At 36.7% G+C, this 57,671-nt stretch carries 50 protein-coding genes and 1 pseudogene; 19 read left to right on the forward strand and 32 right to left on the reverse strand.

Going from position 1 to position 57,671, the window contains the following annotated elements:
• Positions 1-225 precede the first annotated feature (225 nt).
• The 7 genes from ACWA1F_RS04785 to ACWA1F_RS04815 all read left to right on the forward strand — a co-directional run bounded on the left by ACWA1F_RS04785 (position 226) and on the right by ACWA1F_RS04815 (position 6,636).
• Positions 226-2,226 (forward strand): alkyl/aryl-sulfatase, encoded by a 2,001-nt coding sequence (locus ACWA1F_RS04785; RefSeq protein WP_456892002.1) that lies wholly within the window; start codon positions 226-228, stop codon positions 2,224-2,226.
• Positions 2,227-2,658: 432 nt separating this feature from the next.
• The gene (locus ACWA1F_RS04790) at positions 2,659-3,459 is read left to right on the forward strand and encodes a hypothetical protein (protein WP_456892004.1); all 801 of its coding nucleotides are present in this window, start codon (positions 2,659-2,661) and stop codon (positions 3,457-3,459) included.
• Between the two features lie 199 nt (positions 3,460-3,658).
• Positions 3,659-4,444, forward strand: coding sequence for a DUF2490 domain-containing protein (locus tag ACWA1F_RS04795; protein WP_456892006.1), 786 nt, complete (start codon positions 3,659-3,661; stop codon positions 4,442-4,444).
• 103 nt (positions 4,445-4,547) lie between these two features.
• Entirely contained in the window at positions 4,548-4,937 is a 390-nt protein-coding gene (locus ACWA1F_RS04800; protein WP_456892008.1) for a helix-turn-helix domain-containing protein, read from the forward strand.
• A gap of 60 nt (positions 4,938-4,997) precedes the next feature.
• Positions 4,998-5,558, forward strand: a complete 561-nt coding sequence (locus tag ACWA1F_RS04805) for a hypothetical protein (RefSeq protein WP_456892010.1) — start codon at positions 4,998-5,000, stop codon at positions 5,556-5,558.
• A 289-nt stretch (positions 5,559-5,847) separates the two neighbouring features.
• The gene (locus ACWA1F_RS04810; RefSeq protein ID WP_456892012.1) at positions 5,848-6,252 is read left to right on the forward strand and encodes a hypothetical protein; all 405 of its coding nucleotides are present in this window, start codon (positions 5,848-5,850) and stop codon (positions 6,250-6,252) included.
• A gap of 192 nt (positions 6,253-6,444) precedes the next feature.
• On the forward strand, positions 6,445-6,636 hold the full coding sequence (locus ACWA1F_RS04815) for a hypothetical protein (protein ID WP_091490842.1): 192 nt from the start codon (positions 6,445-6,447) through the stop codon (positions 6,634-6,636).
• Between the two features lie 156 nt (positions 6,637-6,792).
• Here ACWA1F_RS04815 and ACWA1F_RS04820 read toward each other — a convergent pair whose 3' ends face one another.
• Positions 6,793-7,350: a Rossmann-fold NAD(P)-binding domain-containing protein gene (locus tag ACWA1F_RS04820; protein ID WP_456892014.1), complete on the reverse strand. Its 558-nt coding sequence runs from the start codon at positions 7,348-7,350 to the stop codon at positions 6,793-6,795.
• A gap of 497 nt (positions 7,351-7,847) precedes the next feature.
• On the opposite strand from ACWA1F_RS04820, the gene ACWA1F_RS04825 reads away from it, so the two are divergent.
• From ACWA1F_RS04825 to ACWA1F_RS04850, 6 genes and pseudogenes are all read left to right on the forward strand, one after another.
• Complete coding sequence (locus tag ACWA1F_RS04825; RefSeq protein WP_456892016.1) at positions 7,848-8,309, forward strand: hypothetical protein; 462 nt, start codon at positions 7,848-7,850, stop codon at positions 8,307-8,309.
• Between the two features lie 751 nt (positions 8,310-9,060).
• The gene (locus ACWA1F_RS04830; protein ID WP_320492508.1) at positions 9,061-9,228 is read left to right on the forward strand and encodes a TIGR04149 family rSAM-modified RiPP; all 168 of its coding nucleotides are present in this window, start codon (positions 9,061-9,063) and stop codon (positions 9,226-9,228) included.
• 130 nt (positions 9,229-9,358) lie between these two features.
• A complete protein-coding gene (locus ACWA1F_RS04835) occupies positions 9,359-10,528 on the forward strand; it encodes a lanthionine synthetase LanC family protein (RefSeq protein WP_456892018.1) in 1,170 nt (389 codons plus the stop codon).
• A gap of 46 nt (positions 10,529-10,574) precedes the next feature.
• Positions 10,575-13,433: a lantibiotic dehydratase gene (locus ACWA1F_RS04840; RefSeq protein ID WP_456892020.1), complete on the forward strand. Its 2,859-nt coding sequence runs from the start codon at positions 10,575-10,577 to the stop codon at positions 13,431-13,433.
• Positions 13,430-15,085, forward strand: a complete 1,656-nt coding sequence (locus ACWA1F_RS04845; protein ID WP_456892022.1) for a S41 family peptidase — start codon at positions 13,430-13,432, stop codon at positions 15,083-15,085. The genes ACWA1F_RS04840 and ACWA1F_RS04845 overlap by 4 nt, the downstream gene beginning before the upstream one ends.
• Before the next feature lie 387 nt (positions 15,086-15,472).
• Positions 15,473-15,556: pseudogene (locus ACWA1F_RS04850) on the forward strand (IS1 family transposase); the annotation flags it as partial.
• Positions 15,557-16,335: 779 nt separating this feature from the next.
• Here ACWA1F_RS04850 and ACWA1F_RS04855 read toward each other — a convergent pair.
• From ACWA1F_RS04855 to ACWA1F_RS04865, 3 genes are all read right to left on the reverse strand, one after another.
• Positions 16,336-17,547: a Shedu immune nuclease family protein gene (locus tag ACWA1F_RS04855; RefSeq protein ID WP_456892024.1), complete on the reverse strand. Its 1,212-nt coding sequence runs from the start codon at positions 17,545-17,547 to the stop codon at positions 16,336-16,338.
• Positions 17,548-17,716: 169 nt separating this feature from the next.
• Complete coding sequence (locus tag ACWA1F_RS04860; protein WP_456892026.1) at positions 17,717-18,925, reverse strand: hypothetical protein; 1,209 nt, start codon at positions 18,923-18,925, stop codon at positions 17,717-17,719.
• Positions 18,926-18,977: 52 nt separating this feature from the next.
• Positions 18,978-20,123, reverse strand: coding sequence for a hypothetical protein (locus tag ACWA1F_RS04865; protein WP_456892028.1), 1,146 nt, complete (start codon positions 20,121-20,123; stop codon positions 18,978-18,980).
• Between the two features lie 1,074 nt (positions 20,124-21,197).
• Here ACWA1F_RS04865 and ACWA1F_RS04870 point away from each other — a divergent pair.
• On the forward strand, positions 21,198-21,515 hold the full coding sequence (locus ACWA1F_RS04870; RefSeq protein WP_456892030.1) for a DUF3892 domain-containing protein: 318 nt from the start codon (positions 21,198-21,200) through the stop codon (positions 21,513-21,515).
• A gap of 259 nt (positions 21,516-21,774) precedes the next feature.
• Here the strand turns inward: ACWA1F_RS04870 and ACWA1F_RS04875 are convergent, their stop codons facing one another.
• The 20 genes from ACWA1F_RS04875 to ACWA1F_RS04970 form a co-directional block, all read right to left on the reverse strand.
• On the reverse strand, positions 21,775-22,395 hold the full coding sequence (locus ACWA1F_RS04875) for a hypothetical protein (protein WP_456892032.1): 621 nt from the start codon (positions 22,393-22,395) through the stop codon (positions 21,775-21,777).
• A 156-nt stretch (positions 22,396-22,551) separates the two neighbouring features.
• On the reverse strand, positions 22,552-24,102 hold the full coding sequence (locus ACWA1F_RS04880) for a hypothetical protein (RefSeq protein ID WP_456892034.1): 1,551 nt from the start codon (positions 24,100-24,102) through the stop codon (positions 22,552-22,554).
• A 4-nt stretch (positions 24,103-24,106) separates the two neighbouring features.
• Positions 24,107-24,568 carry a hypothetical protein gene (locus ACWA1F_RS04885; protein ID WP_456892036.1) on the reverse strand — a complete coding sequence of 154 codons (462 nt, stop codon included), beginning with the start codon at positions 24,566-24,568 and terminating at the stop codon, positions 24,107-24,109.
• A gap of 839 nt (positions 24,569-25,407) precedes the next feature.
• A complete protein-coding gene (locus tag ACWA1F_RS04890; RefSeq protein WP_456892037.1) occupies positions 25,408-25,692 on the reverse strand; it encodes a hypothetical protein in 285 nt (94 codons plus the stop codon).
• Positions 25,692-26,681: a hypothetical protein gene (locus ACWA1F_RS04895; RefSeq protein WP_456892039.1), complete on the reverse strand. Its 990-nt coding sequence runs from the start codon at positions 26,679-26,681 to the stop codon at positions 25,692-25,694. Before ACWA1F_RS04895 ends, ACWA1F_RS04890 begins: the two co-directional genes overlap by 1 nt.
• Before the next feature lie 61 nt (positions 26,682-26,742).
• Positions 26,743-27,906, reverse strand: coding sequence for a hypothetical protein (locus ACWA1F_RS04900; protein WP_456892041.1), 1,164 nt, complete (start codon positions 27,904-27,906; stop codon positions 26,743-26,745).
• Between the two features lie 36 nt (positions 27,907-27,942).
• Positions 27,943-28,785: a conjugative transposon protein TraN gene (gene traN / locus ACWA1F_RS04905; protein WP_456892043.1), complete on the reverse strand. Its 843-nt coding sequence runs from the start codon at positions 28,783-28,785 to the stop codon at positions 27,943-27,945.
• A gap of 11 nt (positions 28,786-28,796) precedes the next feature.
• Complete coding sequence (gene traM / locus ACWA1F_RS04910; protein ID WP_456892045.1) at positions 28,797-30,086, reverse strand: conjugative transposon protein TraM; 1,290 nt, start codon at positions 30,084-30,086, stop codon at positions 28,797-28,799.
• Between the two features lie 273 nt (positions 30,087-30,359).
• Positions 30,360-30,980 (reverse strand): conjugative transposon protein TraK, encoded by a 621-nt coding sequence (gene traK, locus ACWA1F_RS04915; RefSeq protein WP_456892047.1) that lies wholly within the window; start codon positions 30,978-30,980, stop codon positions 30,360-30,362.
• A gap of 11 nt (positions 30,981-30,991) precedes the next feature.
• Positions 30,992-32,203: a conjugative transposon protein TraJ gene (gene traJ, locus ACWA1F_RS04920; protein ID WP_456892049.1), complete on the reverse strand. Its 1,212-nt coding sequence runs from the start codon at positions 32,201-32,203 to the stop codon at positions 30,992-30,994.
• A 4-nt stretch (positions 32,204-32,207) separates the two neighbouring features.
• Entirely contained in the window at positions 32,208-32,843 is a 636-nt protein-coding gene (locus tag ACWA1F_RS04925; RefSeq protein WP_456892051.1) for a TerB family tellurite resistance protein, read from the reverse strand.
• Between the two features lie 10 nt (positions 32,844-32,853).
• Positions 32,854-33,468, reverse strand: a complete 615-nt coding sequence (locus tag ACWA1F_RS04930) for a hypothetical protein (protein WP_456892053.1) — start codon at positions 33,466-33,468, stop codon at positions 32,854-32,856.
• A 16-nt stretch (positions 33,469-33,484) separates the two neighbouring features.
• Positions 33,485-34,168 carry a conjugal transfer protein TraI gene (locus ACWA1F_RS04935; RefSeq protein WP_456892055.1) on the reverse strand — a complete coding sequence of 228 codons (684 nt, stop codon included), beginning with the start codon at positions 34,166-34,168 and terminating at the stop codon, positions 33,485-33,487.
• A 12-nt stretch (positions 34,169-34,180) separates the two neighbouring features.
• Positions 34,181-36,649 (reverse strand): TraG family conjugative transposon ATPase, encoded by a 2,469-nt coding sequence (locus tag ACWA1F_RS04940; RefSeq protein WP_456892057.1) that lies wholly within the window; start codon positions 36,647-36,649, stop codon positions 34,181-34,183.
• Between the two features lie 7 nt (positions 36,650-36,656).
• Positions 36,657-36,998: a DUF4133 domain-containing protein gene (locus ACWA1F_RS04945; protein ID WP_456892059.1), complete on the reverse strand. Its 342-nt coding sequence runs from the start codon at positions 36,996-36,998 to the stop codon at positions 36,657-36,659.
• A 10-nt stretch (positions 36,999-37,008) separates the two neighbouring features.
• Complete coding sequence (locus ACWA1F_RS04950; RefSeq protein WP_456892601.1) at positions 37,009-37,347, reverse strand: DUF4134 domain-containing protein; 339 nt, start codon at positions 37,345-37,347, stop codon at positions 37,009-37,011.
• A 126-nt stretch (positions 37,348-37,473) separates the two neighbouring features.
• A complete protein-coding gene (locus ACWA1F_RS04955; RefSeq protein ID WP_456892061.1) occupies positions 37,474-37,935 on the reverse strand; it encodes a hypothetical protein in 462 nt (153 codons plus the stop codon).
• Between the two features lie 328 nt (positions 37,936-38,263).
• Positions 38,264-39,511: a hypothetical protein gene (locus ACWA1F_RS04960; RefSeq protein ID WP_456892063.1), complete on the reverse strand. Its 1,248-nt coding sequence runs from the start codon at positions 39,509-39,511 to the stop codon at positions 38,264-38,266.
• A 55-nt stretch (positions 39,512-39,566) separates the two neighbouring features.
• Positions 39,567-40,430 carry a helix-turn-helix domain-containing protein gene (locus tag ACWA1F_RS04965; RefSeq protein ID WP_456892065.1) on the reverse strand — a complete coding sequence of 288 codons (864 nt, stop codon included), beginning with the start codon at positions 40,428-40,430 and terminating at the stop codon, positions 39,567-39,569.
• A gap of 290 nt (positions 40,431-40,720) precedes the next feature.
• Positions 40,721-41,428, reverse strand: coding sequence for a hypothetical protein (locus ACWA1F_RS04970; protein WP_456892067.1), 708 nt, complete (start codon positions 41,426-41,428; stop codon positions 40,721-40,723).
• 345 nt (positions 41,429-41,773) lie between these two features.
• On the opposite strand from ACWA1F_RS04970, the gene ACWA1F_RS04975 reads away from it, so the two are divergent.
• Positions 41,774-43,444: a tetratricopeptide repeat protein gene (locus ACWA1F_RS04975; RefSeq protein ID WP_456892069.1), complete on the forward strand. Its 1,671-nt coding sequence runs from the start codon at positions 41,774-41,776 to the stop codon at positions 43,442-43,444.
• A 111-nt stretch (positions 43,445-43,555) separates the two neighbouring features.
• Positions 43,556-43,732 (forward strand): histone H1, encoded by a 177-nt coding sequence (locus tag ACWA1F_RS04980; protein WP_456892071.1) that lies wholly within the window; start codon positions 43,556-43,558, stop codon positions 43,730-43,732.
• A gap of 341 nt (positions 43,733-44,073) precedes the next feature.
• Here ACWA1F_RS04980 and ACWA1F_RS04985 read toward each other — a convergent pair whose 3' ends face one another.
• The 5 genes from ACWA1F_RS04985 to ACWA1F_RS05005 form a co-directional block, all read right to left on the reverse strand.
• On the reverse strand, positions 44,074-44,871 hold the full coding sequence (locus ACWA1F_RS04985) for a hypothetical protein (RefSeq protein ID WP_456892073.1): 798 nt from the start codon (positions 44,869-44,871) through the stop codon (positions 44,074-44,076).
• A 191-nt stretch (positions 44,872-45,062) separates the two neighbouring features.
• Positions 45,063-45,866 (reverse strand): hypothetical protein, encoded by an 804-nt coding sequence (locus ACWA1F_RS04990; protein WP_456892075.1) that lies wholly within the window; start codon positions 45,864-45,866, stop codon positions 45,063-45,065.
• Between the two features lie 184 nt (positions 45,867-46,050).
• Positions 46,051-46,359, reverse strand: coding sequence for a hypothetical protein (locus ACWA1F_RS04995; RefSeq protein ID WP_456892077.1), 309 nt, complete (start codon positions 46,357-46,359; stop codon positions 46,051-46,053).
• A 9-nt stretch (positions 46,360-46,368) separates the two neighbouring features.
• On the reverse strand, positions 46,369-46,719 hold the full coding sequence (locus ACWA1F_RS05000; protein ID WP_456892079.1) for a hypothetical protein: 351 nt from the start codon (positions 46,717-46,719) through the stop codon (positions 46,369-46,371).
• A gap of 263 nt (positions 46,720-46,982) precedes the next feature.
• Positions 46,983-47,225 (reverse strand): helix-turn-helix domain-containing protein, encoded by a 243-nt coding sequence (locus ACWA1F_RS05005; RefSeq protein ID WP_456892081.1) that lies wholly within the window; start codon positions 47,223-47,225, stop codon positions 46,983-46,985.
• Between the two features lie 524 nt (positions 47,226-47,749).
• On the opposite strand from ACWA1F_RS05005, the gene ACWA1F_RS05010 reads away from it, so the two are divergent.
• From ACWA1F_RS05010 to ACWA1F_RS05020, 3 genes are read left to right on the forward strand one after another with little or no spacing between them, the layout of a single operon-like run.
• Positions 47,750-50,782, forward strand: a complete 3,033-nt coding sequence (locus ACWA1F_RS05010) for a SusC/RagA family TonB-linked outer membrane protein (protein WP_456892083.1) — start codon at positions 47,750-47,752, stop codon at positions 50,780-50,782.
• Between the two features lie 17 nt (positions 50,783-50,799).
• Positions 50,800-52,191 carry a RagB/SusD family nutrient uptake outer membrane protein gene (locus tag ACWA1F_RS05015; RefSeq protein ID WP_456892085.1) on the forward strand — a complete coding sequence of 464 codons (1,392 nt, stop codon included), beginning with the start codon at positions 50,800-50,802 and terminating at the stop codon, positions 52,189-52,191.
• The gene (locus tag ACWA1F_RS05020; RefSeq protein ID WP_456892087.1) at positions 52,178-54,799 is read left to right on the forward strand and encodes a S9 family peptidase; all 2,622 of its coding nucleotides are present in this window, start codon (positions 52,178-52,180) and stop codon (positions 54,797-54,799) included. Before ACWA1F_RS05015 ends, ACWA1F_RS05020 begins: the two co-directional genes overlap by 14 nt.
• A gap of 62 nt (positions 54,800-54,861) precedes the next feature.
• Here the strand turns inward: ACWA1F_RS05020 and ACWA1F_RS05025 are convergent, their stop codons facing one another.
• The 3 genes from ACWA1F_RS05025 to ACWA1F_RS05035 all read right to left on the reverse strand — a co-directional run bounded on the left by ACWA1F_RS05025 (position 54,862) and on the right by ACWA1F_RS05035 (position 57,313).
• The gene (locus ACWA1F_RS05025) at positions 54,862-55,131 is read right to left on the reverse strand and encodes a DUF6520 family protein (protein ID WP_456892089.1); all 270 of its coding nucleotides are present in this window, start codon (positions 55,129-55,131) and stop codon (positions 54,862-54,864) included.
• Positions 55,132-55,191: 60 nt separating this feature from the next.
• Entirely contained in the window at positions 55,192-56,733 is a 1,542-nt protein-coding gene (locus ACWA1F_RS05030) for a MauE/DoxX family redox-associated membrane protein (RefSeq protein WP_456892091.1), read from the reverse strand.
• Positions 56,734-57,019: 286 nt separating this feature from the next.
• On the reverse strand, positions 57,020-57,313 hold the full coding sequence (locus ACWA1F_RS05035; protein WP_456892093.1) for a hypothetical protein: 294 nt from the start codon (positions 57,311-57,313) through the stop codon (positions 57,020-57,022).
• Positions 57,314-57,671: the final 358 nt, after the last annotated feature.

Raw genomic sequence — 57,671 nt, forward strand, 5'->3', positions numbered from 1 at the left:
GCGTGTGTCTAATTCCAGTGAAAAAAGATTGACAGCTGTTTTTGACTGTCCATATCCCTGTAAATGGTTTTCAAGCCAGAGATGTTGCATATTCTGTTTTTTGGTTTCAAATTATAATTTGAAACAACCTTTTTTCTATAAGAGAATTCTCTTTTAATATTTTGGAATTAATTTTAGATTCCGCTATTTCAACTTAGTATAATCATTTAACTTAAATCTACAGATATGAAAAGAGTACCAAAAACAACAGTCAGGTTTTTATCATTAATAAGTTTATTTGTTATGATGAAGACATATTCCCAAAAGATACAAACAGATAAAAATCAAAAGGAAGCAACTAATTTTACTCAGAAAGCTAATAATGATTTGTTATCCTACTTGCCATTTGCAGACAAAACTGATTATGAGAATGCAAAAAGAGGTCTGATCGCTACAATTCCGGGAGGAAATATAAAAGACGCGAAAGGAAATGTGGTCTACGATATGAAGCAGTATGATTTTATAAAAGGTACTGCGCCTGCAACCACAAACCCAAGTTTATGGCGACAAAGTGAGCTGAACAGTATAAATGGTCTATTTGAAGTAAAAAAAGGTTCGATTTATCAAATCAGAGGATTTGATTTGGCCAATATGACGTTAATCGCAGGTAAAACAGGATGGATTATAATCGATCCTCTTTTGTCTCCGGAAACCTCGAAAGCCGGATTAGCATTAGCCAATGAAAAGGTAGGAAAGAGACCGGTTGCGGCAGTTATCATTACACACAGCCATATTGATCACTTTGGAGGAATAAGAGGTGTTGTTGACGAAAAAGATGTGAAAAGCGGTAAAATTCCAATTTATGTTCCGGAAGGTTTTTTTGATCATTCTATCAGTGAGAATGTGATGGGAGGAAATACAATGGGAAGAAGAGCCTCTTATATGTACGGAAATTTACTTCCAAAAGATGCAAAAGGGACATTAGGAACAGGTTTAGGGCAAACCACTTCTACCGGATTGGCCGGGATTTTGGATGGTACGGTTAAAATCAGTAAACTCTCCGGTGAGCAAAAAACGGTTGATGGTTTAAAAGTAGAATTTATTTATACTCCTGAATCTGAGGCGCCTGCTGAAATGATGTTTTATTTTCCTGAACTAAAAGCATTCTGCCAGTCAGAAGATTTGACACATACGCTTCATAACCTATATACCTTAAGAGGGGCACAAGTACGTAACGGCCAGAAGTGGAGTGCTTATATTGATTTGGCACTTGCCAAATGGGGCGATGATGTAGAATTCTCTTTTGCTTCTCACCACTGGCCAACATGGGAGAATAAAAATATAAAACCATACTGGGAGAAACAACGTGATTTATATCGTTTTATTCATGACCAGACCTTAAGGCTGGCCAATGAAGGTTATACCCCAATTGAGATTGCCGAGATGCTGAAACTTCCTGAATCGTTAGATAAAGAATTTTACAGCCGAGGCTATTATGGAACTTTAAGCCATGATGTGCGCGCGCAGTATCAATTGTATTTTGGATGGTTTGATGGGAATCCTTCCAATTTAAATAAACTAACTCCTGTAGATGCCGGCAAAAAATATGTTGAGATTATAGGAGGAATTGATAATCTATTATCGAATGCAAAAAAATCATATGATAAAGGGGAGTACCGCTGGGTAGCTGAAGTTGTCAGCCATGCCGTTTTTGCAGATCCAAAAAATCAGGATGCCAGAAATCTTCTTGCAGACGCATACGAACAGCTTGGTTATGTGGCTGAATCAGGGCCCTGGAGAAACTTTTATCTGTCAGGGGCAGCAGAGTTACGAAATGGAGTTAGGGTGTTGCCCTCGCCGGATACTGCAGGTCCGGATATGGTTCGCGGTATGAGCACTGACTTATTCTTTAATTTCCTGGCCATGAAATTCAAAGGAACAGAAGCGGATGCCGCCGCCATGAAATACAATTTTAATATCGTACTTCCCGATGTAAATGAAAAAGTGGCTTTGATAATAGCAAATGGAGTTGTAAACCCCAGAATTGGCGGAAGCGTGAAAGACAATGTTACAGCGACAATTACAATTAACAGGAGCGATCTGAACAGAGTAAGTTTGAAAGAGGCCACTTTTGCTGATTTACTCAAATCAAAAGCAATCAAAATTGACGGGGATCAAAATGCGTTTACATCATTTTTAGGGAAAATAGACAGTTTTAATTTCTGGTTTAATATTGTTGAGCCTTAACATTATAGTGATGATTATCAAGAATCAGCCTGAAAGTGCTCAATGATGGATAACCGCCGGGAGCAATAAATGTTTGTTGAGATCACAGAGTATTTCAGCAGGTATCCTTAATTTATCAGCCGGCATCAGGCATGAAACTATAACTAAAAAATATTCTCACCACATTTTTAAAGAGAGCTTTTTTTATATAAAGGAATATAACTTTACCAAGGCAGTGCATAATTGGAATATATGGCTGCAGGAGATAAATCTGCAGCCATTCAAAAAAAAAATGCCGACAGCCTTTTGCAAGTCTGATATTACTTCCCCATGGCTGAGATTTCAGCTTATAGAGAAGTGAAAAACCTCTGCTTTCAAATATTGATTTTAACCTTTCTGCCGTATGCCGCATAAGAACGTGAAACTCTAAAAATGTACTTAACACTAAAATTTATGAATCAGATATCCAACACAAGATTTTTACTCTGTATTTTATTTTTCACTATTGCTACTCTTCATGCACAGGATGACGCTGCCGAATTGGCCAAGAAGCTTGCCAATCCGATTGCCAGTTTGATCAGCGTGCCTTTTCAGAACAACAGTGATTACGGCATTGGAGATTTAAAAGGAAGCCGCAATACGCTCAACTTTCAGCCGGTCATACCAATAAGCATAAACGAAAACTTAAATTTGATAGGAAGGGTTGTACTGCCTATAGTTACACAAAACAACATTACGGGAATCTCCGAAAAACAGAGCGGATTAAGCGATGCAGTGGCCAGCGCTTTTTTCAGCCCTAAAAATACTAAGAACGGCTTTACATGGGGAGCGGGACCCGCTTTTCTGATTCCTACCGGGACAGATGATCTGCTCACCGGTAAAAAGTTCGGCATAGGTCCGACTGCTGTGGCCTTAAAGCAGACCAACGGATGGACCATAGGTGCACTGGTGAATCAATTGTGGAGCGTAGCGGGAAGCGATGACCGTCCTGATGTAAGCCAAATGTTTGTGCAGCCTTTTATAACCCACAACTGGAAAAGCGGAGCCGGCATAGGGGTTGTAGGCGAATGGACACAGAATTGGGAAGCCCGAACCACATCAGTATGGCTGATTCCCAATGTCAGCGGGGTGACAAGCATCGGCAAGCAAAAAATTTCGCTGGCTATCGGGCCCCGTGTGCATCTTATTGCCCCAGAAAGCATGAGAGCGGATTGGGGATGGAGGGCTATGGTTATTTTTCTTTTTCCTAAGTAGTTTATTTGCAGGAATAATGAAGCGGTATCTTCTGCTTCTATGCCAGCTGCAAATATCTGCCGTAACCTTAATCTTTATCTTTTTAGAATTTACTTTTAAAACCGGAATCTGTTGTTGTCTGTGCTGAAATTTTTGTGACTTCTCTAAAACGGGGACTAAGTTTTTTTTTCTGTTATGAGCTATTTTCTATTGTGCCATTATGCTGAGATGTATTTACCTTTCTTTCTTTTATTTTGTGGCCTCCCTTTCTTCGACCCAGACCGATGAATTGAACCAGTTCTGGAATCAGTATGATTTTGCAAGGGATATAAGCCAGAATTGGGTGCTGCAGGCCGATGCAGGATTTGTGTCAAGCAGCACGCCGGATGGCTCCAATATGTTTCACGGCATAACCCAGTTTTATGTTAGGGGATGGATCCATTATTACCGATTTGAAAAATGGAAATTTTCTGCTTTTATTTCTAATTACTCAAATAAAAACGTTCCCGAATTAAATCAAAAAAAATCACGGGAATTCAGATCTGCCCTGCAGGCAACTTATAGTGCATTTCAGTCTCCGGCCCTTAAAATGAACTTGCGGGCAAGGTTCGAGGACAGGCACATGGAGACCGATGAAAATTATATGGAAGCTGTGCAGCGCCTGCGGCTCCAAATCAAGGCCGTATGCCCGCTTTCTGCTTTTGGCTTAAAGTTTAAGAAAATATATGTTTTCGCTTCCGATGAACTCTTTTTTAAAACGAAAAGCCAGGTAAGCGGTCCGGAGGTATTTGACCGCAACCGTGCCATGCTGGGTTGCGGCATTGCATTTTCAGATGATCTTAAAGTTGAAGCGGCCTATGCCAATGAAATCATGCCACGGAGCGGAACAGACAAATTAGTAAATGCTTTTCAAATCAAAGGTGTTTTTAACAACGCATTTTCCCACTTATCAAAACCATTTAAACGAAAAAAGAATCAGGTTGATCAAGGTGAAGGTGATTTGTAGTTTTATGGGCTGCAATAGATTTAATATTAGAAAATCAGTTCCCAAATGGCCGCTTTCGTTTTTCACTGCAGAGCATGCCGCTCGGGGGCATTAGATAAGAATTATGGGATATGAAAAGTTAACATCAATAGAAAAGAAATTTTATTTAGCAGAAATAGAAAGGGTTCTGGTCTGCAATAAGCTCTTTCTGAAAAAAGAGTTTTCTCTGCCCGATCTTGCAAAAGAAACGGGAATTCAGCTTCATGCTATTTCTTATCTGATCAATATGGAAATCAATCATCATTTTACCGATTATATCAATTTGAAGAGGATCGATTATTTTAAAGGAAAAATTAACGATGCTGACTGGAAGGAGCTAACGGCCGAAAAAATGATCCTGGCTTCTGGCTTTAAATCCAGGACTACGGGGTACAGGGCTTTTAAAAAACACGTAGGTATGGCACCGTCAGTATATTTAAAACTGTACAAAGTGCACAGCGCAAGGCCATATTGAAACAAAAATATAGTTTAGGTAATCAGAGGCAAATCAGATTTTAATTTTAAATTTTTTCAAATGCAGAAGGCAGGATTCATTCAAACATTAATTTTAATTTTCAGTTCAGCACTTTCTTTAGGTTCTAAATGTTTTTCACAGCAAACCCAAGAGTCATTTGATCCCCATCAGCTCTCCATTGTCCTTAGTCATGCCCATGTCTTTGAGGGAAGAGACGATGACGGAAATAGGGAAGTGCTGTCATTGCCCTCATGGGGAATTGACTACACCTATCATTTTGACAAGAGATGGGCTGCGGGTCTTCATACTGATTTTATTATCGAGAAATTTACAGTGGAAAAAAATCAGTCAGGCGGCCGGGAGAAAAAAACAATTGAACGCAGCTATCCGATTGCCCCGGCCATTATGGGCATTTATAAGCTTAACGTCCATTGGAGCTTTTTACTTGGAATGGGCGGCGAATTTGCCAAAGAAGAGGACTTCCTATTGACCAGAGCTGGTATTGAATACGGGTATGAACTGCCAGAAGGATGGGAACTTTTAGGCAGTTTTGGTTACGATTTTAAATGGGATGCTTATGATACCTGGACTATCGGTATTGGCATAGGAAAACGTTTTTAATATTGCTAAGATTTATAAAGGGCATCTAATTAAGAATCTTGATTATTAAAAGGTTATTTGTCTGATAATGGCGATTGCAATTGTCTGCCAATCAATTATGCTCTTTTGGCTTATTATCTGATTTTGCAAATCCCGTTCCCGTCGAATAATTCGGTTAGCAATTCAAAAGGGTGATATTGAGGTTTGTAGATTGTTTTTTAGGGTTTTATTGAATGATTTTAATTAAATTTGGAGATAACATTAAATCTTAAAATAGGAGAAAGATTACTCTATCAGTTTTTGCAGTATCATGTTTTGCAGGTGCATTTGCGCAGGCCAGAAAAGAATTGAATTTGGACTTGTAGGCATCAATTATAAAATACCGGTCCATAGGGATTTAACCATTGCGCCCGGAGTAGGAACCACTCTTGATCTTGACTGGCTAAATGCTGGGGTGAAGGGAAATTATTATTTTGATCATGTATTTGGCATTACAGATGATGCCTGGGATGTATACGGCGGCGGTAATGTCGGATATTCGTTCGATTTAAGGCATAACCATGACAATAACGGCCATGATGGAAGCGATTTTAATGTAGGCCTGCAGATAGGGGGAAGGTGGTTTTGGAACGAAAAATGGGGCGTTTACGTAGAAATTGGCGGAGGGAATGTTTCTGGATTTTCTCCTGGAGCCGGACTTACCTTGAAATTGTAGTTATTTAAGCTTCTGTCAATATGCCTTATACTTTACTTGAATGGATTTCTAGGTTTTGGCTTTTCAATAGCAGTTATCTAACCTCTAAAACAGCCTTCAGGCTGTTTTCTTTTGAATTTTGGCTTCTATTTTTAATATATTCGCTTATAAATAAATATATTTGCCTGATAGTAAATGTTTTAAATCAATTTTATGAAAAAAGGCAAAAACAAAATATCTTACCCGGCAATCCTTGCGATTGCAGTGCTAGTGGTTGGCTTTAGCGGCTGCAGCGCGCATATCCATACAGCATCCTCCGGTAAAGTTCCTCCGGGGCAGGCAAAAAAAATAACTGGCGATAAAAGCGCTAAAGCTTATGCTCCGGGACAGCAGAAAAAAAACTAGCGTCAGGAAACTTTCACCCAGCCATTTGCCATCTTGTCTGAATGGGCTTGCGATTCATATTTAATTCATGGGTAGAGCTCGCCTTCAGCATAAGAAGCTTATTTTAATATAGTGTTTTCGTACGGTTTTTTGATGCATGCATTCACTATGCATATATTATGGCCTATTTTTATATTCTTTACTGTTAAGGAAGATAGGCGTTTTATAATTGATAGAATCAAGAAATAATGCTGCTGTTTCTGCCGCTGCGGGACAGTTCGTGCTGTAGTATAGCGTACAATTTGCGCCGCTGCATGCAGATTTTGTCAAACTGCTGTAAATTTGAACCACATCCGCATCTCTTAGCGCTTTGTAAAGCAATAACGGTAAGGGCAGTTTTTTTTCATTTGCCCGAATCCTAATATCGCGCTTCTGAAAATAATACTGGTGAAAAAATACCATTTTTCCTGCGAGGCAGGGCAGAGATGCGCTAAGCAGATAACTCTTTTCTTTGGGAGAAAATATGAATAATATATCGGCTGATGCAGCAAGTTCGAGCGGGACTGCGTGGGCCTTTTTTCCTATTTTTCCAACAGTTGCATTGCAGATGTGAATACATTCGATAGAGCCGACCAAAATATCATAACCTGCATCGGCACATCTCTGCGCAAAATCTAGACTGAATATCCCTAAACCTATTATGCCTACGATAGGCTTTTTATCCACTGAAAGCATTAAGTATTGTTTTTAATTAAAATTTGCATTATCGCAATATCCAAAGTTATAAAAAGCAAATAAACGTAAATAGCATTTAAATTACTTTTGCATGAATATTACTTTTATATACGGTTTGATTGCCATGCTGCTAGCAAAAGGCGAACAAAATTGTTTTTTTTCTTAGTGAAATATCTGGAGAATAAAATGGGAATTAATCAGTTTTATTCTCCTTTTTACGGGAAAAGAATCTTTCTCTAGTCTTGTATTTTTTGAAAGATACGCCGGTGAGGGCGGGCACTGCTTTGGCCGCCCTTTTAACCCGTTTTGAATTGAAAATTTATCTTTTCTATTTGCGCTTTTGAAATCCGTCTGGAGCAGCTGTTCCAGCAGATCAAAAAAAGAAAGCGGATGCGCAACATTCAATGCAAGGGGAATCGTCCGCAGCTGCTGCCTTGCAGTTGGATTCCAATAAAAAATTAGCTATTTTTATGCCTATAACTTAAAAGCCGGATGTTATGGATAGAGATTATCAGAACCCAAATATCTTTGAAGCGGATTATGCATGCAGGATCCAGACTTTTGAGCAGTATCTGGAAAACCCGCTGGCATCGCAGGAGCATTATGCGCACTATAAAGCCGGACTTGTGCCCAGCATCTTTTACGGGCATAATCTGGAGGCAGTTTTGGAGCTGTTGCGGAAGGAGTTTGACGAGATACTGGCCGGACTCGACCGGTATGAAGATAGCCGCAATGATCTTCCCATGCTCAAATCGTTTGCGAATACGGAAAGGTGCCTGCGAAAAGTCCTTGATGCCAGCCAGCTTCAGGATTATGCGGACCTATTGGAATGGTCATTCGGACATCAGAGGTCAGATGCGAAAGCCGCTGCAGTCAGCAGGTTTTTCCTTCCCACCGCGATACTGGACAGCTATATCTTCCATGTGGAGAAAATATATGGAAAAGGCATTCTTGACTGAGCATCCATCAGCGGAAGTAATTTTTATGCACTATATATTCTGCGAGCACATAAAGGAGCTTGGTAGGGATGAGCCTAAATTTGTTAGCCCATGATTTTGCTGGATTTCTGTTTTGTACGTATAGCTTGCGCCATGATTCTGCCACAAAACTTGAATTGCAAAATTTAAACATATTTAGAAGTGCTGGTTTGCAGCGGGAATGGGACTCGAACCTCTCAGCAAAATAAAATGACTAAAATAAAAACAGTGTAATACAGTTTCAAACCTAACTTGTTAGCTATTCAATTCAGTGGATTTCTGTTTTTCAAAAACTCAATGTGCTTAGATTATGCCAGAAATCTTTATTGCTATTTGTATAGTAGTTCTTGATTTAATACAGTTTCGAACCTAATTTCGTCAGCAATTGATTTTATTGGATTTAGAATTTTCCAAAAGCCAATGTGCCACGATTCTGCCACAAAACTTTGAGAGGAGAAAATCTTAAAATTCACCTTAGTTATTTGTTTGAAAAAGGTCCACCCCAAATTGAAATGGACCAAGATTTTACAATGAAACTGAAATAAATGTTCAGTGCTGAAAAAAAAATCTGACAATGTGGGAAACCGTAAGGATATCTGATTTAATAAAAATACTTTTGATTAAACTGATTCAATTCTTAATAGAAAGAACTAAGTGCACGTAGTTAAAAACTGATAGAATTGAGCAATTTTAATGTCATCAAAATTAATAATAACCTTTAACAAAATTAACAATGAAAAAATTAGAATTAAAAAATTTGACAGTAAAGAAATTGAATAAGGAAGAATTGGCTACAGTAAAAGGAGGAAATATACCTGCGCAGACATCTGGTCAATGTAATCAAGATTCTGTGTGGCCAGTAAAATGTACATCAAGAGCATGGAATTGTACTACTAACTAATTATTTCAGAATACTTTGTTTATTCACTATTGTTAAATAAACAATTGTATTAGATAAGAGTAATTTTCATAATTAAATGGAAATTGCTCTTTCTTATATATATAAATATTTATAAAAAAGATAAATAAAATTGCTTGTAGAGTTTTATGATATGGATGAAATATTTTTAAAGATAGAGCAAAAAATTTGGGAGAGTTTTCATGACGAAGGAAAAATAGGTTTAATGGATGGTCTTTCGGGAATAGCTCTTTTTTATAATAGTCTATTTGAAGTTTTTGGAAATGAAGAGCATCATGATAAGCTTTTAAGTATTGTCGAAAAAATTAATAACCTCATTCAAGAGGAGAATACTTCAATGACTCTCTGTAGCGGAATAGCAGGATATGGCATAATGCTTTTAAGAATAAAAAATAATATTATCAATGTCGATAAAGAATATTTTGAAGCTATAGATTTATTGTTGCAAGAAGAACTTAATGAGCAAACAGTAGATAATAATTATGATTATTTACATGGTTCAATGGGGATTGCAAAATATTTTATAGAGCGTTACAAATCGACAAAGGATTCTCTAGCACTTGAAATCTTGAGCAAATTTACAAAAGAACTTATAGAAAAAATTAATTATAGTTTTGATGATGTAGTAGTTCAGTCCGTTTTTTCAAACAAGCATTGCTATTATTTTGGTTTGGCACACGGTGCAGCAGGGTATATAAATTTTTTAATTGATTTAAAAAGAAATGTTCCTGAAATAGAGGACGACATCGAAATACCATTAAAAGCTATAAAAGTTTTTTTAAACAATTATAAAAGGACAAATGGCTCAAAACAATTTTACCCGAATTTAATTATTTTAGAAGATAATTCACAGTTTGATCCATTGATTAGCTGGTGTCAGGGAGATTTGGGTATTTCTAATGCATTATTTAATTTAGGATTATATCTTAATGAAAATTCTATTTCTGAGGAAGCGCTAGAATTAATTAGAAATTTAGAAGATATTTCACTAATTGATTCTGGTGTAAAAGATTATACGATGTGCCACGGTTCGATCGGAATTATCCTTCAATATGATCTGATCTCTCAAGTTTCTGATACCGATTTCAATTATTCAATAAATAAATGGAGAAACATTCTATCTATTCAAACAAACGATTTTAATGAATTTTTAACCTATCATAATGGTTCATACGTGAAAGAAACTAATCTAATAACGGGCTTGGCAGGTGTAGGTATGGGAGAGCTTACCTTAAAAAAACACATTTCATCCCAATGGCTAAATATATTTAATTTACATTAATGTCAATTATTCCCTGATTAAAAAACAAAGTAAACCTACGTAAAGAATGATTTTTTTTGATAATATAGTAAAAAGAGTTGCAAATTTTTCAGTCCAATCTCATAATGAAAATAGAAAAAATAGAGTTGATTTTTTTAAGAATAATCAATTATTCAGACTTTCGATTTTAATTTCTTCAAGATCTTTATATGAAGATGTCAATAAAAGTAAGGATACAAAAGTTAAGAAATCTCTATCTAAATATTTTATCAGGGCACATTTTAATCCCACTCCATTTGGAGTATTTAATAGTGTTGGCGTGCTGAATTGGGGTAGCTCCACTTCGATAAAAAAACAAGAAGCATTGGCATTATCTGTTAAATATGACAGCCTGTTCTTATCAGGTCATATCCATTCAGATTCTGCGGCAGATTGGTTAAATAAAAGTTATTGTTTAAACCCTTCAATACATTTTTTAAATAGTACGAGAATTAGCTTTTATAAATCGGATGTTGAAAAGGGGGACAAAGTAGAGCTAAAATATGTGGAAATTGATTATGACGATAATTTAGAATGGGTAGTAAATAGATTTAAAAAAGCCGTTTTGCTTGAAGAGATACTAAACGAGATAATTTTAGATGGCTTTCAGAGAGATGAGGTAGAGCATTATTTAAAAAACATTATTGACTGCGGATTAATCATTGAATGTTTTCTTTTTTCTCCCTATGCAGAAAAATTATCAAAACCTAATTTCTATTTGCCTTCAGACCTTATAAAAAAAGATTTTCATCTATTGCACAATACAAGCGAAATTAATGATTTTTCGAAACAATATCTACTTGAGCAAGATGCTTTTTTCAAATCTAACAATTCAGGTGTAAAATATTCTCATGCGGTTAATTCATTTGATAGGGAGTTGGGGACGTTAGATTTTCATTTTAAAGAAAAAATTAAGCGTTATATTGATTTTGCTATTCAGTATAACTCGCACTCCACGCACAGGAATGATTTGCTAAACAAATTTAGCAGCAAAATTTCTGAACGTTACAATGATGGATTTATAGCGATGAGTAAGATATTTAATCCATATTCAGGTTTAGATTATACCTCTTTAGCTACACAATATGAGTTAAAATTAGATAGAAAAGTACTAGGGAAAATATTGGCTGAAACCGAAAACAATATCTATATGGATCTGCCTATTGATCCCAATATCGGAAAAAAGACGACCAAACTTCCCGCTAGCTTTAGTATTATGGCTGAAATACTAGTTTGTAAAAAGACGAATAAAGAAATTTTATATATTAAGTCATTAGGTTCTACTTCAGCTTTGAATTTAGTGGCTCGTTTTAGTGACATAACAAATGATCTGTGTCAAGAAATTGTTAGTTTTGAGAAAGAAATCAATGAAGGGAAGATAGTAGCTGACATCAATTGCATAGGTACATTTAGAAGTATAAATGTTTCGGCTAAAAAGCAATTTTATGACTTTTCAATACCTATTAACACGTCTGTTAATGAGGTAAATTCTATTTTAATGTCTGATATTTTTCTCCATTTAAATGGAGGAGAAATGCGACTCGTATCTAAAAAGTATAAAAAACAGATTCTGCCAAAAATTACTTCCTCACTAAATCCTAATCTATCTGATTCTGAAGTATATAAATTTTTATATGATTTCGAATTTTATAACCAGGAAATTTATGGGATTAATTTTGATTTTAATTCGTATAGTTATTTTAAACCTTTTGTTCCAAGAATCTATCTTGAAAAGGATGTGTTGCTTTATCCGGCACAACTTTTATTGGTAGATAGAGATTATACTTTTGAGGAGTTTAAAATTTATTTTTCAGAAAATATCAAGGATTATAAATTCTCAACACTAATTAATTTATCTGAAGGCAGTGGTCAACTTGTGCTTGATACAGAAAATGAAGATGACATTAAAATCATTTTTGAAAAAGTCAAGGAGAAGAACTTTATTTATATAGCTGAATCCTTATATGATTCTTTTTATCCGGAAATTAGAGATAAGGCAGATTCAAATTATGCACATGAATTAGTTATAAGCGTTAAAAACAATGAATATTTTAGAAGCGACATTTCGTATGAAAGTATTGAGGAATTGTCCAACTGTGACCAAACAATTCCCATAGTTTCAGATTGGCTTTATTTGGAGTTATTTACAAATTCGTATTCTAGTAAAGATATTTTAAAATACGTTAGTAATAATATTCTAATAAATAAAGAAATATATTTATTCTTTTTTGTTAATTACCATAATCCTGATAGATGTATCAGATTAAGATTCAAAACTAATTCGCAAAAATGTAAAGAAGATATAATTAATAAAATTCACCATCTTAAAAATATAAATCTTATAAGTAATTATCATATAAAATTATATGATCAGGAAATTCAGAGATATGGTGGGATTAAATTAATGGAATTAGCCGAAACAATCTTTTCACTGGATAGCAAAAATGCTATAATGATGCTAACTGAAGGAGAATTATCGGATGAAGATGTTAAAATAGGGGCTATACTTAAAATAAAAAGTTACCTTGAACTATTTGATTTTTCAATAGATGAGATGATTGAATATTGCGAGCAATCAATTAAATTTTTCGAAAATGAATTTGATTTAACAGCAGATTTAAGAAAATCACTGAATAAAGATTTTTTAAATTTAAAATCTCAAATAAATAATTTTGCTTTCAATAGCTATTTGAGTAGCGATTGCATAAAAAGAAATATCGAAACAGAATTAGAAATTAAAAAATCGTACAGGCAGCGTTACGTTTCAATTTTGATACATATGAGTATGAACAGACATTTTGAAGATAATCATAGATTTAATGAATTTAAAACCTATTATTTAGCTAAAGCCTATTTAAACCAAATTAAATTTACAAAAACCGCATGATGAAGAAAATATTATTTATAGCATGTGTTTTCTTTTTCCAATTTGGATATTCTCAAGATAAAGTTAGTGAGGTTGAAAAGTTAGCATTAACAGCAAAGGTTTGGGGTTTTTTAAAATACTATCATCCAAATGTTGCAGACGGAAGCAAAAATTGGGATAAAGAATTGTTACAGATTCTACCTCAAATTGAAAAGGTGCAGACAGCAAATCAATTCTCAAAAATCATTGAAGATTTGGTAGACTCATTGGGAACAGTAAGAGAAGAAAATATTATTTTTTTGAAAGATGTTGACTATTTTGACAAAAATTTTGATCTGTCTTGGATAAGTGAAAATAAGATCTTCTCGAACGATCTTTCCCGTAAGCTTAAGTTTATAGAGAAGAACAGGTATCAAGGCAAGCCCTTTTATGTTGGTCAAACGGAAGCAGGCAACGTATTTTTAATGAATGAAGATATTTCCGGCTTTAACTGGCAGAAGCAAGATCTGCGTCTTTTAGCACTTTTTAGATATTGGAATGTCATCGAGTATTTTTACCCATATAAATATTTGATGGATAATAATTGGAGTAAAACATTAGAACAGATGCTGCCTAATTTTTTAAACTTTAAAAATGAAGACGATTTCAAAATAGCAATGCTGAAATTAGTTGTTAGGATTAATGATACCCATTCAAGTTTTTATTTCACATTATCTAAAAACAGCGGAAAAATTAGAAAATTTCTGCCTATGAAGTGTATAATTTTGGATAAGAAAATGGTGGTAACTGAGATTTTAAGTGATACTTTGGCTAAACATTATGATATTAAGATTGGAGATGTTATAACCAAAGTAGATAATAAAACTATCTCGCAAATAATGGAAAATGAAAGAGATTATATAAGTGCTTCTAACGAGTCTGCATATCTTCGAAATCTAGTTTCAGAAATTTCTTCTAGTTATAATGATTTTATGGATTTAGAAATCTCACGTAACAAAATTATAACTAATAAAAGGATTGAATGTTCTGATTATAATTTATCACATAGTAACGAATTTAAAAAATCAAAAAGCGAAAAATATTATTTATTAGAAGATAATATTGGTTACGTAAATATGAGCAAGCTTAAGATTTCTGATGTTGCCGATATGTTCGCTAAATTTAGAGGCACACAGGCTATAATTTTAGATTCTAGAAACTATCCTAAAGGAGCAAATTTTGAAATTTCAAATTTTCTAAATTCCACATCCAAAGCTTTTGCGAAATATACTATTCCCGAGCTTAGCTATCCTGGTAAGTTTTACTGGCAGAAAGAACTGCATTTTTGTGGTGCCCAAAATAAAGATAACTATAAAGGAAAAGTAATTGTACTGGTCAACGAAAACTCAGTAAGCCAATCTGAATGGGCTACAATGTGTTTTCAAACGGCAGATGATGCCACCGTAATTGGAAGTCAGACGTCAGGTGCAGATGGTAATACGAGCCATATTGATTTTGTTAAAGATTACGATGCTCCTTTTTCAGGAATTGGCGTTTACTATCCAGATGGGAGAGAAACTCAAAGGATTGGAATTGTTCCTGATATTAAAGTTGAGCGTACAGTTTTGGGTATTCAAAATGGTAAGGATGAAATTTTAGACCGTGCCATTCTTTTTATTAAGGATAAAAAATGATGATAAATTGATTACAGAATGTCTTTATGTTATGACCACATAATGTACCGCACTAAATTTATAGCGAAATGGTTGAGTTTATAAATTTACATGCTGATTCTGTCGCATCAGTTGCATAACCATTATCTTTAGGCCTTGAAATATATTAAATGAATACCAAAGGTCATTGTTATCCCAACGCTATTATTTTGCAGACCGTTTATCTCAAATTGGGTAATGTTGTGGATTAGGTGTTTTTATAGTTTAAACGATTGACTGACTGAAAAAGAAGATTAAATTTTAATTATTGAATAGATAAAGAGACGTTCAGCAGATCGTCTCTTTCATTTTTGTCTTTTAATGCGCTTTAAAATGCTTTTGCCTTTCCTTAGCGTTTCAATTCGGGTCATGAAAATAAGATGTAATTTCTGCAATGGGAAATGCATAAAAAATGGATTTCAATCTAACGGAAATAAACGTTGCAAATGTTGCGTTTTGAATGGTGATGGGCGATAGGGCTGGAACGTCACTTTATTTAAAGAGCAGATTATTAAATTCTCTTTTAAGCTTTAGTTAGTTAGTTAGTTAGTTAGTTAGTTAGTTAGTTAGTTAGTTAGTTAGTTAGTTAGTTAGTTAGTTAGTTAGTTAGTTAGTTAGTTAGTTAGTTAGTTAGTTAGTTAGTCGTATTTCTTTTTATTCGTATACACAGTTTCGAGCCTAAGTTCGTTAGGGATTGATTTTGCTGAATTTTTGTTTTTCAAAAACGCATTTTGCCACGATTCTGTCACAAAATTTGAATTGCTAAATATTTATAAAAAACTGCTCTAATTTTTGCAGCCCAAAAAATAGCAGCTCCGCTTTTAAACAGGAAAATAAATGACGCTTTTCTGATTTCTATTTCTTTTGGGGATATAGTTTATATAACCGTATTCATTTAAATCCTTTATGCACCTGTGATACGTGGCAGGGCCGGTTGTATTATTTTAGGTTTAATGTTGTTTTTCAGGAGCTTTTTCCCGCTATTCGTTCCAATCTTCTGCGCCGAACCCCAGCACAGAAGGATTTCCACTTCTATCGGGGCTAGGGTGGTATTGTACAGCGGTAGATTTTTAAAGTGGGTTAAGGCTAGATTTAAGCACATTATTCGAATCCCACAAATAAAAACATAATCACCTTCCCATTAAACACGGGTGCTGAATCCGTTGTTAAATCCATTTCTTTAAGAATAGTTTTGTAGGTTTGAAATATCTATTTGTTTTAAAATGAGGTTATTATTGAGTAATATTTTCTTTTTTATGGCAAATATAAAACGCTCTTTGATAGAGCTCGTCATATGTAAGAATTTCTATATTTTTTAAGTTTTTTCTAAACATTTCAAACGATGAAAATTTAATTTCATTGATTTTATCCTCTTTTATAAACTCATTTAGATTTCCAATTAAGATAAAAGCTTTAGGATTGTAAAGATAAAGTTCTTCTCCTGTTAAATAATCTGCTGAATCTTTAATTTCTGTTTTTGTTGAAATTTCTTTTATAGCTTTTTGAATCGTTCTCTGAACCTGAGCAATTGCACCTGATAAATGATCAGAGATTTGCCAAGACTCTTCGCGATAGGAATTTTTGATTTCTTTTAGTAAAGAATGTGAACTTAATTTCAGTTCGCAGAAGCAAAGTGAATTGATTGCACCTTGAGATTTTAATAGCGCATCAATTCTTTTGCCTTTTGATAAAAAATTTGAACCAGATGTTACTTGTTCTAATTTTTTTGAATCCAATTCTGAATTAAATATATAATCTAAACCGTAGCCTAATATCCAAGTATTTTTTTCGAAGAATTTTTGCCACACGGCTTCATCTCCTTGGCTTTTATTTATTTCATTTTTGATCTGCTCCTTGTACTCATTGAAAAAGCCATCCTGGTTTAAAAGTTTATCAAAAAATTCTAATTGATTTTTTCTGTAACCGAAATTGATAATATCTTTCGAGGTAACATTATTACTTAAAGCTTCTTGTAATATTTCCAAATTTTCTGCAATCAATTTTACTGCTTGATCTTTATTTAAAAGCATTTTTGTAAGCTCAGCATCACTAACATTAAATGTATTGTCATTTGGAAATTCAACTTCTTTAATGCTTTTTAGAAATTGATATAGATGTTCTACTTCTCTGCCGTGAAATGAAGCTTCTTTCTGAGAATTTTTTAGAGGATTTCTTTTAACATCAAATTGCTGGAGGATGAGTTTCTCAATATTTCGATTGTCATCTTGAAAAAACAAAGCTTTTAACTGTCTTAAGCCGCTTAGAGTGTGACCTAATGTTGTTTCATCTTTTAGAAGATATTCGTTTTCTTGATGGTCTAAAATTTTATGGGCAAATTTTTTCTTAAAATTAGAGAAAGTTGGCTGAAAACTTTTTGAAAAATATGTTTTACCAACTACGCGCTGTGACGCATGGAATTCATCTTGATTCATTTCTTCATTCATGGTTATAAATTTATTGAATAGGTGATATGGATTTTATATAAATTACTAGCGCTAAAAGCATTGTAGGATTAAATTAATGCCATTATTCGGATTTGCCAAATATTCCAACTATCAACCAACTTCCCATTTGGTCTAAAACTAAATTGTATCTAGCAATGGTTTGTGGCAGTTATTCCACTTCGGTTAATGCTCCCAGTTCATGTTGAATACTTGAAATTTCCTTTATTTGAAATTTAGCTACGCCTAAGCCTAAAGGGAAGTATGGATGTGCATTATCGTAATCGTAAAAGAATTTTATTATCGATACAGATGAACCAATGATCCTAAAAATATCGTTCTCAAGTAACCTATCATATAGATCTGAATTTAATTGAGTTCCGTCCTCGATAGTTTTTTGGTGAACAATTTGATTTCTAATTTGTTCCAATTTTTTAAATTGTGGCCAGAATGATTGATTCTTTATGTTTTCAGTTTTTAAAAAGATAGGAAGTATTTCACTGATTTTTTGTGAAGTAGAAAACCATCTTTCAATATTTTCTTTTGTCCATAATTCTTTAACTTGTTTTTCATTTACTCTTTCGTAAATAAAATCATTTGGTATGGACGCATTAGCAAAAGATTCAACAGCAATATAAGCAAAAATTACGCTTGTTGTTATTGATTCAAAATATTCATAAAGATCAACCTTGTCTTTTTCTTTAAGCTTAATTAATTTTTGCTCGTGCGTTCCGAGTAGAACTTTTAAATGTTTTTTTGACTTTTTATATGATTTCTTCATCAAGCTTAATGATAAAGAAATATTATTTGGTGTATAATAAACTATTCTTTTATCGGAATGTTTTGCCTCTTTTCCCTTATTTAAGAAATATATTTTATCTCTTTCCTTGTCATGAAGTTTAATCATTCTTTCATCTCTGATGTCATTCTTAAATGAATTTTCATCAAGATGTCCGCCGTATTCTAGTACATGATTGAAATTTTCATAAAGTTTATTTTGTTTTAAAATAGAATTTACAAACAAATTTAAATATATTGATTTTATATGGATTAATTCATGAGCAGAGTAAATTGAACTTAAATTTTCGTTATTAACTAGATTTAAAATTTCAATATCTAAAAGTATAATATTTTGATCAGTTAATGCTAGAGATAAAATCCCATAATATATCAGGTCATGTTGTTTATTTTTGTAATAAGGAGTCTTCAAACAAATTGTATTTTCTATTAAAAAGAATGATTTATTATCCTCATAAGTTTTGTCACGCAACCATGACCAACTTTCAGGTAAATCCCTTTTTATTGAGTCGAAATATTTGTTTAATCGAATATTATTCTTAGAAGTAATTGTTAAATCTGTAAAAACATTTTGCTCAGACATATATGAGAGAAGTAAATTAATTAAAAAAAAATGTAAGGATTATTTTGTTTTTTTACCAATCCATGTCTGCCGAATTATCAAAAACTCCTTGTAAATAATCACAAAATTTCTGCATTGTTTCGGCATCGTGCATAGCTGATTCATAAAATCCATTATTGGCATGCGGTAATATGGTTATTAAACTATGATACTGTGTATAAATTAAAGCCGGTTTTAAATTACTGTTATTTAAATCAGTAATAAAAGATTCAATTAAATTAATAATTTCATTTTCATTAAATTCAAGTGTCCCTTGAAATGAAAATCGATTTTTATTCTTTTTAAAACTCATTGTTACAGGGACAGCACCAGCACCAGAATGAAAATAGAATGCATTTCCCTCTTTTCCAAAAGCTCCATGAGCTACAAAATTTCTTACTTGATTTCTAACTAATAGCAAATCATTAAGATATTTATTTAAAATTGGGTCTGAAATTGCTTTATTAAATTTTTCTTTCCATTCTCCATCTATTAACTTAGTAACTTCAACACCAGTTTTTACCTTCTGAGTAATTACCGCAAGATGAATAAATAAATGTTCTGTCCAACTAAAAAATGACTCAATAACCGATATAGCTAACCATTTGGTATTTTTTCTTGCATCAGAATATTTTTGAGAATCAAAAATAGAATTGACAGTATTTGAATTTTTTTCTTTCGAAAAATTTTTAAACTTTTGATTTTCTGATTTATAGAGATTTAAAAAGTATGTAAAACGATCAAATAGATTTTCATTGTTGTTTACAATGTTGATTTGTGAGCTTTTAATTGCTTGTTCAGCTAAATAGTTAAAGTATGGTCTTGAAGATTTTATTGCAGCATTAATTTTGCGTGTAATTATTTTAGCATCATCTTCATCCTCCTGTTTATCAATGAAAATTCCAACACCCATTTTACGATGCTCAATTAAAAATACCTTTCCATTATATTCAACAGGAATAGACCATGCTAATTTTTCAAATTTACCAAGATTTCTAAAATCTAATAGGTTCACAAATAGAAAATAAACTAAATAATAATCTTGTATTTGTCGACCGGCCGCACTTCTAATAGCATTATGTAAAAAGAAACTGCTGACTTTAATCTTTTCACCGGCTGGTTTAACAGGACTTAATATTTTTAAGGCATTTTCTTTATACTTTACTATATCTATACTCATTTTTTTTCTAAAATTACATCCCGCTTATTTGTTTCTGACATACACTATCACCAATACCACTCCTGACAATTGATTTCCGCGATTAGCAAGCATTATTTTAGCTAATATAAGAAAAATACCAAATTTTTAATTGTGCAACGATAATTGTAAATGAGTAATTTCAGAATTGATTCTACAATAATTCACTGTTCCAAAGCGGTATAGTTGAATTCACCCTCCAAGCGTAGTGCTTTTCTTCCAGACAGCTCTTTATCCTTCGTGTCTCAATTGCTTCCCTTTTACTTTTGATCAAAGACCCTGTATGCTTTTGTCTTATTTCAGGAGCAAAGGTAGTCCGTGTCCTTAAGCAAATGCAAGGCCGGGCCTTTCAGGTCTGGCCAAAAAATCTCCACCCATGTGGGTTTTCCTAGCTCATATTCTGCAAGGCCTGAATTAATCGGATATTAAGAATTGTTAGCAGAATCTAATTCGAAGTGATTATCATCGTCAATTGTATATAATATTATTTTTTAGGAGCTCTTCCCGCTATGCGCTCCAATCTTTTGTGCCAGTGTTCGGTGCAAAAGGATTTTCACTGCTGTCGGGGCTAGGGCTGCTGATCAGCCCCGTTTTGTATTGGGAAACTGCCCATTCAGACCCAATAATAATTAAAAATTTATCGACCTTGGTATTGTGACTCAAAACTCAAATTGTTAATTTTTAAACATTTTAAGTTGGTTAAAATGAATGACGGATATCAGAGTTAAAACAAAAAGTTTATGATTAATTTGAAAAGTTAGTGCTGGACACTAATTAGGCCCTTAATACTAATAATGCTTTGATCACCCATATATATTAGTAAAGATAACTTGGAATTATTTCAGTAGTAGCTTTATAAAAAAAGTGTACAAAAAAAACGTATAAATACCTGTTGTCAATCATTTATTATTGTAGTACTTGTTACCAATATTTATTCAACTTTATATTATCGCGATAATATAAAATATAAATGAATTTTAGACTTTTTATTAACCAACCTCTGATGATCCTATAAAATTAATTTGATAATGTCAGAGATCTTTAATTTTTATTTTTATGAGTACATTTTATGTAACAGCTGTTCGATATACGACCAATGGATCCTATATTTCCCATCTTATGGTACATGTTCCTGAATCAGAAAAAGGTCGTTTAAAAAAAGGAGTAATTATGACTAAAAATGATGTAATTACACTTTTAAAACAAAAAAAGACCTTAACTACCGCGGTTTACAATTATACCGGTGGATTCTGGAGCAGAGGATCAGATATTGGTATAGTAGTAGTGAATAATATTGAATATTTACGAACAGATCCTGATAAGACTTCAAGAGATAATTTAGCAAACCTCTTATTAATTGATGAAATCAGATAGATAAATTACCATTGTCTTGGTATTTGTGTTTTTGTATCAATGATGCAATTATTTACCGATCTTTTGATCTTAGATCCCTAAAGATTAAAGAAACCTCCAAGTTTGATTTTGGAGGTTTGTTTAATAATATAGAGCAGTATATCCGTAAACCTTACTTTGAAACCCTTTAACAGCAGGCTACAAAATCTTTGCAGAAAAGCAGTTTCAATCAGGAAAGCCAGGATAGTTAATTAATTTTTTAGATCTTTTTCAGAAATATTTACTGATAACACGCTTCGATATTGTCAGGAAGTAAAATAGGATTAAGTTTTTTTCTTATTTTTTCACTGCTCAAAGAATAACAATTACCCGTAATCGCATTTGATATGCAAGCCTCCAGTCTTTTTTTCGGATCTGCTTTTTCTATCCAGCCTGCTTTTTTCTCCAGATCATTTGTTTGATAAGGATATGCTCCATATCTATATTCAGCCAAAAGGAGGAAAAAAACCTGATCATCCTTAAGATTTTTATTGCGCCAGTCTCTAATTTCTTCACTTGTCAACTTATCCAAAGAAGTTACCGTGTAGGAGTTTGTATAATTATGCTGTACTTCTTTTAAAAGTCTGTTCCATGTATCCCTGGCAGCTGGGTAAACCTTTTTTAAATCATCGGGTATTGCATTGTTTTTAGAATAAACTAAGTTTATATCTTTGATCACGTTGCCTGCTGCCTGTTTATTGAAAAGATCTATGCCGTAATCGCATTGTGAAGAACCTGTAGATTCCGCGGTTACATCAATTTTACTGTCTGTCCCCTTATGAGCGTTTTTTGAACAGCAAAAAGAAAATAATATTGTAACTAATGGCAATAATATTACGCGATTTGTGAGTGTATATTTCATAAATTATAAATTTATTATCTTATTTAAAAATAGTTTCCTTTAATTCTGTTCTTAACATATACTGTTTGTTGGAAGGAGTTCTAACGAAGAGCTTAATGCTCATTTTTATTCGGTTTTTGTCTGCCTTTGCGGTTTATTGCTGCGGGGGGAGTTATGTTAAGAGCGTGCTTCAATATTTAAATCTTTTAGCTGTCTTAGTTTTTTGAAATCTTCAGATGTCATCTTGTTTTTAGCAACGTATATTTTTTCAGTGCCGGAAACTTCGAAATAAATCTCAAATTTATTGGTACTAAGAGTTTTCGGATCTTCCTTGGCAATCTGTAGTTTGATCCATTTTAAAAATTCTTCAGGCTTGTCATCTGAAAACAAATCTAGTTCTTCTTCTTTTTTCCATGAAATATTAAGAATAGCAGTGTTGCCAAGGGCATCTTTTGCGCTAATACGGTATACATATTTACAAAATAACATAGGATCTATTAGGGCATCGGCTCCATCTTTCATAGGAAGATGGTACATAGTGACTTTGTCGTCATATTCCAGGGAATTTTCCCCTGTTTGTTCTTTTAGATTTTCAACAGCCCTTAGTTCACCTTCGTATTTCACTTTGAGCAGTAAAGGCTGGCTGTCGACGCATTTCACATAACTTACAGTCCTGCGGCCAAATGAAAGATCGTTTGCCGAGACAGGCTGGTAGCTCTCGTCAAACAAATTCTTGAAAGTATAGACGTTTTTCTCATCAGTTAAGTCCGAGCCCTTAAATTTAAGGGTTGCGTCTACGAAGACATTTAATGAAATATCTGCATTCTGTCTGCCTTCCTGCGATACTACGATTTCATTAGGAGAAAATGAGAATCCTGCTTTCATCCTCTTTAGTTTAACAAGGCGTGCTTCATTCAAAGTTTCTGCATTTACATAGCCTATCTCACCTGTGACATTTGCTGAGGCACCATTTTTTGTAGTTGTTGTATTATTGGATTTCTTTGCACCGTTTAGATCTCCCGAACTATTAATCGTGCCTACTACGTTTCCATCTTCATCATAAACCTTTTTTTCGCTCCCAGACTTTGAGCTGTTGCTGTTTTCTGAAGAAACTGTACTTGTATTGTCGATGCTGCTTCCAATTTGTCCTGTAGCGGTAAGTTTTGAATTAAAAGTAACCGAGTTGCTTCGTGATAAATTACCGAGTTCAACTTCCTCAAATTCGTTTTCCAATTTATCAATACTTTTGAAAGCGATCCTGTTTTCCCCTGTTGGAATGCTTATGTAAGTGTTTAAATAAGCAAGTCTGGTATTGGGATGTGTGAACCTCTTATCTGTAAAATACCTTTTTATGTTAGAAAAAGCCAAGCGGACCTTGTATTCAGTAAACTCAGTTGGCAATTCTGGAGGCGCACTATCCTTCTTAGCATTTATTGGCTTAGACATTAAGGCAATAATATCTTCGGGTCTCTGAGTTTTACTGCTGACTACTTTTAACAGGTGATGTGGCAGGCTGTCCTGAAGTTCCCATAATTGTTTAGGCTTCTCTTCCGGCTGAGCAGAAGCCTTATAAGGCAGTACACCAACCCTTACATCAATTACAGGGCTTGTTGTTGATTCATTGCCAAATTCATTATGATGAAGGTTGCTAAAAACTGGTTTAGGACTTTTACAGCCTGTAAGATATATCAGGCTGGCAATGCAGATAAAGTAGATTTTTATTTTCATGGCTCTATACAATTTTAAATAATTTATATTCACGACCAGTACCGGGTTTGCAGCTGCCGGGTTTTTCTCCTAGATATTCAGCCACAACATCGTGAAATAATGGGCGTCCGTTGCAGTCTATATAAGGGTTTTCTCCTACACCGTAGTAATAATAACCGCTGTTTAAAGTGTAATTCTGTCCTATAATATGGGGTGTTTTATTCGGTTTTGTCCATAAAATGCTGCCAGTTGTAGGTTCTGATAATATTGCCTGCTTAAAGTATGAATTAGCAGCCTTATGAATGTAGGCTGGACTGTAGCCTTTAACTTCAGTAAGAAGAAGATTAATTGTACCCTCTTTACTAAGGGTAACTTCTCCCTTTACACCTTTGTTCTGTAAAGCATGATGCTCAAACTTAATGGTTTTTTCTGAGCTGCCAGGCAGGTTTTTAAGCTCTTCTACAGCATTTATAATTTTTTGTTTCATGGTTTAGAGTGTTGTTGTTTAGTTACTTACGAATTTAAAACTTATGCAAATTGTGGCATAACGTATTTATACGGTATTATCAAATAATTATAATTTAAGGTGTATTTATATTTCGTAGTTCATTTTAAATGGACGGTATAAAAAGGAACAATGAGAACAGCACAAGTTACATTTACCAGCTTTATACTGATTCAGCTGCATGCGGTACTCATAAAATTGATGTATAATTTTTTATAACATAAAAATTTAAAACTCATTTTTTTGATGCGGGTAGATATCACAAATCAAATCATCCAATTTTTCCAGCCGCGACCCAGAAGCCGCGGTTTTTTATGTTTCTATAGGAAAGATTGAAAGTCTTGAACCGAAGTTGCCATCTTGGGGAATTCAAGCCCGTGCTGTCTGCTTTTTTCCTTAATGCCCTTTATCCACAGTATCCCCGTTGCTTCCCTTTTCTTTTATCAAAGAGGCGGTATGCTTTTGTCTTATTTAAGTAGTAGTAGTAGTAGTAGTAGTAGTAGTAGTAGTAGTAGTAGTAGTAGTAGTAGTAGTAGTAGTAGTAGTAGTAGTAGTAGTAGTAGTAGTAGTAGTAGTAGTAGTAGTAGTAGTAGTAGTAGTCCGTATCCTTAAGCAAAAGCAAGGCCGGGCCTTTCAGAAATTACTTTTTCACATAAATCAAGTTATATTCTCGCAGCTGGTGATGATTCAATAATTAATTTAGGGTGCCAGCCGTCTACATGATAAGGTCGTAAAGATATTTTTACTAACCCTCGAAATTGTATTATTTAGATAATTTCGATCTTTAAGTTTAATTTTAAAACTATGTCAGAACCTGTTTTTTAAACAAGAAAATAAATGACACTTTTCTGGTTTCTATTTCTTTTGGGGATATAGTTTATATAACCGTATTCATTTAAATCCTTTATGCACCTGTGATACGTGACAGGACCGGTTATTTTGGCTATTTTCATAATTTCATGCCTGTAGGCTTTGATAGGATTGATGTTGCCTTGATTTGCTCTGAACTGGAGCAGTGCCGCAAAAATTCCAATATGGGTAATGCTGATGCGCTGGTCTTTTTCTATCGATCTAAAGAATTCAGTTAAAGGGTTTAATTGTTCCATCACTGCTGCATTTTAGATTTTATTCCTTTTTGGACAGATTGTTTCGGCAATGCTGCTGCCTGGTTTTTTGATGAAGCTTTCTGGATTTTACGAAAATGCTGGTTATAGATATTCAATGATCTAAACTGCGGATTGGCCTCTATATAAATCTGATTTTCTCGTCCATTTTTGATCACCAAAGCAGATACGCTGTCACCCTGTCTTAAAGCATCTTTTAGTTTCTCCATTTCATATGTATTAGATATCTCTTTTAAAGGAATGGCCTTTAAAGTCTTTTCTAAATCATAAGCATAGTCATTTCGAAATTCTTTTAGGTGATAACTGCCCGAAGCATCTCTGTCATTAAAGTCGAGCTGAAACCATGATTGGTTATGCTCTACAGAACGGCCTGACAATAAATTATAAGCTTCATTGAGCTTAAAATTGTTTTCCAGCCCATTTTTAAAGTAATATTCCCTTTTGTCTTCTGGTCTAGAATTATTCTGCAGGCTGCTTTTAAATCCATCAAGTTCAAAACGGCCTTCAGCATTTTTTGAAAAGGAAAGGGTATGAGTGATCTTTTCTTTTTCATTAAGGCAGTAGGAGAGAGGAATGCTGAAATTTTCCTGTTCCTTGCCAATAAGATTTTTTAATTTTTCGGATAAATCAGGAAAGCCGATACGCTGCACTTCCTCGTTAAGGGAATTGAAGTTTATCTTGTCTTTTTTTGCGTCGCTGCGAAGTGAAAGCTGATTTTGCGTGCTGGTGATTATTTTCCTCAGGATACGTGAAATGAGATTTGGATACAATTGTTTTGATATCCTATGGATTTCCATTTTAAGGACTCGAAGCGTATGCTGCTCCTCAATATTTTTTGAAGATCTGTATTTCGTTCTGATTCTCTCGAACTGGCGCAGTTTCTCAGCCAATAAAGATCTGTTTTCTGCCGGAGTAATTGAAAAGAGCGTACTCAAACGCTCTTCTCTTGCTTTCCATTGGCTGAATTCCATTTCTACTCTATTTACGGGAAACTGCGGGTTCATGATCTAATCTTTAATTATTTTAAAATCTCTAAACCGAATTAGACTGCTGTCTTCTTTTTTTTGGTTTGTTCGCCGAAGGGGTTTCACTGTTCTCGTCAGTGCTCTCAGACTGTTTTTTGCCAGATTGTTTTTCAGATGTTTTTTCTCCTTCTGATTTTTTCTCTTCCTTGCTTTCTCGATGATTGATGCGCTGGAGGTTTCCGTCATATACATTAAGAGTCTTGAACTGCGGATTTGCTTCTACGAACATTTTGCTTTCAACGCCTCTGACAACAAAAGTCACAGACTGAAGATTTCCTTTTTTAAGGGAATTCATCAGGTCTTCCTTATACTGAGGCGTATTGAGTTCTTTTATGGAGTGCTTCTCAAGGCTCGCTTCCAGATCATAGCCGTAATTCTGATGGTAGTGGTTGATTTTGAAATTGCCCGAGTTGTCGGTTTGTTTGAAGTCTATTTTGATCCACGAATTGTACGTTTCGCCTTCTTTATTTTTAAGGTCTTTGTTTACTGAACGTCCTTCCATCAGGTTATAAGCTTCTTTGAGCGTAATGCTTGTGCCGTCATTGTTGATGTAAAACGTCTGTTCCAGTCCCGGCTTGTTTTCTTCTTTCTGGAGATTCACATGATAGGAATTAAAAAAGTACATATCAGTCTGGTCTGACTTCTTGAAGTTCAGCTCAACCGTTACGGTATCTCTGTTTGGAACGCCATTGTTCATAATGCCGGTGTGCATGATTTTAAAATCCTTATCACCTTTCAGCATGTTTTCTCTCAATTCGGTATCGAAAGTTTCTCCAAATCCAGTATATTTCAGCTGGTCTTTCAGGTATTTTAAATTAGTCTCATTCATAATGTTTGTATTTAAGTTATTTTCTGGTAATTGCTTGTTTTCTCTTGACAGACGGACAAACTCCGTAAGATCAAGTTTCTGATTGCTGTACAGATCAATACCGCTCTGCATGACTGTCTTTAAGTCCTTTATAAGCGAATCTATCGGCACGCTCTTAAAATAGTCGATATCATTCCTTCCTGCGAGACAATGGTCCTCCGCGCCCATTGATGTCCTGAAAAAAGCAATGTTATCGCAGTCAGCTGATAGATTAACAGGGTGCGCCGCATAGCGATAGCCTAGTGAAGCCATTTCCTCTGCAAAGCTTAACAGCGTTTCGGTTTCATTGATATTTATATTCATAAGCTGCTTTTTTAGTTTTTTAGGATGGTGCCGAGATTATGGCAGCGGGATTACTTTATCGGCCAGATTTTTTTTAATGCTGGCTTCCAAATGCCTGCCGCCATTCTTTTCCAGCAGCTGGAGCGTTAAAAGCTTATTGTCTGGAATGGTAAATTTCTCCAGTGCAAAAACTTTTACTACCTCAGACTTATCAGGAATCACCGCAGATGATGAAGTGCAGTACAGCGGCTGGATCTCGATTTCCTGCGAGGCAGTTCGTTTTGATTTTCGCTGGTCTCTTATGAAAAAACGCAGCTGGTCAATATCGTAGCTGATTTTGGATTTATTCTCAAGTACTACGCGCAGATACAGCACATCCTCATGTATAAAAATGCCGCTGACCTCAAGTTTTATCTGAAACTTAGTTTTTTTTAAGCCGCTGGTCTTTATTTTTTTTGATAATGCCAGTGAAGCAGACTGTTCTATTTTTTTCTGATTTTCGTTTTCCAAAGTAAATAGTACATCCTTACTCGCCGCCGCCGCATTTTGTGCTTTTATATTCAGGTCAGGGCAGTCTTCATTGTAGTTCAGTACAAATACATACAATTTTGCATCAGATGTAACCACTGTCAGGTTAGTCTGGAAAAAATATTGTCTCGCCGCTTTTACAAGCAGAATATTCTCCACCCCTTTGGCTTTCTGCACCAGCACTTCAGCACTGCCTTTATCGATGCTTTTAATCGGGTAGGGAAAAACGATGCTGGTAGTTTTCGAATAGCCAATCTGAAGATTTTTATAGCGGTCTTCATAAAAAACAGTTTCCCTGCTCTTTAGCTGGGGATAAGCCCAAACAGAAACCAGCAGCAGACTCATTAAAAACAAATAATTAATTCTTTTCATCTTATTCTATTTTATGGTTTTAAATCCTTTTGTTTTTCATCATACAACAGTACCTTGTATCCTGCTTTTACCGCAACTTTTATGAGTTTTACCTTTTTGCTCATAAGACTTTTGGCCGCCTCAATGCCCATTCCCGCAGCCTGTGCTCCCCATGAATCGGTAATGCCGTTAAGTCCGAGTGTCTGAATCGAGCGGTCGGCAGATGCCTTAGCCACATCCCTGTTAATGGCACCTGGAATGTATATGCCCTCAATTCCGTCCATATCAAAGACCGAGAGCTGCACCGGGAAAATGGAACCGTGATGCTGGAGGTTTTCTATCTTTATTTCAAGCCTTTCACCTTTCAATGCCGCCATGCCGTATACAAAAGTGTTTTTGGGTATTGTTGTTCCCTGAAGCGTAATATCGGCAGAGAGCCTTAGTTTAACCACAGATCCATTTACAATGGTCTGTGTTTCGTGCACGGCGGCTTCAAGTGCATTCTGCTGATGATCTGGATTTAAATCCTCATCTGCCGTGAAAAAAGCATTCAATTTAAAGGACTCTCCCCGTATTGCATTTTCTTGGAGAGAAGTAATATTGTCTGCCGTTTTTTTAGGGACTGCGGAATAAACTTTTCCTTTTTTTTGTTCGGAATTCTGTTTTAAACGTTCCTGCACTCTTGAAGGATGCTGGATATCCAGGATATTTTCGAGCATGCCTCCGAGCTGCTGCAGTTCGGGATCCGGCTGAGTTTCGCCCATTGCGGACATCATCTGTTCCAAGTTCTTAATCTGGGCAGATGCTTCATTTGATGAGCCGTAGTTTTCGAACTCCCTCATATCCTGCCCGTAATTTTTAACCGGTGCAGGCTGGCTGATGGTTTTTTGGAGCAGCTGCAGCTTTTCGTAGATTTTCTGCTCGTTTCTGTCCTGCGGAACCACTGCATTCAAGCCGCTTCTTTTTTTTGAAAAACGCTGGGAAGCAAAATCCAGTTCTGGAAACTCCTTCAAAGATTCTTCCAGAACTTTTTGATTCGAATAGTTGGGATCTTTTTTAATCTGCTCCTGCAGTTTGATTGAATCTACAGCTGCCTGGTCATAGTAGCTCATTTTATCCAAAGAAGAATCTTCTTTGAAATTGGGAAGCGGCAGTTTAAAATTAAATCCTTTCTTTATTTCATTTTCAGCCGCTGCGGCTTCCATTCTTCCTCCTCCAAGGGTGTAAAAAAGAATGGTGATAAAAGGAAGAGTTATGACTGGCAGAGCCAGAAGCATTTTTCGTTTTTTTGCTTCTTTAATTGATATCGTCTTGTTTTCCATGTTTTAGGTTTAATCGATTATTTTAATTTTTGAAGTCTGTTGTAAGCTTTTTACCTGTTTTGCTTCATTTTCTGAAAAGACAGTATAAATGTTATAAAGGAGGTAGCCTGATGATATAACTATGAATAAGATCAGAAGAAAAATGAGCTTTCTCTTTGAACACCCTTCCGCCAGACTGCTCATTTTTTCAGACCATTTTTTTTGTGCAGAGAGATAGTGCCTATGGTATGTAAAAGGGATTTCTCGTTTTTTAAACAGTGATATCATAACCTGTCATTTTCGGTTTTCAACAGTTAAATCCCGGTTTTCAATCGTGTTGAATCGCTCGATTAAAAAACCATGCGGATTGTTATCGCTTCTTGATACATTGCGCAGGCTTCCTTCGGTAATCAGGCTTCTTTTTAAAATGCTGGTGGTTCTGATGATGTTCTGCCGAGAGAAACATTTAAAGCGGTAGGGATAATCCCGTGTATCGACATTTACACTGTCGATCTGGATGGTCTGGCTTATATTGCCTGAAATAATCCCGGAATAAAAGCCGTTTTCTTTCAGGTCATCATAAATTCTTTTAGCGCTTTCGTCCGCCAGATATAGCGCTTTAGTCACATTGGTTTTAATGACCTTATCATCCGGATCCAGGGTAAAGAAAAATTGGTGAAAAGTTTTAATATGGTCTCTTGCTTCAACAGGCACATTATCCTTCCTGTCCGACGCATAGGCTTCCAAAGCTTTTCCTGCCGCCAGGATGTATATCTTATCCTGCATGCGGCTTACAGTCTGAAAACTCCTGCTTAAAGTGTAACAGCAGATCACAGCGCAGCATATAATAACAAGCATCGTAAATCCTCTCACATATTTAAATGCAGTGTCTATATTTTTCATTTTGGTGAACATGAGCGGATCATTTAAGTTTGTTTTGAATTTCCTTTGAGCCTCTCGCTCATATAATTTCCTTTCTCCTCAAAATAAGGAGCAGAGGAGGAGGAGGCAGACATGCTCTGCGACATCCTTCCCGCGGCATTTCCCATTGAATCCAGAACCATTGCGGTTCCCTGTGATGTCTTGGAAACCGCTGAACTTGCTGAGGTGCTGAATAGGGTTGTGGTTTTCTGGGCCAGGGCGCCGCCGCCTCCTGCATGGACAATGTAATTGGCAACCGATGGCACAGTGAAGTACCCTATAATGCCGATTATCATAAAAATTAAATAAGACATATCGGTCCTGCTGAAAAAGGTATCACCGGTAGCCTGCACCTGGGATAGATCCAGTTTGAGCATCAGTTCCTGTATCTTGCCTATAATGCTGCCGAATATATTGGCAACCGGCAGCCACAGATAAATATTGATATATCTTGCCAGCCAGACAGTAAGGGTATGCTGAAATCCGTCAAAGACCGCTATTCCAAAAACGAGCGGCCCCAGTATGGAGAGGACAACCAGCTGAAATGTTCTGAGTGTATCAATGCATAAGGCAGCGGCCTCGAACAAAACTCTCAGTACCTCGCTCAGCCATTCCTTGACTGAGTTTCTAAAACTGTAAGAAGCCTTTTCCATTGCAAATTTGATGTCATTGCCTATTCCTGCCAGCATGCTCTCATCTGAGGGGTCGGCTCCCTCATGGGTGTATTTATACCATCTGTCCCGGTCCCCGGCACCCGCTGCACCAACATACATTTTCCAGGGATCTGTTTCTTTAATAGCCTTTTCTTTTTCTTTTAAGAGGACCGCAACTGCATTATTGGATCCTGTTACCATAGCGGCAGTTGCCGTAACTGTGGGTTTCATAACCCCGTTGATAAGAGCAAGGACAGACGGGAAAATCATGATGCAGAATCCGATTACAAAGGGACGGAACAGCGGATAGAAATCAATCGGTTCGGCGCTTGCTATGTGCCTCCAAACTCTGGAAGCGATATACCAGATTGTGCCGAATCCTGCGATTCCCTGTCCCACTGCCAGAAGATTGCTGCACAAAGGCATCATTTCGTCGTAAAGCTGGTCTAGAATGGAATGAAGGCTCTGCATATCATCGCCTAATCCCTGAGCCCTTGTCAAAAAAGGCAGCAGGAACAGAACTATAAAGGGAATTCTGCTTTTGTTTTTTAATGAAAGTTTCATATCCTTAATTTTTTAATTGCTGAAGGCCTTTAGAAGCAAGCACATCATTTTTTTCTTTTTCCCGCTGCAGCAGCAGTATGTTTGAAGAGGCATTAAAATCCCGCAGAAACAGCAGTTTATCCTGCATCTCAAGAAAAATAGCATCAACCGCTTCAAGCCGTTCATCATCTGACATTCTCAGCTTGTCTGCTGTAACCACCATAGTAAGCTCATCAAGATTGCGAAGGCTCAGGTTCAAAATATTGCGGTAAACGGATTCAAAGTACTTCAGCTCCTTTTCATTGAAGTTCCCGCTTTTTGAGAATCTGCTCAGTCCGTTTCTGCTTTCTTTGACGAGCAGGACCTGATAATTGATAATTTCGCCAACTTTTTTGTAATTTTTTACCATCGGGCTGACCTGCATCAGGGCATCCAGAAAGGTTTTATGAAGGCTGAAGTTTCCCTGCGACATATCCTTAACCGTCTTGTATCCTCCTGAAAGCAGCTCGTATCCCTTTTTCATATCGCTGAGAATCTTTTTGAACTGCGATAGTTTTTCAATGTTGAGAATCAGCTGCTGTATCTCTGCTGACTGGGCATGTGCTTTTTCAGGAATAATCGAAAAGGTGATAATCAGCCCTAAAACCAGTATTTTTTTCATGATTTTTAATTTATAATCCGTAAACAACGCTTGTATTTTTAGAGTCCTTTTTTTCTGCTGCCTTGGATACAGACAGCAGTCTGGCATCACTGCTGAAAGAAATGCAGAAATTGTAATCTTCCAGCATTGTTTCATGCAGCGCGTCAATACGTTCAATTCTCTGGTCGTCTTTTAGTTCTAATTTGGCATCGGTAGTGACTGCCAGAAGCTGTTCCAGTGTGTCGCCGCAGTTCTGCAGCAGTCTTTCAAACGACCTTTCTATGTAATCCAGTTCGCTGCCGTGAAATAAATCTGCTGTTTTTAGATCTGCAGAAGTCCTTTTATACATTTTGATTATTTTCAGCTGCATTGAAATAATTTCAGCGGTTTTATAATAGTTTCTGACTTTTGGATTAATTTTTAAAAGCGATGTGAAATAATCACTGTGGAGATTTACTTCGCCTTTTTTGGCATCACCAATAAAATTCAGTCCTTTTGACACAGCGGAATATCCTTTTTTAGCATAATCGATATACACCTGAAGCGCGGCAATCTGAAGCAGGAGTTCTTTTCTCTGCTTTGCCTGAGCCTGTATTTCCAGAGGGAAAATGATAAGCATCGAGAATATAAAAAACAGTTTTTTCATGATGATTGTTTTTAAATTATGGAATTCCGTAAAATTGTTTTACTCTATTTACATCTGCTTCCGTTTTGGCCCGCTGGAGGCTCAGCAGCATATTCTGCTGGTTAAACATGGTGAGGTCATCGTAATTGGCATCAATCTGGTCCCCGGCTTTATTGATTATCTCGAGTCTTTTCAGATCGCTCATCTGGGTTGTGAAGGATTCCAAGATCAAAAAGATCTGGTCAATATTCTTTACGCTTTCCTCCAGAATTCCAGTGTAGACACGCTCCATGTACGCAATCTCACTTTCTTTAAAATGGGTGTCTCTTTTAAAAAGGTTCCACGCTCTTTCATATTCTTCGATGAGTCTGGTCTGTTTTTTTGTAATTTCCTTTATCCTCTGGTAATAGGTGATAATGGATTTTACCTTCGCCAGCTCTTCATAATATCCTTTATAGAGATCTTTCTGTTTTTGCGTCCAGTCTGAGATTTCGTCGAGTTTTAATTTAGAGAGGACATTTTCGACCTGCTTCTGCGCGTTCTGAAGCCATATCGTTTTATTCTGCAGTTTCTGGATCCGCAGATCGATTGCCTTGATTACTTTTTTGGTTACTGCTTTTACTATTTCAAGAATGGGCAGTGCCGCAGTTTTTTCAGCCGGTCTGGCCGGAGTGCTGATTAGCAGCAGGCAGATCAGACAGGCCGTGATTTTTGTTTTCATATTTCCTTTTCATTAATTTCCATTTCGCATTTCCTGAGCCATAGCGGCAATTCCCCTTCTGATGTCGCCGCCGAACTTTTGGGCGTACGCGTTCATTTTCACTTTCTCGCTTTCCTCTGTTGTGTAGGCAAGATATTCCTCCAGCGACACCTCTGTCCTGTAAACTTTTGAAAGCATTCCTCCCAGAGAGATAAAAACTTCTTTGTATTTCTTTGCGGGATCATTGGCTTTATTTACCGAAAGCACCAGTGCTTTTTCTTTGTCGGTAAGACCGAGAAGCTCCTGTATCTGGTCAAATTTATTCTGGTACTTGCTCTGGTCCAGCAGGATCTTGCAGTCACTGTTGTTGATGATGGCCTGTTTCACCACAGGTGAAGAAATAATATCTTCAACTTCCTGGGTCACTACTATAGCTTCTCCAAAGAATTTACGAACGGTCTTAAATAAATACCGTAAATATTCCGCCATCCCTTCCTTGGCAATAGCTTTCCAGGCTTCTTCAATTAAAATCATTTTTCGGATGCCTTTCAGTTTGCGCATCTTGTTGATAAAGACTTCCATGATGATTATGGTTACCACTGGAAAAAGAATAGGATGGTCCTTGATATTGTCGAGTTCAAATACTATAAATCTTTCCTTCAAGAGGTTTAGATTTTCGGTTGCATTCAAGAGATAGTCAAACTCGCCGCCTTTGTAGTAAGGACGCAGCACATAGAGAAAATTATTAACGTCAAAGTCTTTTTCCTTAACCTTGTCGCTTTCCAGAATGGAAACAAAATCATCTTTTAGAAACTCATAAAAGCTGTTAAAGCAGGGAAATATATCAGCATTAATCTCCATTTTTTCATAATACATCTGAAGCGCATTGGAAAGCGCCACATATTCGCTTCGGTTAAAGGTTTCATCGTCTTTTTTCCAGAGTGCCAGTAGCAGGGTTTTAATGCTTTCTTTTTTCTCAGTATCCAGATTGTCTCCCTCTGAAATATAGAACGGATTAAAGCGGATAGGATTTTTTTCATCATACGTAAAATAGTAGCCGCTGACCATATCGCAGAGCCCCTTGTAGCTGTGTCCGACATCCACCAGTACAATATGCGTTCCCTGTTCATAATAGCTTCTCACCATATGATTGGTAAAAAAGGACTTGCCGCTTCCCGAAGGCCCCAGAATAAATTTGTTTCTGTTGGTGCAGATTCCCATTTTGACGGGTTCATCGCTGATATCCACGTGGACAGGTTTTCCCGTCAGACGGTCGCCAAGTCTTATTCCGCAGGGACTGAGCGATGATCTGTAACCGGTTTCCATATTCAGAAAACACACAGCCTGCTCGGTGAACGTGTCAAAGGTTTCATTTATAGGGAAGTCCGCCGCGTTTCCCGGGATTCCCGCCCAGTAGATCTGTGGCGCTCCGACAGTTTCCTGCTTCGCTGCCGCATCCATCTGCGCAAGGGCAGAGGAGACTTTATTTTTAATATCCTTAAGCTCTTCCTTATCTGTGCTCCAGCATAGCACATTAAAATGTGCTTTAATCGGAAGTCTCTGCTGGGAGAGAGCTTCATTTAAAAAGTCATTTGTGGCATCCCTTGCAATCATATTTTCCCTGCTGTAGGCTGATAAAGACTGGAGCCTTAATCTCTTGCTTTCAAGTTTTTGGATTGTTTTCTGGGCATCTTCAATAAACAGGTACTGATTATAAATATGATTGCAGGATAAGAGCTGGCCGAGAGTGGAGGCAAAGCCGACACTGAACTTGGTTTTATCCGTCGAATAACGGTCAAAGTTGATTCTGGATCCGCATAAAGCCGGCAGATCAGCGGCATCTCCCAGAGTGAACAGCTGGCAGTGTTTGTCGCCGACTGATAAACCTTCTTCAAATTTGATATCATTAAAAACAAATGAATCCTCCCTTTCAGATAAGAAGCAGTACTTTTCGATCAGGCCAATTTTTCTGCTCTCGCTTTTAAGCGCTTCATTTTTCAGTCTTGCCAGCTTGACAAAACCGCCGTCTTCCATAATTCTCTTGAACTGTCCGCAGGCATCTTCAAAATCCTCAAGAAGCTGCGGGCTTAGAACATCTTCGGGAACAATGGAGCTTCTTAGCAGATTGGAAAAAAGGGAGCTTGAGCTCTTTCTTCCCTGCGGTTTCTTGGTCAGCATTATAAAGCAGGAATGCTCTAAGAAAGGTCTTTCGTTGAAAAAACGTTCACTGCTTCTGGTCAAAAAACTGCTGTCATCTCCCAAGAAATCAGCTTTATACGTGCTTTCTAAAAACCAGTCCTGCTTATGAAAAACGCAGAACTTAGGAAGAACTTTAATGGCTTTAATCCATGACTGGTGAAAAGCTTCGTACTCCTGATCGGATAATGTAAAAATCTCTGGAAGCTCTGCTTTAAAAACTATTGTTGCATCTCCCTGTTTTGATAAAATGCAATCATGTTCCACTGCCATAATCGGCAGTATATTTTCCATCCTCTTCTCCATCTTTCTTTCATTTTACTTCTAACGTCTTATAGCTATCTCTTATAAAAATATCCCTGCTATAAACCTTGATATGCTTTGGAATCTGTTTTCTCGCAAGAGCTTTCATCATTCCATACTCACCGTATTTATTGCTCATTCTATAAATCTTGAAGACAAGAAATGCTCCTGCTGTTCCAATCAAACCAACACATACAAGAGAAGGCAGACCGATGATATACATGATAGCAAACACAATCATAAGTGCAACAACGCCTCCGCCAAGATACCAGATGTACTGTGCCTTAAGCCCTTTGAATTCAATGCTCTGATTGATTCCTTTATTAATGTGGTAAACACTGTTGCCCATCATATCTAATTTGCTAAACCCCAAAGAAGGATTTAATTACGGTTGCCACCACAACTAGAAATACACAGCTTCCAAACCAGGCTGCAGCGACTTTTCCTGTATCAGGATCACCCGCATTCCACTTCTGATACACCTTAACTGCGCCTATCAGGCCGAGGATGGCACCTACTGCATACATGAGTTCAGTGCCCGCATCAAAATAGCTTCTCACTTTCTGGTTTGCTTCATTAATGCCTGCCACGCCGTCCTGTGCGTAACCCTTGCCATTAATTAGCAGCAATAAAAGAATTGAAGTGGCCTGCACTTTATTCTTTTTCCAAAAACACTTTAATTTCCAGCTACATTTTTTCATCATACATCATTTTTAAAGTTATTTCGTTATTAAAAAGCAGAGGAATACCGCCGTTACAGCTCTATTTCCTTGTCACATAAAGCCATACCGCACCAGAGAGAACGGGGGTGATTCCTCTGCTGGATTTTAGAAAACTGATTCTTCCCAGAGACTGTCTGCCTCGCTTAAAGTCAAATGCAGAGCAGGGTATTTTTCAGATTCGGAAACCATCAGTTTGTTGATGCTTTCTCTAAGTGAAGAAATCTTCACATAAGGATATTCTTCAAGAAGCATTCTTAAGTAGTTTTGAAACTGTTCTTTTGATAAGCCTTTTTCTGCACTTTCTGCAGCAGCCTGCTGTATGCGGGATGAAAGCTGTTCTGCATCATCTAAAGTGTCAAATGATTCCGAGAAGGATTCTTTTATTGATTTTGCTTCCCTTGTATTTTGAATATTGTTTTTGAAAGAGGGGAGTTTTAGTTTCTTTTCCCCTGAGAAGATTTTTTTTAAATCTCCGCTGTAAAATTTTAGCACTATAAATAAATACCAGATTATTACCGCTGTACCTATTACAGTTAGATAGCTGTTCCATGAAACATTTGTAAACATAGTCATCATCATTTATCGTTCGACATTTTTCTCATTTCTATAAATCATGTTTATCTGAATCAGATATGATTTATTCTACGGGTCAAAGGAACGACTAGAACTTAGAGCGTACAAGTCCAGCTTTTTGCTGTACCCCGGCTGTACCCTGCTGGACCCGCAGTAAAATCAGGAGAAAAAAAATAAAAAAAATAAGTTTTAATTAATTAGAAGAGTTTGGCTTATAAATTTTTTTTAGCAGAGCGTTTAATATTGCTTTTTCTTAGAAAGAAGCAGCCCCAATACCTGCTTATGCAATATTGGGGTTTTAGGAAGGAAAAACTCAGAAGTTTTAGTAGTTCCTGATTTTTTTAATGATATTCTCGAGGGTTTCAATCGCAATTTCCTTGTCGCGTTCCTCTATCGAATAGGCCTTGCTTCTCATGGAGTCATAAGAAAGGGTGCTCTTGCTGGGAGTGGAAAGAAATGGAACTATTTTTTTAAAGAGCTGGTTCATCGATTTGGAAACCAGAACATTTAATTCCTGTGAAGCTCTTAATATGAGAGCCGTCTGGTCGGTTGACAGCCGGCAGGTAACCTTATCTTCGTCCTTTACGGCAGGCTTTGGCAATGCAGGGCTTTCGATTTTAAGCACAGCTGAGGTTTCCTCAGCAGCAAACTGCTGTTCTTTCTCTAAAAACAGCAGTTCCTGCTCAAACCACTGGTGGATTAATTTTCTTAGGTCGGGATAATTTTTATACAGGGAAATAGTGCTGTTGGTGTATATCTTATTCAGTTCCTTGGAATAAAGAAGCAGGCGCTCCCTTTTTTCTTTTAAACTTTCGCACTCGTTTATATTAGCTGACAGCAGGCTGGTCAGATAGTTAAGATAAAGGGGACTGTTGAAGTTGAGATGTATGAGAACTTCATCCAGATCACTAAACAGGCTGTTTTCTCTATGATTTAATTTTAAGGATTCCAGTTTTTTGATCAGCTGCTTTCTATACATAACGTCCCGAAACGTGATTTTTTCATTTTTCGATGAGTTTGCAAATCGGTATAATTCGCTGAAAACAATTTCAGAAGCTGTTTTGCTGCAGGAATGAAACTGCGTTCTGCCCGCCAGAAGGCCGATCTTCTTTTTCAGCTTTTTCTTTACCGATGCCGCATAAAGCCCTGGCATTCTTGCATCCTGGCTTAGAAACTGGTCAAATCGGGATTCCATGAAATTCAAGAGTTCATCCAGACAGGACATCAGGGTGCTGATCACTTTTCGATGGCTGTTCTGTTTAGGACCATTTGTCTTTTCTATGAGCATCAGGCTGTTCCAAAGATTGACCAGTGAGCTGTGATAGTTTCCTATAAGCACTTTTATCTTTTTTTCTTTGGTGAGCGAGAAAACCTGAATAGTCATCTTGGACTGGATCAGCTGGGTTTCCAGGACAGCCTTTTCCATTATTTCTTTGGACTGCTGCTGGGTCAGCTCTATAAAATTATTCTTTCTGGGATTTAGATTAAGTGTAACCATAGCATCCAGCCATTCCAATAGATAGGGTTGCGTCATGTCTTCATTTTTTAGTAAATACCGCTCCTGATTCATTAGCAGGAGTATTTAAATTTAAACTGCAGAACATTTCAATCCTGGTCAGGCCAAGTCAGTAGGTGGAATGTAATTTTAATCGATATTCGGAAGGAGACATCTGGGTATGTCTTTTAAAAAAATTACTAAAGAAAGAAGTGTTTGCAAATCGTAGTGTTTCCGAAACATTTAGAATGGTTAAATCATTATTCTGAAGCAGAATTTTGGCTTCAAGAACCAGCGCGTTTTCAATGCACTGCTTGGCCGTTATCTCTGTAACCAGTTTGATGGTTTTAGTAAGATGCCCTGAGGAAATGTTCAGGGCATCTGCGTAAAACCTTACGCTGTGCTGTTCTCTGCAGTGGAGCTCAACTAATCTGAAAAAATGGACGGCTGTTTTTTCCGCAGCGGAATATCTGGTCTTTTCAAGCCAGGAACTTCTGTAGTACAGACTGGCGAGCTCATATAAAAAAAGGTTGAAGCTCAAAAGGATGAGTTCCTTTTTGAAAACCCGCGAGTTTGATAATTCCAGCCTCGTGCCTGCCAACAGCAGCAGATCCATGAGATTCTTAAGTTCCTTTTTCTTCAGGAAAATTTTGGACGCGTATCTGGCGGTGAAAAAATTAAAATACCCGATATGGGGCCACCTGATGCTGTTTTCAAATGCAAATTCTGATGTAAATGACAGTATGGATACGCACAGTTCCGTGCTCATCATCACAACCTCGAAGTCTGATCTCTTGGGAATGGCTATCAGTTCACTGGCAAATAAGTGTATCGTCCTGCTGTTGATGCTGATGGCGGCGGCACCTGAGTTTACGATGAGGACCGTCGAGTGCTGCTCTGGAATTAAATCCTTGAAAGCGTTTGCGGAAATTAGATTTTCAAAAACGCACAACGCAATACCCTGCGTCTTATAATTTGATTTCTTAAATATCAAAGCCTTTTATTTAAATTGAACGTTCCATGCCGCTAACGGTATAATTTTGCTATCATGCTCACACAGACAAACAGCAGATTTGACATCATATTGATGAAAAGCAGATACACTAATTTCCTTGCAGAATCAATCGGGGGCGTCTCAGTAAAGGAGATGCAGCGAGGCTCATTATTAAACAGTATGGTCAGTATAAAGTATATAGCCGCCAGATTCAAAACAATCAGAAATACGTAAAAGCCGTATACGATCCGCTTTTCAAAAGGTATGATCCAGTCCATTTTTTTTATTTTTTAGTTTCTGCTGAGAATTCCTGCAAGCAGTGAGCTGGCAACCGCGGTAGCGGAATTGCTCAGCGCTCCCTGTACTGCACCGACCCTGTTGCCCACGGAGGTTTCCCAGTCCTTATCCTTGCGTTCTGATTCAAAATAGAGCGAATGCCTTGCAATGGCCGATGAGGTGAGGATTATCCTTTTTTCTTCAGCCGTAAACTGGACATTATTTATAATACCTGCTTCAAAAGAGATAATCTGCGAATGCACATCGCCGTAGGGATAGCCCTGCCAGGCTGGAACCCAAGACATGAATTGGGACAGGCTGTTTTTTGCTGCGGCCGACATGGGGGAACCTGCAAGAATCTGCTCGAGCTGCAGCTGCGGCGAAGAGACAATCTGCTGTATCTGCTGGAAATTGGGCGCAGCAGGGGATGGAAGGTTCTGCAGATCTGTGTTCAGATATGATATGGAATCGATCTTGGAGCTGACAGCATTGATGGTGCTGTCCGAAATCGTGCAGGAAAGATAAGCGTTGAGTATCTCATTGTGGATTCTCCCCGCCATGTCATATGCGTTGGCTGGGTTTTCAGGATTCACCTGCACGGTTTTTTTGGACAGCAGCTCATTTTCGGCTGATTTGGAAATTGGAATTTCATGTGTGTAGTCATCTTCATTGGCGCATGACACAGAAAGTGCTGCAAGCATGCCGATTAAAATTTTTTTCATGATTAAAGTGTGTTAAATGGAGCGGCCTTTTGGGCCGGTTCATTTCACCCGGGCAAGCAGAACCTTAAACGGCACGATGCCGTTTTTTGCTTGTGAATTCAAAGCAAATCTAGTCTCATGAAAGCCGCCCTGCAAGCCCTTGGCTGTGGATTTTCTGAATTTCAGGTATGGATTTTCGGAAAATCGGCACTATGTTTTTTTAATGTTAACCCTTTGTTATCAATATATTACGTTATATTTGGAAGTCTTTCTTTACAAATGGCCTGCTTTTGGTTTCCAGCTCGGGAATTTTGATAAGGAAAAGCATTTTTTGCCCCGTATTGTATCATTTTTAATCCTGACTCTATGCTTAAATTTAGATCCAGCCTTCTTTTGCTCTTGATGACCCAGCAGCTTTTTGCGAATTGGAACGAACCGAAGAAAAGTGATACGCTTTCAGGCAGATCCTATGATTATCTTTTTGACAAGATTGAGCTGACAGCAGGCTCCGAGCGGCAGCAGATTTATCTCTCCAGCTTTCTTCGTAAGGCAAAAACAGAAAAAAATGACGAGGAAATCTTGAACGGATACAAAAACTATGTGCATTACTGCGATGGGAAGCTCAAGCTGGTATACGCAGACAGTATGATCTATGCGGCTAAAAAGGCAGATAAGGATGCCCTTATCGGTTCGGCTTATCTCTCGAAAGGCATTGTCTTTTATTCGCTGAAGAACTACAAATCGGCTCTGGACCACTACCTGATTGCCGATAACTTTATTTCGAAAACCAATGATGATTACCTGGTCTATAAGGTAAAGTACAACATTGCGCAGATCAAGTACTATCTGGGGTTTTATGATGAGGCCGTGCCGCTGCTGAAACAGTGCATTGAATATTTCAGCGGAAAAAATGCGAGGGCCTACCTGAATTCGCTGCATTCCCTTGGACTGTGCTACGGCAGGATGGGCAATTATGGGCTGGCCTCGCAGACCAATGCGGAAGGCCTTAAGGAAGGGGAGAGGCTTTCCAATGATGAAATGAAATACTACTTTATCCACTCCGAAGGGGTGAACCAGTATTTTAAAAGCAATTATGCCGATGCCGTCAAAAGCATAAACGCTTCGATTCCGATGCTTTTAAAAAACAGGGATTTTGCCAATGAAGCGGTGGCCTATTTCTATCTGGGAAGAAGCTACTGGGATCTTCATAAGCCCGAGAGGGCGGTCCCCTATTTTATGAAGGTGGACCGGATATTTGAAAATAAAAATTATATCCGTCCCGATCTGCGGCAGAATTATGAGCTGCTGATAAAATATTACAAAGGAAAGCAGGACCTGAACAAGGAGCTTTTCTACATCAAAAAACTACTGAAGGCCGACAGCGTGCTCAGCAGCAGGTACGTTTACCTGTCCGGCAGGATCCGAAAGGTGTATGATACCAAAGTGCTGATAGAGGACAAGCAGAAAATCGAGAAGCTGTTCAATAATAGGAAATACAATGACTACATATACAGCGGGGTCATTGTGGTGCTTTTCTCAGCGATTATATTTTTTGCCCATCGGCATTCCAGCAATAAAAAGACCTACAGGCTCAAGTTTGAACAGGCCATTAATGGCAGGAAAGCTTCAGTGCAGAGGGCCCAGAGAAAAAACGGAGCCAGCGGCATTGAGGATATCAACAGTGAGACCGTGGCGCAGATTCTAAGGAAGCTGGAAAAGTTTGAAAGCGACAAGAAGTTTCTGCTGAAGGATCTTAATGCGGCAAAGTTGGCATCGATCACCAATTCGAATCCTAAATATCTTTCCGCCATTATAAGGCACCACAAAGGAAAAAAGTTCGTCAACTACATCAGCGATCTGAAAATTGATCATATAATAGCTTTATTGAAAGAAGATAAAAAGATAAGGAAATATTCCAACAAGGCGCTTGCGGAGGAAGGCGGATTCAGCAGCACCCAGAAATTCGCACAGGCGTTTTTTGCCAAAACAGGATGCCCGACTTCTTTTTTTATAGATGAGCTCAATAAGATGTCCTAATGAAACAGACTGTTTTATAACATTTATTATGCTGCTTTATTTTGATAAGCTGTTTGGAGTTTTTAGGGAAAACTCTATTTTTGTCTGCTTAATTTAAAAATGAATAGTATCATGAAAGATTTAGTAGCAAAAATAAACTCCGAAATCGAAACATTCAAAACCGAATCTGAGTCTTTATGCGAAAAAGGCGTGAAGGCGGCAGGGGCCAGAGCGCGCAAATCCTCTTTGGAAATCGAAAAGCTTTTGAAAGAGTTCAGAAAGGTTTCTATTGAGGAGTCTAAGAAATAATACTGCTGTTGATATTTTACAGTAAAAGGTGGATAGTGGGGCTTTTGGCCCCATTGTTTTTTTCTTTTATTGTTTGTTGGATGTTTATGTTATTTTTAGCCAAACCATAATTTAATCGTTGAGGCTATGATGAGGTGTTTTTTATCAGGTAGCTTATCCCGCTTTACGCTGCAAACGAAGTTCACTGAACTCCGATTGAGATAAAAAAGTAAGTGAAGTAATCTTTTTGCCGAACCCCGGCATAAAAGGATTTCCGCTGCAATCGGGGCTGGGGAGAAATATTCTGCTTTTTATAAGCATTTAAATATAGTAACATTGTTGGTATCTGTTATCTGTAGTTTTTACTTAAATCCGAATAATTCCGTCTCTTGAAAATCAATTATTCCTTGTTTACGCAGTATTTCTGTATAGGCATCTATCCTTGTTGCGATTAATCTGTTTCTATTTGATATCGACCACTCATTCATAATTCCAATTAATTTTGGTTCGCTTTCCAAATCAGAATAATTTATATACCAAAGCCCACATCCGCTGATTCCAAATAAATCAGGACCATAACTAATTGATTTCGATTTTAGGTTGGGAGTGTTTTGCCGGTCATATTCTACAATTAGATTTAAATATTCATTTCTTTTTAATTTCTTATACTCGTTTATATTCACACATTTTGTGATACCAATAAACGGAACTGAGTGAAAAGAATTTCTTGAATGTGATTTTTTTGACCAGCTGCTTGGGTATCCAAAAACTATGTAACTCATAAAATCAACCGAAGAATGATTAATCTCTATATCTGAACTTTCAAGAAAGGAATAATCAATGCTTAAATCTTTTACAGAGTGATTGTCCAAAATTAAAATTGCCACATCTAATTCATCAGACTTTCGATCTTTTTCCGGGTTATTTTTAATAATTCTTCCACCAGGTTTTATTAATGTTTTACCTTCTTGGATCGGTATGAATAATTTTTCAAAATCATCAAAAACATGTGCTGCAGAGAATAGGAAATATTTAGTTCCAATTTTTACAAAAACACCTGTCCCATGCTGCTTGTAAGAATCCAGATCTTTAAAAAGTGTACAGGTGAAATTCCTGATTTTGGGAAGACTGTTTATATATTTTTTTGCAATTTCTTTCATTATGTCCGATGTAAAATTGCAGATAATGTTGTAGTACTGCAGCGCGTTAGCGACTAAATTTAATTCCTATTTTCAGATTTGCCACCCGAGCGATAGCGAATGGAGAAGTAAATCATCTCAAATACACAACTAACTTTCTATTAGCCAACTGCCCATATCTGTTATACTACCTGTTAGTGATAGTTTTTCTGTCAATTGTTTTTACGTTTTTTCTTCTCCAATTTTTCAAAATTAAAATATGATTTTAGTTCTTGAGTTAGTAATTTATTTATTTTTAGAATTTCTTCTAAACTAATCTCATTTTCTCTGATAAATGCCAAATCCTCAAGAATTAAATTTTGATTTTTCAATAAGGAATTTTCGACTTTTAAGCCAATCCATTCTTTGTCCTTAATTTCTCTTTTAACTGACTGTAGAGAATCAAATTTATCGTGAAAAGTTGTAATTGTATAATAATGTTCCAATAATAAAAATACGGCAGTAAGTTTTGTATGCTCTTTTTTAGAAAGTTTATCTCCAAATTCTAAAGATTTATCGTCAAGATTATTCAAATCAATCGCTTTTAAAGAATATTGAATTCTCTTAGTAGTGAACAGAAGGTTTTGGAAATTTAATAAAATACCAAATGCGAATAGGGGATGGATTGTATTTTTATGTTTGTTGTAATCCTCTTCAAAGCGGTAAATTACTTTGTCAAAAGTTAAGCTTAAGTCATCTAAATTATCCGCATTTTTAGGTTGCTTGTATGAAAAACGATCATAAGTAAGTAAATTAAAAACAATTCCAATTTTCTTTTTGACGTAAAGATGAAATGCATATTTACTTTTACTTTCTTCATACTTTTTTTGTGCAAAAGGAATTAGAACGGCGGAAATTAGAGACAATACTGCAATAAAAAGAAACCAAATATTCCAATCAATCTTGTCACTTTCTTCAATAATTTTAACTTTTATTGGTTGTGCAATTTTCAAAGAATCTACTATTTTATCTTTCATTTTATAATTTGATTCGAAATCGAATGTTCTTTAAAATTATCGCTAACGTTCTGGCAGTTGGCGAGGTTGGGTAATAAAGATGTGTGATTTTTTGGTTAAAGACAAATTTCCCAAATACAAAACCAAATTAAAATTAAGCCCAAAACTTGCCATTTCTGCAAACTTCTGTTATATGAAGTTTTTTTTATACTTTATCAGACCAACCATCGGTGAAAGTATCTTTTTCACCATTTTTACCATTAAAAGTAATTTCTATTTTATTCCAATCTGGATTGATTTGATGAACTCTACATTTGTCTTTTGACTCATATAATATTTCAATTTTTCCATCTTCATTTTCAATAATGAATTTTCTTTTTAAAAGAGTTGCACCAGTTGCTTCTAAATCTTCTGTAGTTACTTTAGCGTTTTCAATTTTTGGAAGGCTAAAATAATCCTGTTCAGCCGAAATCTTCTTAGTGTTTTCAATTATCTGATTGTAAATTTCTTTCATATATCTATGCTAATCTTCAGAATATAAATCTAAAGTTGTTATTAATTTCAGTTCTTTTAAAATGATCTTCCCACTTTCAGGAAAATCAAATTCTCCTTCTCCATCAACTAAAAAGAAAAAATTTTCATCAAAACCATCCTCGCCACTTGAGTTTAGTCTAACATCAAAGTTAAATTCTACATCTTTGAATGTGAATTTTCTTTTAGGAATGTCAACATAAATATTTTCCATAATTGCATTAACTTCCCATTCGTCTGCTCCATAATTTCCAGGATTAGTATCTGTCAAACAATAACTCCAAAAATCAAAGGAATCATTTAATTTTTCAGCAATCTTCTCTCTAATTAAATCTATATGCATATTGTTGGTTTTTAAAGTTTTACATAACTTACTTATTTAGGCGATAAAATTGCTTAAATAAGTACTGTTTTGGGTGGCTTTGCGGCATTGTATAAATTTCAAAATCAAACATACAAAACCATTTTTCTTTTATTTTATGGTTTTCCATAATCTGTCTCAGTAATAAGTTGCAAAATATTCTTTTAAAAAAGATATTACTACCGTATAAATACCTGTTTTAAATTTTTATTAATCATAAAAAAAGATGCCGAAGCATCTTTCTATTATTCCTTTTCTAAGTCAAATTTAAAATCAAACAATTCTTTAGGTTCAATATCAAGACCCTTTGCTATTGATATTATCGTACCTAACGATGCTCCGTGTTCGCCGTTTAAAACTCTATATACTTGCTTGAGTTCAATCTTTCCAACAGAAGCAACAGTCATGACATCCTTTTTATTGTAATCCATTACCCTTTGTAAATTCTGACCAAATGCTATATAATATTTTTTTCTAATCTCCTTCATAAAGTGAAATTGAGACAATTAGAATAAAAAAAATTGTCAAATTTGACAATTTTGTGATTTTTTTCATATATTTGAATTCTAAAAAATTATTTAAAGAAATTTTAAATAGGATTTTATTAATTTTGCGACTCTTCAATTAAAAATATTTGAAGCATTCGCTTTGAATCTCGAACAGAAAACTGGCGTTTTTTAAACCACGAGAGGATAAGTAAGATGCTCACGTCATTGGCGTGGGCTCACTTATTGTGGTTGGTGCCGCCAGTACCTCTGTTCGATAAGCTGAGTTCCATGCCTTTTTTTTATAGCAATCAGATAAAATTCATAGCAAATCTTTCCCTTATTATTTAAAGTCTCGCATTTAACGTCGAACCTTTAAACTATTTACACGTGAAGTAAAAAACTGGTAATTATGATTGTTAAGCCGTTTACTTAATGCATAAAAAATGGCCCTCTGCAGCAGCGACCAAACTAGAGCAGAGGACCGTAGCTAATCAAATACCATTTAATTAACCAATCCCAATATTATGAATTATTTTTCATTTTACAAGGATGGGAAAGCGCTTTATTGCCTGTTTTTAATGGCACTGATATTCTCTTTCTCATCTTCTTCAGCCCGAAATTCTAATCGGAGTCTCAGTTCTTTTTTTCAACAGAATCAGGTTCAAGGTGTTATCACGGACGGAAGTTCTCCGCTTCCAGGAGTAACAATTGCCGTTAAAGGCAGACCCAATGCCGCTGCTATAACTGATTATACAGGTAACTACACAATTTTCGCTAGTATTAATGATACGCTTATTGTTTCGTTTATAGGTTTTAAAACAAGATTTATTCCCGTTTCATCACAGTCTAAAATAAACATTGTTCTGGAGTTCGATACAACCACATTACAGGAAGTCCGGGTGAATGCTGGTTACTATTCTGTAAAGGAGAGTGACCGGACGGGGAGCATCGCCCGGATTACTTCAAAAGATATCGAGAACCAGCCCGTCACTAACGTGTTTGCGACAATGCAGGGAAGAATGTCAGGCGTAAATATCACACAAAATACTGGCATGCCAGGCGGAGGTTTCGCAATTCAAATCCGCGGGCAGAACAGCATTAGGAACGATGGTAACGATCCTCTATATATTATTGATGGGGTTCCTTATTCCTCTCAGAGCATAGGCAGCACGGTCACTTCTTCTAATATGCCGTCACAGAATAGTCCGCTGAACAGTATAAACCCTGCAGATATTGAATCTGTAGAAGTTTTAAAGGATGCCGATGCAACTGCAATTTATGGTTCGCGCGGAGCAAACGGAGTAGTGCTAATTTCAACTAAAAAAGGCAGAGAGGGTAAAACAACATTTAATTCATCATATGTTTATGGACTCGGACAGGTCACTCGTTTTAAAGATGTTTTGAAGACTCCGCAATATTTGAGCATGCGGCGTGAGGCTTTTGCAAATGACGGCGTAACAAATTATCCTTCCACCGCCTACGACGTCAATGGTACTTGGGACCAGAACCGCAATACGAACTGGCAGAAACAACTGATTGGAGGTATTGCTGAATATACGAATTTACAGGCTTCAATTTCAGGAGGCTCACCGCAGACAAATTTCCTATTCAGCGGAAACTATTCAAGGGAGACCACAGTTTTCCCAAAACAATTTGAATATGTCAAGGCTGGTGGACATTTGAATCTGGATCATGAATCAGCAGACGGGAAATTCAAAGTTAATTTATCTGTACTTTATGGAGGACAGTTCAGTAGCCTTCCCTCTATAGATCTGACGCAAATTGCGACAAGGCTCTCGCCAAATGCTCCTGCCTTATATGATGCATCGGGAAATCTTAACTGGGAAAATAATACCTTTGACAACCCCATAGCTCCTCTTGAGGGAAAAACAAAAGGAAACACATACGATCTTCTTGCAAATGCATTACTGTCTTACAATATAGGATTTGGTTTAACCTTGAACAGTAGTTTTGGTTACACAGATCTTAAACAGAGACAGTTAAACTTCCAGCCTAATACCATCTTTAGCCCCTCTTCCGGTTTTGGAAGCGAAATTTCAACACTTTACAATAATCTCGTTAACAGAAACTCATGGATTTGTGAGCCCCAGCTATCCTATAAAAAAAGCATTAAAAAGGCGACTATTGAAGTCCTGCTGGGAAGTACTTTCCTGCAGCAGAAAGGCGATCGTCAGGTGATCAATGCGACAGGGTTTGCCAATAATGGTCTAATGGAAAATCCAGCTTCGGCAGCGAGTATCAAAGTTGAAAACAGTGATCAGAATCTGTATCGGTACAATGCTGTTTTCACTAGAATAAACTTGAACTGGGACGGAAAATATCTTCTAAATTTAACAGGAAGGCGTGACGGATCAAGCAGATTTGGGCCAGGAAAGCAATTTGCCAGCTTCGGAGCAGTGGGTGCTGCATGGGTCTTCAGTAAGGAGAACGCATTAAGAGAAAATATACCTTTACTTAGTTTCGGAAAAATCCGCTCCAGCTATGGCATAAGCGGGAATGACCAGATTGGGGATTATCAATTCCTCGATACCTACAGCTCTTCAGGGCTTAACTACTCTGGTATTTCCGGATTGCAGCCAAGCAGGTTGTATAATGCCGACTTCGGTTGGGAAAGCAACGTAAAGTTTGAAGCTGCCGTAGAGGTAGGGTTTTTTAATGACAGGATTTTTGCAACAGCTTCTTGGTTCACAAATAAATCCTCCAATCAGCTTGTAGGGGTACCGTTGCCAGGCACCACGGGTTTTCAATCTATACAGTCAAATCTTAACGCTGTTGTCGAAAACAAAGGAATAGAACTGACGGTACGAACAGTCAATATAAAAAACAGCATTTTTAGCTGGACCACAAATTTTAATTTTACCAGCCTGAAGAACGAACTTCTATCTTTTCCTAATCTTTCTTCCTCAACATATAAGAATCTATATGTTGTCGGAATGCCGCTAAATATTATAAAATTATATCATTATAAAGGTCTCGATCCTGCAACAGGCATTTATCAGTTCGAAGATGTAAATAGTGATGGTGCGTTAACTGCTGCCGATGATAAACAGACTTTAAAAAACTTAAACCCGAAGTTTTATGGGGGGCTTCAGAACCAGTTTCGCTACGGTAACCTTGAATTCGATTTTTTGTTCCAGTTTGTGAAACAGGATAACTTCAACGAAAATTTTGCCAATCCAATGCCAGGCACAATGTTTAACCAGCCGTCGGGGGTCACCAATCACTGGGAGTCACCTAGTGACTACGGTCCTTATCAGGGGTACAGCAATAGCAACAACGCCAAAATCCTTGCAAACAGCAGATATATACAAAGTGATGCTGCAGTTAGCGACGCTTCATACATTAGGTTGAAAAACATTTCATTGTCATATCAGCTGCCCGAAAAATGGACCAAGAATTTTAGCTGCAGGCTTGCAATTCAAGGACAGAATGTACTGATCTTAACCAGATACAAGGGTATGGATCCCGAATTTAAATCTGCCGGATTTCTTCCGCCGCTGCGCATTTACAGCACAGCACTTTATATATCATTCTAACCAATTTTTCTTTCACTATGAAAACATTTATATCAAAAATAAGACCCGTGACAAAACTAAGTTGCATAGTTTTCTTTTTTTTATCGTGTTCCAATTTTACAGAAGTGGATCTTCCCTCGTCACAACTGGCTGCAGCCACAGTTTATGAGAACAAGGCTACCGCAAACGCAGCAATGGCTGACATCTATTCTAAAATTAGAGACAGAGGACTATTGACAGGTTTTACGACAGGTCTTAGCAGAGAGCTTGGGCTGTATGCTGATGAGTTGCAGTATTACGGTATCTCCGGAACTGCTCAGGCAAATTTTTATAATAATACGCTCTTGTCTGCTGGATCTGAATTATCAGAATTATGGAATAGCAGCTACAGCCAGATTTATGCAGCCAATTCGGTATTAGAGGGAATAGCCGGATCAAGTTCATTAACCTCTGCCGATAAACAGCAGCTTGCTGGTGAAGCACTTTTTGTTCGTGCTTTGATTCATTTTTATTTGGTAAACTGTTTTGGTAATATTCCCTATGTCACTGAAACGGATTACAAGAAAAACAGTAAAGTCTCAAAATTTTCTGAAGGGACTGTTTATGGTTTTATAAAACAGGATCTAGAGCAGGCCGTCAATCTGCTTCCGGCAAATTATTCGGGTAATGCTAAAATAAGGCCCAGCAAGGGTGCTGCGCTGGCAATGCTTGCGAGGCTATCCCTGTATATGGAATTATGGGACGAAGCATCCAACTACGCTTCAGCTGTTATAAGTGAGAAGGAACTATATGACTATTCAGTTCCGCTTGATCTTATGTTTCTCAAGGACAGCCGTTCAACTATCTGGCATTTGATGCCCCCTGCTGCAGGAAGGAATACTTACGAAGGGAATACTTCTATTTTTACGCAGGGACCGCCTACTGCGGCAGCAATTTCAACACAATTATTTAATGCTTTTACACTCAACGACAAGCGCAAAGCGCAGTGGATGAAATCCGTTTCTAATAGCACAGGGACTTGGTACCATGCATACAAATACAAAAGGCAGAGCACAACAGCCTCATCTGAGGAATATTCGATCGTGCTCCGCATATCAGAGCAATATTTGATCAGAGCGGAAGCACGTGCACACACTGGTAATTTAATTGGAGCTAAAGACGACTTGAATAGGATAAGAAATCATGCAGGATTGGAGAATACCACCGCGATAACCGCTGAAGAAATAATAGATGCGGTGATTAGTGAACGACGTTTCGAGCTTTTTACAGAATTTGGCCACCGTTTTTTTGATTTGAAAAGAACGGGGCGACTTAACGCAATACTTTCTGCCGTAAAACCACAGTGGAAAAACACCAGCCGCCTGTTTCCAATTCCTGAAAGCGAATTGCTGCTGAATACTAATTTAAAACCGCAAAATGAAGGCTATTAAAAATATATATAAAGTTTTTTTTACCAGGATTTCCTGTTTCATTTTTTGGTTAGTAACCTGTCCCTTTATTATGGGACAGGCCTATCCAAAAAAACAGCTTGCACTGGGTGACTACAAACAATGGAGCTTTTTAATCCCAGACCAAATATCAGACAACGGAAACTGGACGAGCTACCGTCTTCATTATAAATACACTGATAATGATACGCTGTTTTTGCAGCCCAGTTCAGATAACAGTAAAAATATTGCGCTACCCGGAGCCACAAAAGGAAAATTCAATGCAGAATTAACTTTTGGTTGCATCTCTGGAGATACTTTTACCCTTATTAACCTTAAGGATAAGAGCACTGTTGAAAGAAAGGACGCATATCATTTTGAATTTTCCGCAGACCATAAATATGTTATTATTATACTGAAGCAAACGGATGGCAAATTTGGAATTGAAATCAGAAATAATAATGGAAATGTGATTTTCGAAACATCAAATGTTAACAGATATCGTTTTGATCCGAAATTAAAGGGAATTGCCTACAGCATTTCCAAGCCAAACTCGTTTAAAATGCAACTTGTTATGTTCGGTGGCATCACCGTTAAACACGAGATTATTGAAAACACATCCTCGTCCTACCAGAATATTATCTGGAAAGGAGATAAAATTGCCTTTATTCAAAACGTTGAAGACAACCCGATTCTGTATTGCTATGATTTGAAACGAAAAAAACTGCAACTGTTAAATTCATCAGGCATTGCGCGAAATGCGATTCAAATGGCCATTTCTAACCAAGATAATGTAAATCCAATACTTTCTGCAGACGGTTCTCAAATTTTCTTCTGGCTGAAGGAAGTCCAGGACGAGGACAGCCGTATTAAGGAGAATGAGGTCCAGGTATGGAACGCCAGAGACAAGCTTCTTTTTGACTTTCATAAACAGGCTCCATATTACGCTTGGTCGGATAAGCTCGCTGTCTGGAATATGAAAAGTAATACCGTCCGGCAGATTACCGATAAAAAATTTCCAAAGGCTTTTTTAAGTCCCCTGTACGACACTGCTTTTATTTTTGACCCTTCCTCGTATGAACCGCAGAGCATGCAGATGAGTCCATACGATTTATATGCTTTTGATTTGAAATCGGGAAACAAAAACTTGATTTTTAAAAATCATTATCCGGGAAAGAGTCTTTCAGTTTCCCCTGACGGACTTTATTTATCCTATGCAAAAGAAGGACACTGGTGGATCTACAATATTAAGAAAAAAAATACCACCTGTATTACAGCAAAGATCTCTTCCGTTTTTTATAATGAAGAAAATGACATTCCTAACAATATTGCTTACTATGGAATGGGAGCATGGACAAGGGACGGTCAAATAATCATATATGACCGATATGATCTTTGGTTAATTTCAGTTGACGGAAAAACAAAAAAGAGGCTTACTAACGGGAGGGAATCGCAAAAAACTTTCCGTGTAAAACTTTTCGACACGGAATCCGTTATCGGTGACACTGAATTCATAAAAAACACAGCGAACCTCAATCAAGGTTTTTTAATGACGGTAGAAAATAAAGAGACTGGCGAAAGCGGTTTAAGCCATTGGAATTTTAATTACGGAGTGAGGGAGTTGGTGTGGACGGGAAAGAAAATCTCCCTGGTTAGCAAAGCAAAAAATAAAAATGCTTACATGTATCTGGATCAGAATTTTACTTGTCCGCCGAGGCTTATGCTTAGCGATAGTGTTAATAGAGAAATTGTTCAGACCAACAAACAGCAAAAGCATTATATGTGGGGCCGTAACGAGCGCATAGAATACATGTCCAACGGCGTAAAAGCAAAAGGGATTTTATTTTATCCGGCCAACTATCGAAAAGGCAATAAGTATCCAATGGTGGTGTACCTTTATGAGCGTTTATTCTCGAAATTAAATGAATATCAGAATCCTTCACTTATATCACCCGATGGCTTCAACGCTACTTCTTTCACCCTGCAGGATTATTTTGTTTTGTATCCTGATGTTATTTATGAAGTGGGGAATTTAAGACATTCCGTCACAAAAAGTGTACTTGCAGCTGTAGATACGGTACTACAGAAAGGAGACGTCAAACCCGACAAAATTGGAGTAATCGGCCATTCCTTCGGCGGATATGAGGTGGATCTTATAATTACACAGTCTCACCGTTTTGCGGCAGCAGTTGCGGGAGCTGCAGTGACAGACCTGGTCAGTGCATATCTTTATGACGGACCGTTATTCCGAAGACCGGATTACTTCAGGACAGAGAATCATCAATTCAGAATTGGCAGCTCTCTCTATGAGGATATGCCCGCATTTCTAAATAATTCTCCAGTTCTGCTTGCGGGAAATGTACAAACGCCACTCTTGGCATGGGCTGGAGAGGAAGATCGTCAAGTTCACACCTTTCAGAGCATGGAATTTTACCTTGCCCTTAGGCGGTTAAATAAAGTTCATACACTACTAATTTATCCGGGGGAAGACCATCAAATAAATAATAAAAAAAATGCAATCGACTTAAGTCTGCGGATTAGTAAATGGTTCGGCCATTATTTAAAAGACGAACCTGAGGAAGACTGGATGAGATGTAATTTCAACAGATGATTAATAAAAAAATACCGCCGCAATTTATTTATTGCGGCAGTACCTTTTTCTGCTAATATTTATTATTGCTCATCTCTTCTAAGAGGAGTCTGGCAAGTATTAGCTTCCTTGTACAACTGTGTTACGCCATCAGGAGCAGTACAGGCAAATTGACTTCCTTCATCACAATCAGCTACATATTGGCACTGAACGGGATTGGAAGAAATACGCGCATAACCTGGTACTATTGCGGCTTTTCCTTTGTTGTTTAAAGCACTTGTACCTGCAGCGCTTGCCAGTCCAAATGCAACTACTGCCATTGGCAGAACGATTTTAAAAACATTTGATTTCATAATAACATAATTTATGGTTAATGATCTACTCTTTTTTACAGGTTTTCGATCAATTCCCTGCTATTTGGCCAATAGATTATCTGAATTTGTTTTAATGTACCTTTTAGTAATTTGCTCGTCCATTTTATAGGATATAATATTATTGCCTATTAATGCATAGAGAAGGTTGTCTTGGACAACAAACTGCTTGAGTTTTTTAGTATTAATATCGTTTATGGTAAAACTTAAAATATAGCTTTCTTTTGTGAGGTCATATACGTCGATAATACTGGTTCTTTCCCACATTTTGTCATCTTCATATAAGCCTGGTATAGCGGAGTTAACAAACAACAGATTTTTGTAAACGGCACTTCTTTTATTAACAAATAATGGCGGTTTAGAAAATTTTCTCTGCTTGTATTTTTGGTCTTTGGCAATATCTAACTTCGCTTTCGTAATTGTGTCAATAGTGTTTCCTCTGCGTATGAGTTTCAATTTTTTATCAGTGATTGTAAATTGATTTCGGTAGGCATAGACATAAATGATTGCCTGCAAATCCTCGCTGTATAAAAGCTGCCCGTCCGTATCAAAAACCCCATCCAACTGCTTCTGAAGCAGACTGGGATTCAATATAGTTTTTTTTTCTTTCCCTATATTAATGATGCCAATTATATTATCGCCAGTTTTTTTGCTGCTTGTAAGTACGGCGATTCGTGCTGAATCAAGAGTCTGTGCAATAGTGAAATACTCTCCGCCTTCATAACTTAAATACGCTTTCCAGTCACTGGTCTTTCCTCTGTATACGCATGGCACAATTCCATCAGTTACAAAAAAAAATGGTGCTTGTACACTGACTCTCACACCTCGGAATGGCAGGTCTTTGCGGTCCAAATTTATCATGCTATTCTGGCTCTTGATTAATTTTTTATTTAACGATGTGACCTGTAAAGGGGTTGTAACATTTCCGAGGTAAATTTGAGAACTGTCAGCTCCAGCAATATAGTAAGAATTTACTTTTAAGTCTGAAACTGCATACTGTCTCAAAGGAGAATGAGGAAACCGTCTTGTTAATTTATTGTGATAATGAACAATATTTTCAGAGAGCATAAATAGTATAATCACAGTACTAATGCCAAGTAGACTCACTAGAGAGAATACGCCAATTAATTTTGATGCCTTAAGCCTGCGCTTGCTTATACTATTCCGTCCGTTATAGAGAAGGATTGCCACTATCGCCAGAAATACAAAAACAAGATTAAAAATCATATGTGATCGCCAGTCAAGTTTTTCCAGAACACCTCCACATGAACAGGGAATGAAAGAGGTGTAGTTTAGTATTATAAAAATATACGCAGTAAACATGATCATCAGACCGTATGCAGAAAATAGCCCTTCCATTCTGTATCGGGGAAAAATCAGCATAATACAAATCATAAATTCTCCTGCCGGCACAAGCACTGAAAGCCATTGTGCGAATGAACTTAGCAATGGGGACTGTCCTAGCTGAATTTTGAAATGCTCGAATTCCATCAGCTTGCTGGCAGCAGCATAAACAAAAAGCAAAACATATAGAAGACATATAATCTCAATTGCAATATTTTTAATTTTACGGGTAAAAATCATGGGTTTCCTTATTTAAGATTTAGTTCATGCTTAATACTTGTTTTTAATTACGATTGGCTGTTAAGCTGCAGTTGTCAGGGCAGTCTTAAAAACTTGCCAAACTTTCTTTTGTAAAATTATAGTAGTTTGATAAAATGATAGTTATCAAAAACACGCTACTATTTTTCAATACTGTTCATTCTAAGTTAAATGTTTTAAAATGATATTCTAGTAGCTGTGTTTTAAAAAAAAAATAGACACTTATAAAAAGAAATTATAAGTGTCTAGTAAATAAATGCTGAGGATCTTACGGCCTTGCTTCGTTGAAGATTTTTAATTTTTCATACAGTTCATTTAGTCCTGCTTTTTGAAGGCATTCATCTCCAAGTAGTTTTAGCTCTTGAAGATTCTCGCCAGGAATACTGCTTAAAAATACATGTGTTTTGGAATTAGGATCTGATGACGATCCGCGTTCAATAATATTGTTTAAAAGCAGTACATTTTTGCGTGAAATTTTAAGATCAATTTTCACTGTTTCATTCATTCCCGGAATACTTAAAATGGTATCAAGGACTTTGGCTACATCATTTTCTGTCATCATAATTTTTCACTTATAAGATTAATAATTAATTGTAGTAAAGATATAAAGGACATCTAGATTCGTCATGGACATAATATGACCATGATAGGTGAAATTCAGCAGTCTTCTCTAATTTCGTTATGCCGAAATAAATTAAAACTGTGATGTTGAAATACAGATGCTTTTTAAGGTATCCTACGCTGCTCTTAATATATTGCTGCGATACTAAAAGTGTTTGGAAAGCACAAAGATTGCCTCGTGCCTGCAATCGGCAAGATGTCCGTTTGTTAAACAACCGAATCTTGCTGCCTTATACTCGGAACTCGTTGGCAGTGAAACTGGAAGGCTAAAAGAGATTGAAAAAGTAATGAAAATGATT

The sequence above is a fragment of the Flavobacterium erigeronis genome (assembly GCF_054075165.1).

Excerpts from the sequence above, each read along its gene's own strand:
- ACWA1F_RS04820 (WP_456892014.1), bottom strand. The coding sequence starts at position 7,350 with ATGCTTTCAGTGGATAAAAAGCCTATCGTAGGCATAATAGGTTTAGGG.
- ACWA1F_RS05005 (WP_456892081.1), bottom strand. The coding sequence starts at position 47,225 with ATGAAGGAGATTAGAAAAAAATATTATATAGCATTTGGTCAGAATTTA.
- traK (WP_456892047.1), bottom strand. The coding sequence starts at position 30,980 with ATGTTCACCAAAATGAAAAATATAGACACTGCATTTAAATATGTGAGA.
- ACWA1F_RS04875 (WP_456892032.1), bottom strand. The coding sequence starts at position 22,395 with ATGAAATATACACTCACAAATCGCGTAATATTATTGCCATTAGTTACA.
- traM (WP_456892045.1), bottom strand. The coding sequence starts at position 30,086 with ATGGAAAACAAGACGATATCAATTAAAGAAGCAAAAAAACGAAAAATG.
- ACWA1F_RS04890 (WP_456892037.1), bottom strand. The coding sequence starts at position 25,692 with ATGGAACAATTAAACCCTTTAACTGAATTCTTTAGATCGATAGAAAAA.
- ACWA1F_RS04885 (WP_456892036.1), bottom strand. The coding sequence starts at position 24,568 with ATGAAACAAAAAATTATAAATGCTGTAGAAGAGCTTAAAAACCTGCCT.
- ACWA1F_RS04800 (WP_456892008.1), top strand. The coding sequence starts at position 4,548 with ATGGGATATGAAAAGTTAACATCAATAGAAAAGAAATTTTATTTAGCA.
- ACWA1F_RS04925 (WP_456892051.1), bottom strand. The coding sequence starts at position 32,843 with ATGAAAAAAATACTGGTTTTAGGGCTGATTATCACCTTTTCGATTATT.
- ACWA1F_RS05020 (WP_456892087.1), top strand. The coding sequence starts at position 52,178 with ATGAAGGCTATTAAAAATATATATAAAGTTTTTTTTACCAGGATTTCC.
- traN (WP_456892043.1), bottom strand. The coding sequence starts at position 28,785 with ATGAAAAGAATTAATTATTTGTTTTTAATGAGTCTGCTGCTGGTTTCT.
- ACWA1F_RS04815 (WP_091490842.1), top strand. The coding sequence starts at position 6,445 with ATGAAAAAAGGCAAAAACAAAATATCTTACCCGGCAATCCTTGCGATT.
- ACWA1F_RS04880 (WP_456892034.1), bottom strand. The coding sequence starts at position 24,102 with ATGAAAATAAAAATCTACTTTATCTGCATTGCCAGCCTGATATATCTT.
- ACWA1F_RS04900 (WP_456892041.1), bottom strand. The coding sequence starts at position 27,906 with ATGAATATAAATATCAATGAAACCGAAACGCTGTTAAGCTTTGCAGAG.
- ACWA1F_RS05000 (WP_456892079.1), bottom strand. The coding sequence starts at position 46,719 with ATGCATATAGATTTAATTAGAGAGAAGATTGCTGAAAAATTAAATGAT.
- ACWA1F_RS04945 (WP_456892059.1), bottom strand. The coding sequence starts at position 36,998 with ATGATGGGCAACAGTGTTTACCACATTAATAAAGGAATCAATCAGAGC.
- ACWA1F_RS04825 (WP_456892016.1), top strand. The coding sequence starts at position 7,848 with ATGGATAGAGATTATCAGAACCCAAATATCTTTGAAGCGGATTATGCA.
- traJ (WP_456892049.1), bottom strand. The coding sequence starts at position 32,203 with ATGAAACTTTCATTAAAAAACAAAAGCAGAATTCCCTTTATAGTTCTG.
- ACWA1F_RS05010 (WP_456892083.1), top strand. The coding sequence starts at position 47,750 with ATGAATTATTTTTCATTTTACAAGGATGGGAAAGCGCTTTATTGCCTG.
- ACWA1F_RS05025 (WP_456892089.1), bottom strand. The coding sequence starts at position 55,131 with ATGAAATCAAATGTTTTTAAAATCGTTCTGCCAATGGCAGTAGTTGCA.
- ACWA1F_RS04785 (WP_456892002.1), top strand. The coding sequence starts at position 226 with ATGAAAAGAGTACCAAAAACAACAGTCAGGTTTTTATCATTAATAAGT.
- ACWA1F_RS04970 (WP_456892067.1), bottom strand. The coding sequence starts at position 41,428 with ATGAAAAAAATTTTAATCGGCATGCTTGCAGCACTTTCTGTGTCATGC.
- ACWA1F_RS04950 (WP_456892601.1), bottom strand. The coding sequence starts at position 37,347 with ATGAAAAAATGTAGCTGGAAATTAAAGTGTTTTTGGAAAAAGAATAAA.
- ACWA1F_RS05015 (WP_456892085.1), top strand. The coding sequence starts at position 50,800 with ATGAAAACATTTATATCAAAAATAAGACCCGTGACAAAACTAAGTTGC.
- ACWA1F_RS04980 (WP_456892071.1), top strand. The coding sequence starts at position 43,556 with ATGAAAGATTTAGTAGCAAAAATAAACTCCGAAATCGAAACATTCAAA.
- ACWA1F_RS04855 (WP_456892024.1), bottom strand. The coding sequence starts at position 17,547 with ATGAATGAAGAAATGAATCAAGATGAATTCCATGCGTCACAGCGCGTA.
- ACWA1F_RS04865 (WP_456892028.1), bottom strand. The coding sequence starts at position 20,123 with ATGAGTATAGATATAGTAAAGTATAAAGAAAATGCCTTAAAAATATTA.
- ACWA1F_RS04810 (WP_456892012.1), top strand. The coding sequence starts at position 5,848 with ATGTTTTGCAGGTGCATTTGCGCAGGCCAGAAAAGAATTGAATTTGGA.
- ACWA1F_RS05030 (WP_456892091.1), bottom strand. The coding sequence starts at position 56,733 with ATGATTTTTACCCGTAAAATTAAAAATATTGCAATTGAGATTATATGT.
- ACWA1F_RS04845 (WP_456892022.1), top strand. The coding sequence starts at position 13,430 with ATGATGAAGAAAATATTATTTATAGCATGTGTTTTCTTTTTCCAATTT.
- ACWA1F_RS04895 (WP_456892039.1), bottom strand. The coding sequence starts at position 26,681 with ATGGAATTCAGCCAATGGAAAGCAAGAGAAGAGCGTTTGAGTACGCTC.
- ACWA1F_RS04995 (WP_456892077.1), bottom strand. The coding sequence starts at position 46,359 with ATGAAAGAAATTTACAATCAGATAATTGAAAACACTAAGAAGATTTCG.
- ACWA1F_RS04830 (WP_320492508.1), top strand. The coding sequence starts at position 9,061 with ATGAAAAAATTAGAATTAAAAAATTTGACAGTAAAGAAATTGAATAAG.
- ACWA1F_RS04975 (WP_456892069.1), top strand. The coding sequence starts at position 41,774 with ATGCTTAAATTTAGATCCAGCCTTCTTTTGCTCTTGATGACCCAGCAG.
- ACWA1F_RS04955 (WP_456892061.1), bottom strand. The coding sequence starts at position 37,935 with ATGTTTACAAATGTTTCATGGAACAGCTATCTAACTGTAATAGGTACA.
- ACWA1F_RS04990 (WP_456892075.1), bottom strand. The coding sequence starts at position 45,866 with ATGAAAGATAAAATAGTAGATTCTTTGAAAATTGCACAACCAATAAAA.
- ACWA1F_RS04960 (WP_456892063.1), bottom strand. The coding sequence starts at position 39,511 with ATGAATCAGGAGCGGTATTTACTAAAAAATGAAGACATGACGCAACCC.
- ACWA1F_RS04930 (WP_456892053.1), bottom strand. The coding sequence starts at position 33,468 with ATGAAAAAACTGTTTTTTATATTCTCGATGCTTATCATTTTCCCTCTG.
- ACWA1F_RS05035 (WP_456892093.1), bottom strand. The coding sequence starts at position 57,313 with ATGATGACAGAAAATGATGTAGCCAAAGTCCTTGATACCATTTTAAGT.
- ACWA1F_RS04935 (WP_456892055.1), bottom strand. The coding sequence starts at position 34,168 with ATGAAAACAAAAATCACGGCCTGTCTGATCTGCCTGCTGCTAATCAGC.
- ACWA1F_RS04840 (WP_456892020.1), top strand. The coding sequence starts at position 10,575 with ATGATTTTTTTTGATAATATAGTAAAAAGAGTTGCAAATTTTTCAGTC.
- ACWA1F_RS04940 (WP_456892057.1), bottom strand. The coding sequence starts at position 36,649 with ATGGAGAAGAGGATGGAAAATATACTGCCGATTATGGCAGTGGAACAT.
- ACWA1F_RS04790 (WP_456892004.1), top strand. The coding sequence starts at position 2,659 with ATGAATCAGATATCCAACACAAGATTTTTACTCTGTATTTTATTTTTC.
- ACWA1F_RS04795 (WP_456892006.1), top strand. The coding sequence starts at position 3,659 with ATGCTGAGATGTATTTACCTTTCTTTCTTTTATTTTGTGGCCTCCCTT.
- ACWA1F_RS04860 (WP_456892026.1), bottom strand. The coding sequence starts at position 18,925 with ATGTCTGAGCAAAATGTTTTTACAGATTTAACAATTACTTCTAAGAAT.
- ACWA1F_RS04870 (WP_456892030.1), top strand. The coding sequence starts at position 21,198 with ATGAGTACATTTTATGTAACAGCTGTTCGATATACGACCAATGGATCC.
- ACWA1F_RS04805 (WP_456892010.1), top strand. The coding sequence starts at position 4,998 with ATGCAGAAGGCAGGATTCATTCAAACATTAATTTTAATTTTCAGTTCA.
- ACWA1F_RS04985 (WP_456892073.1), bottom strand. The coding sequence starts at position 44,871 with ATGAAAGAAATTGCAAAAAAATATATAAACAGTCTTCCCAAAATCAGG.